This is a genomic window from Pseudoxanthomonas sacheonensis, assembly GCF_010093305.1.
In the GTDB taxonomy this organism is placed as follows: domain Bacteria; phylum Pseudomonadota; class Gammaproteobacteria; order Xanthomonadales; family Xanthomonadaceae; genus Pseudoxanthomonas_A; species Pseudoxanthomonas_A sacheonensis.
Genome location: NZ_PDWS01000005.1, coordinates 110,686 through 167,258 on the forward strand (window position 1 = coordinate 110,686; position 56,573 = coordinate 167,258).

The 56,573-nt window shown below is 65.4% G+C and carries 50 protein-coding genes, 1 tRNA gene and 1 riboswitch (1 of these 52 running past the window's edge); of the genes, 20 read left to right on the forward strand and 31 right to left on the reverse strand.

Annotation, left to right across the window (positions count from 1 at the left end; genetic code table 11):
- The 3 genes from CSC73_RS06595 to CSC73_RS06605 all read right to left on the reverse strand — a co-directional run.
- Positions 1-711, reverse strand: partial view of an ABC transporter permease gene (locus CSC73_RS06595; protein ID WP_163839631.1) — the 5' portion only. The gene continues 600 nt to the left of window position 1, outside the view; the window shows 711 of its 1,311 coding nt (coding positions 1-711); it begins with the start codon at positions 709-711; its stop codon lies off the left edge, out of view.
- 71 nt (positions 712-782) lie between these two features.
- The gene (locus CSC73_RS06600) at positions 783-1,499 is read right to left on the reverse strand and encodes an ABC transporter ATP-binding protein (RefSeq protein ID WP_163839633.1); all 717 of its coding nucleotides are present in this window, start codon (positions 1,497-1,499) and stop codon (positions 783-785) included.
- A gap of 260 nt (positions 1,500-1,759) precedes the next feature.
- The gene (locus CSC73_RS06605) at positions 1,760-3,055 is read right to left on the reverse strand and encodes an efflux RND transporter periplasmic adaptor subunit (protein ID WP_163839634.1); all 1,296 of its coding nucleotides are present in this window, start codon (positions 3,053-3,055) and stop codon (positions 1,760-1,762) included.
- 196 nt (positions 3,056-3,251) lie between these two features.
- Here CSC73_RS06605 and glmS point away from each other — a divergent pair, with 196 nt between their 5' ends.
- From glmS to CSC73_RS06620, 3 genes are all read left to right on the forward strand, one after another.
- Positions 3,252-5,078, forward strand: coding sequence for a glutamine--fructose-6-phosphate transaminase (isomerizing) (gene glmS, locus CSC73_RS06610; protein WP_163839635.1), 1,827 nt, complete (start codon positions 3,252-3,254; stop codon positions 5,076-5,078).
- Positions 5,079-5,546: 468 nt separating this feature from the next.
- The gene (locus CSC73_RS06615) at positions 5,547-9,938 is read left to right on the forward strand and encodes a CHASE domain-containing hybrid sensor histidine kinase/response regulator (protein WP_163839636.1); all 4,392 of its coding nucleotides are present in this window, start codon (positions 5,547-5,549) and stop codon (positions 9,936-9,938) included.
- Between the two features lie 9 nt (positions 9,939-9,947).
- Positions 9,948-10,958: a response regulator gene (locus CSC73_RS06620; RefSeq protein ID WP_170299054.1), complete on the forward strand. Its 1,011-nt coding sequence runs from the start codon at positions 9,948-9,950 to the stop codon at positions 10,956-10,958.
- A 79-nt stretch (positions 10,959-11,037) separates the two neighbouring features.
- Here the strand turns inward: CSC73_RS06620 and CSC73_RS06625 are convergent, their stop codons facing one another.
- On the reverse strand, positions 11,038-12,096 hold the full coding sequence (locus tag CSC73_RS06625) for an alpha/beta fold hydrolase (RefSeq protein WP_163839637.1): 1,059 nt from the start codon (positions 12,094-12,096) through the stop codon (positions 11,038-11,040).
- A 186-nt stretch (positions 12,097-12,282) separates the two neighbouring features.
- On the opposite strand from CSC73_RS06625, the gene mddA reads away from it, so the two are divergent.
- Entirely contained in the window at positions 12,283-13,053 is a 771-nt protein-coding gene (gene mddA, locus CSC73_RS06630) for a methanethiol S-methyltransferase (protein WP_163839638.1), read from the forward strand.
- A 278-nt stretch (positions 13,054-13,331) separates the two neighbouring features.
- Here the strand turns inward: mddA and CSC73_RS06635 are convergent, their stop codons facing one another.
- From CSC73_RS06635 to CSC73_RS06645, 3 genes are all read right to left on the reverse strand, one after another.
- Positions 13,332-13,466, reverse strand: a complete 135-nt coding sequence (locus CSC73_RS06635; protein WP_246197396.1) for a DUF2938 family protein — start codon at positions 13,464-13,466, stop codon at positions 13,332-13,334.
- Between the two features lie 488 nt (positions 13,467-13,954).
- A complete protein-coding gene (locus tag CSC73_RS06640) occupies positions 13,955-14,698 on the reverse strand; it encodes a sulfotransferase-like domain-containing protein (RefSeq protein WP_163839641.1) in 744 nt (247 codons plus the stop codon).
- Complete coding sequence (locus tag CSC73_RS06645; protein ID WP_163839642.1) at positions 14,695-15,642, reverse strand: aminotransferase class IV; 948 nt, start codon at positions 15,640-15,642, stop codon at positions 14,695-14,697. Before CSC73_RS06645 ends, CSC73_RS06640 begins: the two co-directional genes overlap by 4 nt.
- 235 nt (positions 15,643-15,877) lie before the next feature.
- Between CSC73_RS06645 and CSC73_RS06650 the strand changes: the two genes are divergently transcribed.
- The 3 genes from CSC73_RS06650 to gph all read left to right on the forward strand — a co-directional run bounded on the left by CSC73_RS06650 (position 15,878) and on the right by gph (position 19,170).
- Positions 15,878-16,993: an aromatic ring-hydroxylating oxygenase subunit alpha gene (locus CSC73_RS06650; protein ID WP_163839643.1), complete on the forward strand. Its 1,116-nt coding sequence runs from the start codon at positions 15,878-15,880 to the stop codon at positions 16,991-16,993.
- Positions 16,994-17,219: 226 nt separating this feature from the next.
- The gene (gene dinB / locus CSC73_RS06655) at positions 17,220-18,308 is read left to right on the forward strand and encodes a DNA polymerase IV (RefSeq protein WP_163839647.1); all 1,089 of its coding nucleotides are present in this window, start codon (positions 17,220-17,222) and stop codon (positions 18,306-18,308) included.
- 214 nt (positions 18,309-18,522) lie between these two features.
- Positions 18,523-19,170 carry a phosphoglycolate phosphatase gene (gene gph / locus CSC73_RS06660; protein WP_163839649.1) on the forward strand — a complete coding sequence of 216 codons (648 nt, stop codon included), beginning with the start codon at positions 18,523-18,525 and terminating at the stop codon, positions 19,168-19,170.
- Between the two features lie 390 nt (positions 19,171-19,560).
- Here the strand turns inward: gph and btuB are convergent, their stop codons facing one another.
- From btuB to CSC73_RS06675, 3 genes are all read right to left on the reverse strand, one after another.
- Entirely contained in the window at positions 19,561-21,474 is a 1,914-nt protein-coding gene (gene btuB / locus CSC73_RS06665; RefSeq protein WP_163839651.1) for a TonB-dependent vitamin B12 receptor, read from the reverse strand.
- Between the two features lie 118 nt (positions 21,475-21,592).
- A riboswitch (cobalamin riboswitch) is annotated at positions 21,593-21,837 on the reverse strand.
- Positions 21,838-21,884: 47 nt separating this feature from the next.
- Complete coding sequence (locus CSC73_RS06670; RefSeq protein ID WP_163839653.1) at positions 21,885-22,283, reverse strand: TfoX/Sxy family protein; 399 nt, start codon at positions 22,281-22,283, stop codon at positions 21,885-21,887.
- Positions 22,280-22,765 (reverse strand): GAF domain-containing protein, encoded by a 486-nt coding sequence (locus CSC73_RS06675; RefSeq protein ID WP_163839655.1) that lies wholly within the window; start codon positions 22,763-22,765, stop codon positions 22,280-22,282. Before CSC73_RS06675 ends, CSC73_RS06670 begins: the two co-directional genes overlap by 4 nt.
- Before the next feature lie 127 nt (positions 22,766-22,892).
- On the opposite strand from CSC73_RS06675, the gene bioD reads away from it, so the two are divergent.
- The gene (bioD, locus tag CSC73_RS06680) at positions 22,893-23,588 is read left to right on the forward strand and encodes a dethiobiotin synthase (protein WP_246197398.1); all 696 of its coding nucleotides are present in this window, start codon (positions 22,893-22,895) and stop codon (positions 23,586-23,588) included.
- Positions 23,589-23,845: 257 nt separating this feature from the next.
- On the opposite strand, the gene CSC73_RS06685 is transcribed toward bioD, so the two are convergent.
- From CSC73_RS06685 to CSC73_RS06695, 3 genes are all read right to left on the reverse strand, one after another.
- Positions 23,846-24,238 (reverse strand): phasin family protein, encoded by a 393-nt coding sequence (locus CSC73_RS06685; RefSeq protein WP_163839658.1) that lies wholly within the window; start codon positions 24,236-24,238, stop codon positions 23,846-23,848.
- A 254-nt stretch (positions 24,239-24,492) separates the two neighbouring features.
- Entirely contained in the window at positions 24,493-24,846 is a 354-nt protein-coding gene (queD, locus tag CSC73_RS06690; RefSeq protein ID WP_163839659.1) for a 6-carboxytetrahydropterin synthase QueD, read from the reverse strand.
- A gap of 160 nt (positions 24,847-25,006) precedes the next feature.
- Positions 25,007-26,371, reverse strand: a complete 1,365-nt coding sequence (locus CSC73_RS06695) for a DEAD/DEAH box helicase (RefSeq protein ID WP_163839660.1) — start codon at positions 26,369-26,371, stop codon at positions 25,007-25,009.
- Between the two features lie 455 nt (positions 26,372-26,826).
- Between CSC73_RS06695 and CSC73_RS06700 the strand changes: the two genes are divergently transcribed.
- Positions 26,827-27,543: a Crp/Fnr family transcriptional regulator gene (locus CSC73_RS06700; RefSeq protein WP_163839661.1), complete on the forward strand. Its 717-nt coding sequence runs from the start codon at positions 26,827-26,829 to the stop codon at positions 27,541-27,543.
- Between the two features lie 114 nt (positions 27,544-27,657).
- On the opposite strand, the gene cydC is transcribed toward CSC73_RS06700, so the two are convergent.
- From cydC to ccoN, 12 genes are all read right to left on the reverse strand, one after another.
- Complete coding sequence (gene cydC / locus CSC73_RS06705) at positions 27,658-29,304, reverse strand: thiol reductant ABC exporter subunit CydC (protein WP_163839662.1); 1,647 nt, start codon at positions 29,302-29,304, stop codon at positions 27,658-27,660.
- The gene (gene cydD / locus CSC73_RS06710) at positions 29,301-31,130 is read right to left on the reverse strand and encodes a thiol reductant ABC exporter subunit CydD (protein WP_425502280.1); all 1,830 of its coding nucleotides are present in this window, start codon (positions 31,128-31,130) and stop codon (positions 29,301-29,303) included. The genes cydC and cydD overlap by 4 nt, the downstream gene beginning before the upstream one ends.
- 5 nt (positions 31,131-31,135) lie before the next feature.
- The gene (locus CSC73_RS06715) at positions 31,136-31,861 is read right to left on the reverse strand and encodes a sulfite exporter TauE/SafE family protein (protein ID WP_163839663.1); all 726 of its coding nucleotides are present in this window, start codon (positions 31,859-31,861) and stop codon (positions 31,136-31,138) included.
- Positions 31,851-32,051: a cbb3-type cytochrome oxidase assembly protein CcoS gene (gene ccoS, locus CSC73_RS06720; protein WP_163839664.1), complete on the reverse strand. Its 201-nt coding sequence runs from the start codon at positions 32,049-32,051 to the stop codon at positions 31,851-31,853. The genes CSC73_RS06715 and ccoS overlap by 11 nt, the downstream gene beginning before the upstream one ends.
- Positions 32,048-34,441, reverse strand: a complete 2,394-nt coding sequence (locus CSC73_RS06725) for a heavy metal translocating P-type ATPase (RefSeq protein ID WP_163839665.1) — start codon at positions 34,439-34,441, stop codon at positions 32,048-32,050. Before CSC73_RS06725 ends, ccoS begins: the two co-directional genes overlap by 4 nt.
- 7 nt (positions 34,442-34,448) lie before the next feature.
- Entirely contained in the window at positions 34,449-34,946 is a 498-nt protein-coding gene (locus CSC73_RS06730) for a FixH family protein (RefSeq protein ID WP_163839666.1), read from the reverse strand.
- Positions 34,943-36,496: a 4Fe-4S dicluster domain-containing protein gene (locus tag CSC73_RS06735; protein WP_163839667.1), complete on the reverse strand. Its 1,554-nt coding sequence runs from the start codon at positions 36,494-36,496 to the stop codon at positions 34,943-34,945. The genes CSC73_RS06730 and CSC73_RS06735 overlap by 4 nt, the downstream gene beginning before the upstream one ends.
- A gap of 249 nt (positions 36,497-36,745) precedes the next feature.
- Entirely contained in the window at positions 36,746-37,042 is a 297-nt protein-coding gene (locus tag CSC73_RS06740) for a hypothetical protein (protein WP_163839668.1), read from the reverse strand.
- Entirely contained in the window at positions 37,039-37,974 is a 936-nt protein-coding gene (gene ccoP / locus CSC73_RS06745) for a cytochrome-c oxidase, cbb3-type subunit III (RefSeq protein WP_163839669.1), read from the reverse strand. Before ccoP ends, CSC73_RS06740 begins: the two co-directional genes overlap by 4 nt.
- A complete protein-coding gene (locus CSC73_RS06750) occupies positions 37,971-38,114 on the reverse strand; it encodes a cbb3-type cytochrome oxidase subunit 3 (RefSeq protein ID WP_163839670.1) in 144 nt (47 codons plus the stop codon). Before CSC73_RS06750 ends, ccoP begins: the two co-directional genes overlap by 4 nt.
- A 3-nt stretch (positions 38,115-38,117) precedes the next feature.
- Positions 38,118-38,759, reverse strand: a complete 642-nt coding sequence (gene ccoO / locus CSC73_RS06755; protein ID WP_163839671.1) for a cytochrome-c oxidase, cbb3-type subunit II — start codon at positions 38,757-38,759, stop codon at positions 38,118-38,120.
- A 10-nt stretch (positions 38,760-38,769) separates the two neighbouring features.
- A complete protein-coding gene (ccoN, locus tag CSC73_RS06760) occupies positions 38,770-40,209 on the reverse strand; it encodes a cytochrome-c oxidase, cbb3-type subunit I (RefSeq protein ID WP_163839672.1) in 1,440 nt (479 codons plus the stop codon).
- 163 nt (positions 40,210-40,372) lie between these two features.
- On the opposite strand from ccoN, the gene CSC73_RS06765 reads away from it, so the two are divergent.
- From CSC73_RS06765 to cydX, 3 genes are read left to right on the forward strand one after another with little or no spacing between them, the layout of a single operon-like run.
- Entirely contained in the window at positions 40,373-41,959 is a 1,587-nt protein-coding gene (locus CSC73_RS06765; protein ID WP_163839673.1) for a cytochrome ubiquinol oxidase subunit I, read from the forward strand.
- Between the two features lie 12 nt (positions 41,960-41,971).
- Positions 41,972-43,120, forward strand: a complete 1,149-nt coding sequence (cydB, locus tag CSC73_RS06770) for a cytochrome d ubiquinol oxidase subunit II (protein WP_163839674.1) — start codon at positions 41,972-41,974, stop codon at positions 43,118-43,120.
- Positions 43,121-43,129: 9 nt separating this feature from the next.
- The gene (gene cydX, locus CSC73_RS06775) at positions 43,130-43,285 is read left to right on the forward strand and encodes a cytochrome bd-I oxidase subunit CydX (protein WP_163839675.1); all 156 of its coding nucleotides are present in this window, start codon (positions 43,130-43,132) and stop codon (positions 43,283-43,285) included.
- An 81-nt stretch (positions 43,286-43,366) separates the two neighbouring features.
- Here cydX and CSC73_RS06780 read toward each other — a convergent pair whose 3' ends face one another.
- Positions 43,367-44,635 carry a sensor histidine kinase gene (locus tag CSC73_RS06780; RefSeq protein ID WP_163839676.1) on the reverse strand — a complete coding sequence of 423 codons (1,269 nt, stop codon included), beginning with the start codon at positions 44,633-44,635 and terminating at the stop codon, positions 43,367-43,369.
- Positions 44,625-45,323 carry a response regulator transcription factor gene (locus CSC73_RS06785; RefSeq protein ID WP_163839677.1) on the reverse strand — a complete coding sequence of 233 codons (699 nt, stop codon included), beginning with the start codon at positions 45,321-45,323 and terminating at the stop codon, positions 44,625-44,627. Before CSC73_RS06785 ends, CSC73_RS06780 begins: the two co-directional genes overlap by 11 nt.
- A 247-nt stretch (positions 45,324-45,570) precedes the next feature.
- Between CSC73_RS06785 and CSC73_RS06790 the strand changes: the two genes are divergently transcribed.
- Positions 45,571-46,311 carry a glycosyltransferase family 2 protein gene (locus tag CSC73_RS06790; RefSeq protein WP_425502281.1) on the forward strand — a complete coding sequence of 247 codons (741 nt, stop codon included), beginning with the start codon at positions 45,571-45,573 and terminating at the stop codon, positions 46,309-46,311.
- Positions 46,312-46,318: 7 nt separating this feature from the next.
- Entirely contained in the window at positions 46,319-46,654 is a 336-nt protein-coding gene (locus CSC73_RS06795) for a lipid-A-disaccharide synthase N-terminal domain-containing protein (protein WP_163839678.1), read from the forward strand.
- Here the strand turns inward: CSC73_RS06795 and CSC73_RS06800 are convergent.
- The gene (locus CSC73_RS06800) at positions 46,651-47,388 is read right to left on the reverse strand and encodes a response regulator transcription factor (RefSeq protein WP_163839717.1); all 738 of its coding nucleotides are present in this window, start codon (positions 47,386-47,388) and stop codon (positions 46,651-46,653) included. The two genes, CSC73_RS06795 and CSC73_RS06800, sit on opposite strands and share 4 nt — an antisense overlap.
- A gap of 149 nt (positions 47,389-47,537) precedes the next feature.
- Here CSC73_RS06800 and CSC73_RS06805 point away from each other — a divergent pair, with 149 nt between their 5' ends.
- The 3 genes from CSC73_RS06805 to CSC73_RS06815 all read left to right on the forward strand — a co-directional run bounded on the left by CSC73_RS06805 (position 47,538) and on the right by CSC73_RS06815 (position 51,835).
- Positions 47,538-49,262 carry an ArnT family glycosyltransferase gene (locus tag CSC73_RS06805; protein WP_211840833.1) on the forward strand — a complete coding sequence of 575 codons (1,725 nt, stop codon included), beginning with the start codon at positions 47,538-47,540 and terminating at the stop codon, positions 49,260-49,262.
- A 108-nt stretch (positions 49,263-49,370) separates the two neighbouring features.
- Positions 49,371-50,168 (forward strand): phosphatase PAP2 family protein, encoded by a 798-nt coding sequence (locus tag CSC73_RS06810; protein WP_163839679.1) that lies wholly within the window; start codon positions 49,371-49,373, stop codon positions 50,166-50,168.
- A 50-nt stretch (positions 50,169-50,218) separates the two neighbouring features.
- A complete protein-coding gene (locus CSC73_RS06815) occupies positions 50,219-51,835 on the forward strand; it encodes a phosphoethanolamine transferase (RefSeq protein ID WP_425502282.1) in 1,617 nt (538 codons plus the stop codon).
- A gap of 37 nt (positions 51,836-51,872) precedes the next feature.
- Here the strand turns inward: CSC73_RS06815 and CSC73_RS06820 are convergent, their stop codons facing one another.
- Entirely contained in the window at positions 51,873-52,205 is a 333-nt protein-coding gene (locus CSC73_RS06820) for a hypothetical protein (protein ID WP_163839681.1), read from the reverse strand.
- Positions 52,206-52,536: 331 nt separating this feature from the next.
- Positions 52,537-52,613, reverse strand: a tRNA-Met gene (locus CSC73_RS06825).
- 119 nt (positions 52,614-52,732) lie between these two features.
- On the opposite strand from CSC73_RS06825, the gene CSC73_RS06830 reads away from it, so the two are divergent.
- The 3 genes from CSC73_RS06830 (at position 52,733) to bfr (ending at position 54,192) form a co-directional block, all read left to right on the forward strand.
- Positions 52,733-53,329 (forward strand): RNA pyrophosphohydrolase, encoded by a 597-nt coding sequence (locus tag CSC73_RS06830; protein WP_425502283.1) that lies wholly within the window; start codon positions 52,733-52,735, stop codon positions 53,327-53,329.
- Between the two features lie 62 nt (positions 53,330-53,391).
- A complete protein-coding gene (locus CSC73_RS06835; RefSeq protein WP_163839682.1) occupies positions 53,392-53,613 on the forward strand; it encodes a (2Fe-2S)-binding protein in 222 nt (73 codons plus the stop codon).
- Between the two features lie 108 nt (positions 53,614-53,721).
- Entirely contained in the window at positions 53,722-54,192 is a 471-nt protein-coding gene (gene bfr / locus CSC73_RS06840; RefSeq protein ID WP_163839683.1) for a bacterioferritin, read from the forward strand.
- On the opposite strand, the gene CSC73_RS06845 is transcribed toward bfr, so the two are convergent.
- On the reverse strand, positions 54,165-56,570 hold the full coding sequence (locus CSC73_RS06845; protein WP_163839684.1) for an ATP-binding protein: 2,406 nt from the start codon (positions 56,568-56,570) through the stop codon (positions 54,165-54,167). The two genes, bfr and CSC73_RS06845, sit on opposite strands and share 28 nt — an antisense overlap.
- Between the last annotated feature and the right edge of the window lie 3 nt (positions 56,571-56,573).

Here is a 56,573-nt window from a genome sequence, read left to right on the forward strand (position 1 = left end):
ATCGTTGTTAGGGCCATCCCCCCAGCAGCTCATGTCGCCGCTGCTTCCCAGATCCAGCGCGCGCGAAGTGGAGAAGGGGATGTAGACCTGCTCGCCATCGCCGTAGTGGCTCTGGGTGAGATCGAAGAAGCGTGGCGTCGGACGCCACTTTTCGGTCACGCCGATGATGCGGAACTCGGTCTGGTTGAGGCGGATGCTCTTGCCGACGCTATTGCCGCCGAACAACTTGTCGTTGAGGTCCTTGGTGATCACCGCCACCCGCTCGCGCGCCTCGTCCTCCTTCACCCCCCAGCCTTGGCCGTAGGCGAACGGAACGTCGAACATGTCGAAGAAATCGCTCGAGGTATAGCGCGATTCGACCGTGAACGGCGTCATGCCCTGTTTCTCCGGCTCTATCGCCAGCCCGCCCGCAGACATCATCGCCTGGCGGTCGCCGCGCTTGTCGCGCAGCAGGGCTTCGGAATCGAAGCGCGTCATCTGGCTCTGGGGATCTTCGCCTGCGACGTAGCCGTCCATCGTCGCCGGATCCATCCGCACATAGAACAGCTTGCCGCTTTTCTGCGGTATCGGATCGCCGGACAGCACGTAGAACACGGTCAGCGTGGTCATGCTGGCGCCGATGCCCAGCGCGATCGCCAGCACCATCAGCGCGGTCAGCACCTTGTTGCGCTTGAAGCTGCGCAGTGCGAGTTTGAAGTAATAGCCGAACATGTTTCTCTCCCTATGGCGGGCATTGCCCGCCGCGCGCGATATCGGTTGGTCCCAGGCGGGCAATGCTCGCCCTACAACGTTGCTTCGGCGGACTGGGCCACGCGGATCAGGCTGGGCTCCACCGACAGGTCGGTGGCCATGCCGTCGACGATGTGCACGTTGCGCTGCGCGCGCGCGGCCAGTTCCGGGTCGTGGGTCACCATGACGATGGTGGTGCCTTTGGAATTGATGTCTTCCAGCAGTTCCAGCACGCCGCGCGCCATCTGCGAGTCCAGGTTGCCGGTCGGTTCGTCGGCCAGCAGCAGACGCGGTTTGCCGGCCAGCGCGCGGGCGATGGCCACGCGCTGCTGCTGGCCGCCGGAGAGTTCGGCCGGGAAATGCTTCATGCGCGAGCCCAGGCCTACCTGAGCCAGCGCTTCCTCGATGCGTTGCTTGCGTTCGCTGGCGGGCATGCCGCGGTAGCGCAGCGGCACATCGACGTTGTCGAACAGGTTGAGGTCGGGGATCAGGTTGAAGCCCTGGAAGATGAAACCGATCTTCTGGTTGCGCAGGCGGCTGCGCGCATCGTCCGACAGGCCCTTCACGTTCTCGCCATCCAGGGTGAATTCGCCGCCGGTGAAGTTCTCCAGCAAGCCGGCGATGTTGAGGAAAGTGGTCTTGCCCGAACCAGATGGACCGGTGACGGCGACGAATTCGCCCTCTTTCACATGCAGGTCGAGCGAACGCAATGCGTGCGTTTCGACCATGGCGGTGCGGTAGACCTTGGTGACCTGGCGCATGTCGAGCATTGGGGTTTCCTTTGTCGGTGATTGATGTTGGTGGTCTGTTTCGGTGTCAGTGGTCTTGCGGGAAGCACGTAGCCAACACCGCCGCCATGAACCTCCCCCTTTGAAAAAGGGGGATCAAGGGGGATTCGCTCTTGCCCTTGCTGCTGCTTCTGCTCGTGTTTCCGCGCTTCATGAAATCAGGATCAAGAGCAAATCCCCCATAGCCCCCTTTTCCAAAGGGGGCAAAAGCCGTGCTTCCCGGTTCATGGAGACTTTGCATATCAGTGGATGGTCACGCGTTCGGCATCGCCGAACTGGTCGCTGCCGGAGACGACGATCTTTTCGCCTGGCTGCAAGCCGGAGACGATCTCCACCGCGCCCAGGCTGCTGACGCCGGTCTGGATCGGGCGGCGCACGGCGCGGCTGCCGTCGACGACATAGGCGAAGCGGCCGCCGTCCTGTTCCAGGAACGAACCGCGCTCGACCATCAGCACGTTTCGGCGCGTGTCCAGCACGATGCGCGCGGACAGGCGCTGGTTCTGGCGCAGGCCCGGCGGCTGCTTGCCCTCGGCGAAGCGCAAGCGGGCGTTGACCTCGCCGTTGACCACTTCCGGCGACACCGCCGACACCTGCGCGGCGTACTGGATGCCGTTGCTGGTGATCTGCGCCGGCATGCCGATGCCCAGGTCGCGGGCGAAGCTTTCCGGCACTTTGATTTCGACTTCGAACAGGCTCAGGTCCACCACGCTGAGGATCGGCGCGTTGGTGGCCACGTTGGTGCCCTGCGGGATCTGCACCTGGCCGATCTGCCCGTCGAAGGGCGCGCGCACGGTGAGCGCATCGACCTGGCGCTGCAACTCGGTCACCACCGCGCGCTGACGGTCGGCCAACAGGCGCTTGTTGCGCGAGTCCAGGCCGGCGCCTTCGCCCTGCAGTCCGGAATCTTTGCGGGCGGCGGCCAGGCCGATGTCGGCCTTCTTCAGTTCGTCCTGCGCCTTGGCGTATTCGTTCTGCGAAACGGCCCCGCCCTGGTAGGCGCGTTCGTAACGCTCCAGATCGCGCTGGGCGGCGGTGCGTTCGATCTGCGCCTGATCCAGCAACTTGGAAGCAGTGGAACGGGTGATCTGCGCGTCCAGCAGGGCGCGGCTGGCTTCGGCTTCCATGCTGGCCAGGGTGGAACCTTCCTGGGCCAGCTTGCTGCGCAGTTCCGGGCTGTCGATTTCGGCCAGGGCCTGGCCTTTCTTCACAACATCGCCGGCGACCACCTTGAGGGCGACGGTGCCTCCGGCGATGGCGTACAGGGTCGGGCTGTTGGCGGCGATGACCCGGCCATCGGCCGAGATATCCCGCACCAGGTCGCCGCGAGTGACCTCGGCCACACGCACCTTGGAGGCATCGAACGAACGTCCGCCGGACATCCAGCCGCTGATCACCCAGACCGCCAGCGCCAGCACCGCCGCGCCGGCGATGCCGCCGATCAGCCATGGCTTGCGATTGCGCCGGGCCGAAGCCGCCGGCTTGATCGCATGGTCCTGGGCCGAAGTGTCGCGGATGCGGAAGGGGTCGCTGGTTTCCATGGGGCGGTCGGGTGTCCGTAGGCTAGGTCTTGGATGTCATAACCGAAGCAATGGTTGTGCCAATCTCAAGTTATTGAATTGAAAAGAAATAATTGGTGGACACAGTGTCCGCGCGGACACTTGCGGCGTCCGTGCGGACGGTCCGCCACGGTTTCGGCGTTTACACTGGACACCCCGAAGACAGGAACGGTCAGACATGTGCGGCATCGTTGGCGCGATCGCGGATCGCGATGTGGTTCCGGTACTCATCGAAGGACTGAAGCGGCTGGAATACCGCGGCTACGACTCGGCCGGCATCGCCGTGGTCGAGGAACGCGACGTGCGCCGCGTGCGCCGCACCGGGCGCGTGGCCGAGATGGAGAGCGCCGCGCTGGCCGAAGGCTTCCACGCCCAGCTGGGCATTGGCCACACCCGCTGGGCCACCCATGGCGGGGTCACCGAAGCCAACGCCCATCCGCATATCAGCCAGGGCGTTGCGCTGGTGCACAACGGCATCATCGAAAACCACGAGGAGCAGCGCGAACGCCTGCGCGGGCTGGGCTATCAGTTCGAATCGCAGACCGACACCGAAGTCATCGCCCACCTCATCCACCACTATCTGAAGGAAGGCAACGATCTGCTCGCCGCGCTGCAGCGGGCGGTCAAGGACCTGACCGGCGCCTACGCATTGGCCGTGGTCAGCCGCAAGGAACCGGACCGCATGGTCTGCGCGCGCATGGGTTGTCCGCTGCTGGTGGGTCTGGGCGAAGGCGAGAACTTCGTCGCTTCCGATGTCTCGGCGATCCTGCAGGCCACGCGCCGGGTGATCTTCCTGGAAGAAGGCGACACCGCCGAAGTCGGCCGCGGCGGTGTGCGCGTGTTCGATTCCACCGATACCGAAGTTGCGCGCGAAGTGCATGTGTCCGACGTATCGCTGGCTTCGCTGGAGCTGGGCCCGTACCGCCACTTCATGCAGAAGGAAATCCACGAACAGCCGCGCGCGCTGGCCGACACCATCGAAGCGGTGATCGACGGCGGTTTCTCGCCTGAGCTGTTCGGCAAGAACGCCGAAGCCGTGTTGCGCGACGTCGAAGGCGTGCAGATCCTGGCCTGCGGCACCAGCTATTACGCCGGCCTGACCGCGCGCTACTGGATGGAAGCCATTTCCGGCTTGCCGTGTTCGGTGGAAATCGCCAGCGAATACCGCTACCGCGCCGCCTTCGCCAATCCCAAGCACCTGATCGTCACCATCTCCCAGTCCGGCGAAACCCTGGACACGATGGAAGCGCTGAAGTACGCCAAATCACTGGGCCACAAGCACACGCTGTCGGTGTGCAACGTGCCTGAAAGCGCCATTCCGCGCGCCAGCGAACTGGTCTGCTACACGCGCGCCGGCGCCGAGATCGGGGTGGCCTCCACCAAGGCCTTCACCACCCAACTGGCGGCGCTGTTCCAGCTGTGCGTGGTGCTGGGCAAGATCCGCGGCGCGGTCAGCGAAGCCGACGAAGCCGACTACCTGGAACAACTGCGCTTCCTGCCCGGCAGCGTGCAGCATGCGCTCAACCTGGAGCCGCAAATCGCGATCTGGGCCGAGAAATTCGCCAGCAAGCAGAACGCGCTGTTCCTGGGCCGCGGCCTGCATTACCCCATCGCGCTGGAAGGCGCGTTGAAGTTGAAGGAAATCTCCTACATCCACGCCGAGGCCTATCCGGCCGGCGAGCTCAAGCACGGCCCGCTGGCGCTGGTGGATGCGGCGATGCCGGTGGTGGTGATCGCGCCCAACGACAAGCTGCTGGAAAAAGTGAAGTCCAACATGCAGGAAGTGCGCGCGCGCGGCGGCGAGCTGTTCGTGTTCACCGACCAGGACAGCAACTTCACCGAATCCGAAGGCGTCCACGTCATCCGCACTCCGCGCCACGCCGGCGTGCTGAGCCCCATCGTCCACACCATTCCGGTGCAGCTGCTGGCTTACCACACGGCTTTGGCACGCGGCACGGACGTGGACAAGCCGCGTAATCTGGCCAAGAGCGTTACGGTGGAATAGCCGCGGTTATCCGCATGAGTTAGCGGCATCGCAGCTTTACGGCCAAAAGCGCACGTCGGAAAGTCGGTGGCAAGTGGGAGTCAGCCACCCGATACGGCGAAGCCAAGAAACGGCATGGAGAGCCGGCATGGGAGCTTGCTCCCGCCATGCATGATGCCGTTGATCGTAGGCCCGCAGGCGCCGTGGCGAAAGCGTGTGAATTATTTACGTTGCCAGTCCCGCTTCCGGTACGCAATCTTTTGCGAACAACGATAGGTGTATGGTCTTGTCTGTTTCGGCGGACTGGGACGGCTCGTTGAGGGCTGTCGGGTCCTGACCTATAGTGCAGGGAAAGCTTGCAAGACCAGAGCGGCCGTTGGCCAGACGGCTGGACCCATGTCATGACGACGTGAGGGAATCATGCAGCAGAGGGGAGAGTCGACTGCACGACACTGGGGACGGCGCCAATGGCTCCTCGCGGGTTTCCTGTTGGCCGCGATCCTCGCCGGCTGGGCGGTCAGTCTGCTTTACGCACGGGCCGACGCGGAACGCATCGATCAGCATTTCGATGAAGTGGCCGGCCAACTGGTATCGAGCCTTGGCGACCGTCTGGCTACCTACGAGCATGGCCTGCGGGGCGCGCGCGGGGCCATCATCGCTTCCGGTCCGCAACTGAGCAGAGAGAGGTTCGCCGCATACAGCCGCTCGCGCGAATACGGAAGGGAGTTTCCGGGCGTGGGGGGCTACGGCTACATCCAGCGCGTTCCCATGCTGGAAATGGAGGAGTTCCAGGAGCGTGCGCGCCAGGACGGCGCACCGGACTTCAGTCTTCGCCAACTATCGCCGCACGAGGGCGAACGCTTCGTCATTCTCTACCTGGAGCCGGCACAGGGTAACCGCAGCGCGCTCGGCCTGGACATCGCCTCCGAGCCTAACCGCCGTGCGTCGGCGCTCGAAGCGGCGCGGTCGGGCCGTGCGGTTCTGAGCCATCCCATTACGCTCGTCCAGCGCGAAGAAGGCGTGCGCCATGGCTTCCTGCTGTTGCTGCCGGTGTACAGGGAGAATGCGGATCTCTCGACGAGCGACGCGCGCTGGCAAGCGACCTTCGGCTGGGTCTTCGCGCCGCTCAGCATCGAAGCGATCCTCGGCACTCTGGACGCCGCCAACCAGCCCTATGCGCTTTCGCTGGCCGATAGGGACGAGGAAGCCGCGACCCATCCGTTCTATACCAGCCATGATTTCGGCGCTCTCGGTTCCGCCGGCCTCTCGCGGAAATATCCGCTGGACGTGCATGGCCGCAGATGGCTGCTGGAAGTGCGGGCCAGGCCGTCGATCGCCGCCAATCTGAGCCTGACGCCGCCATGGCTGGTGGGCGGCCTGGTGGCCGTGCTCGGCGCGATGGGCGCATTGCTCTGGTATGTGTGGGCGCTGGCCCGGGAGCGAAGGCGACATTCGCAGTTGGAGGGCGCGCGGCTGGCGGCGATGGTGCAGGGCTCGGTCGATGCCATCATCGCCTGCGATACCCAGGGCAGAGTCACGCACTGGAATGCCGCCGCCGAGCGCATGCTCGGCCGAACGGCCAGCAGCGCTCTAGGTCGGAATCTGGAGCATCTGCTGATCGATGCGGCCGGCGATGGCGTGCGGCACGATGCGCAGGAAGCCGATGGACGCCGCATGAAACTGCGGGGAGCCGACGCGCAGCTCCTGGATTTCATGGTTCTGGCATCGCCTTTCAGCGCAGCCGACGGACGCATCGCCGGAACCTGCCTGCTGCTGCACGACATGGCCGACCGCATCCGCGCGGAGGAACACTTCAGGCTGGTAGTGGAAGCTTCGCCCAACGCCATCCTGATGGTGGACCAGGCGGGCATCATCCACTTGGCCAACGCCAAATCCGAAGAGCTGTTCGGGTATCCCAGGAGCGAGCTTCTGGGACATTCGATCACCAAGCTCCTCCCCGTAGGTGCGCGTGGAGGACACGATGCGTTCATCGCGCACTACTTCAAGAACTCCGAAGCCCGCGCCATGGGCGCGGGCCGGGACCTGTACTGCCTGCGCAGCGACGGTATCCGCGTGCCCGTGGAGATAGGACTGAACCCTCTTCCCACCGCAGATGGCCTGTATGCGCTGGCGTCGATCATCGACATCACCGAACGCAAGCGCCAGGAAGAGCGCATCATCCGGCTCAATGCAACGCTCGAACAGCAGGTCATGGAGCGCACGGAGCAAATCCGTACCTACTCCTCGCGCCTGACCGCCATCCTGCAGCATGCAGGCTACGCCATCGTGGCGACCGACATCGATGGGACCATCACCTTGTTCAATCCCGCGGCCGAACGGATGCTGGGTTATTCGGCGGACGAACTCATAGGCCGGAGGGGCATCGAATGCCTTCACGACGACGGCGATCTGCGGGCGAAATCCGCGGAGCTGTCCGCGGCGGACGACCAGCGCGTGGAGCCGGCCTTCACCCGCATCGCATCGCACCTGGAGCAACATGCCGTCGAAATTCCCGAGTGGAAGTATCTGCGCAAGGGCGGCGGATCGCTGCCGGTCAGGCTGAGCATCAGCGTGCTTCGCGACGATCGGCAGGAAGCCATCGGCTATCTGGTGATGGCTTCCGATCTGACCGAACAGAAGGCCAGGGATTCGGAACTGCGCAAGGCGATCGGCGAAGCGGAGCAGGCCAACCGCTACAAGAGCGACTTCCTGGCGAACATGAGCCACGAAATAAGAACGCCCATGAACGCCATCATGGGCATGCTTTATCTGATGGACCGTACGGATCTTCCCAGCGCCGCGCAGGACATGACCAGGAAGATCCGCCTTGCCGCCCAGTCGCTGCTGAGCATCATCAACGACGTGCTGGACTTCTCCAAGATCGAAGCGGGCCGCATCGAGCTGGAAGACGAACCTTTCGATCTGGCGGACGTGATGGAAAGCGTGGCGGCGCTGATGGCCTCGGCAGTGGATGCCAAGGGCGTGGAGATGCTGATATCTCCTGCGCCGCCGGCGGCGCGGTATGTGCGCGGGGACGCGCTTCGCCTGGGCCAGGTGTTGATCAATCTGGTCAGCAATGCGATCAAGTTCACCCAGCAAGGCGAAGTGGTGCTGGACGTGGAGCAGCTTGCCGGCGCCACGGACGGAGGCGTCCGCCTGCGGTTCTCGGTCACCGATACGGGTATAGGTATTTCGGAAGAAAAGCAGCGGATGATTTTCTCGCCGTTCTCGCAGGTGGATTCGTCCACGACGCGCAAGTACGGGGGCACCGGATTGGGGCTGAGCATCTGCAGCCGCCTGGTCAAGTTGATGGGCGGCACCTTGGCGTTGGAGAGCCAGCCGGGGAAGGGCAGCCGGTTCTCTTTCGTGATCCCGTTGGCCCTGGATCCGAAGGCGGAGTCGAAAGCGAGCAAGGACAGGTATCGCGTGCTGGTGGTGGACGACCACGACATCGCCCGGGAACATCTTGGTCTCCTGGTCCGCGGTTTCGGCTGGACCGCGGATGTGGCCGATTCCGGCGAGCGGGCCATGCAGAGGCTGGACCGGCAAGGCGCAATGCAATACGACATCGTGCTGATGGACTGGCAGATGCCGGGCATGGATGGCTTGGCGACGGCGGCGATGATCAGAAGCCGCATTCCATCGCCGCGGCAGCCCATCATCATCATGGTGACCGGCTTCGAGCGGAAGCTGATCGAACAGGATCCCTGCCGGGACGACGTCGATGCCGTGCTCACCAAGCCGATCACGGCCTCGGCGCTCTACAACGTCATCAACGAAGTGCTACGGCGGCGTGTCGGCGGCGCCGCGCTGCCGGACATGGTGTCGGTGGAGCAGCGGCTGGGCGGTTACCGGCTGCTGGTGGTGGACGACAGCGACATCAATCGCGAAGTGGCCCAGCGCATCCTCGAAGGCGAGGGCGCGCGGGTCGAGCTCGCGGTGGACGGACGCCACGCGCTGGAAATGCTGCAGGCGCAGCCCGATCGGTTCGACGTGGTTCTCATGGATGTGCAGATGCCCGAGATGGACGGCTACGAGGCCACCGCGCGGATACGCAAGTCGCCGGAGCTGGCGGACATGCCCGTTGTCGCGCTGACCGCGGGGGCGTTCAAGCGGCAGCAGGACGCCGCGTTGCAGGCCGGCATGAACGCCTTCGTCGCCAAGCCGTTCGAAGTATCGAACCTGGTGGCCACCATCCTGCAGTTCGCGTCCAGACATCCACAGGCGAGCTTCGGAGAGAAGCCGCCGCCGGTCTGCGCTGCCGACCCGGTGCTGGAGGACATAGACCCGCAATTGCTGGATATCAAAAAGGGGCTCAGCTATTGGCGCGAGGCCGCGCCCTACCGGCGCTATCTGGCCCAGTTCGCCCGCCGCTACGCGGGAATGGCGGATGCGCTCGAAGCTTTTATGAGGCGCGGCGACAGGGATGGCGCCTGCGCCGAAATGCACAAGATGCGCGGCGCGGCGTCTTCCCTGGCGCTGCCCTCGCTGGTGGCGGCTGCGGCGGAGGCGGAAGAACTTCTGCGCGACGGAAAGGATATCGACGACCTGATGGGAGGGTTGCGGCTGGTACTGCGCGAGACTCTGGAGGACATCCATCAATACGCCGATCCGGAACCGATTGCGGAGACGGTGTCGGCGAGCGAGGGGGAAGACTCCATAGTCTTGCTGGGCGAGCTTCTGAAGGCCCTCGATAGCGACGATCCCGAATCCATCGACGCCGCCGCGGCGCGGCTTTCGGGCCGGATCCGGTTCGATACCGCCGGGAAGATATTCCAGTACATCGAAGAGTTCGATTTCCGCGGTGCCGAGGATTTCATTAGCGGGTTGATCCGCGATGCGGCGTCGAACAGCGTCAAGGGCAACCAAGGCGAAGGCTAGGAGTACCGCATGCCTAACGGTCCGATTCTGTGCGTCGACGATGAGCCGAACAACTTGGCGCTGTTCCGGCAGATACTCGGCGGCGATTATCGCCTGGTGCTGGCGCGCGACGGCGCGCAAGCGCTCCGCGCAGCGGAGAAGCATGCGCCGTCGCTGATCCTGTTGGACGTGGAGATGCCGGACATGGACGGATACGAAGTCGCATCGGCGCTCAAGGCCAATCCCCAAACCGAACATATCCCCATCATCTTCGTCACCTCGCTGGGTCGCGAGGCCGATGAGCGCACCGGCTTCGCCTGCGGCGGCGTGGACTACATCGCCAAGCCGGTCTCGCCTTTCATCCTCAGGGCGCGCGTCAATACGCATCTGTCCCTGGTTCGGGCCTCCGCACTCAACAGCAGCTACCAGGACGCGATCCGGATGCTGGGCATCGCCGGCCATTACAACGATTCGGATACGGGCGTGCATATCTGGAGGATGGCTGCGTACGCGCGGATTCTGGCCGAGGCGGCCGGTTGGGAAAGCGCGCGCGCCGAGTTGCTGGAACAGGCTGCCCCCATGCACGACACCGGCAAGATCGGGATTCCCGACGGAATCCTCAAGAAGCCGGGAAAGCTGTCTGCGCCGGAGTGGGAGATCATGAAGCGCCATACGCAGATCGGCTACGAAATCCTCAGCCGTAGCCACGCGCCGCTTTTCCAGCTCGCCGCGGAGGTGGCGCTGAACCACCATGAGCGCTGGGACGGGACGGGTTATCCCGGCGCGCTGGCGGGCGAAGACATTCCTCAATCGGCGCGGATCGTGGCGGTGGCCGATGTCTTCGATGCGCTCGCCATGCGCCGCCCCTACAAGGAGGCCTGGCCCATGGACGAGGTCGTCGCAAAGATCGAAGAAGGCCGGGGGACGCACTTCGAACCACGAATGGTGGAATTGTTCCTGGATTGCCTGCCGCGCCTGCTCGAAACCAAGGCGCATTGGGACAGCCGGGATTCCGATACCGTCCTCCCCGAGGCCCAATAGGGAGGACAAGAAATAACGGAATGCCGGTGTCCACTCGATGTTTGCGGCCAAGAGCGGATGCCGGCCAGACCGCGCTCCGCTAACGCGGAAGGTCCGAGTCGCGCAGCAGGGCCATGGCCTGGGTGCGCGAGCGCACGCCCAGTTTTTCGAAGATGCGGGTCAGCGCATTGCGCACGGTCTTGTCGCTGATGAACAGCGATGCGGCGATCTGCGCGTTGGTGCGGCCGGCGACCAGGCCGGCGACGATGGCGCGCTCGCGAGCGGTCAGCGCGGACAATCGCGCATCGCTGTCGCCGAAGCCTTCGCCGAGGAACTGCAGCACTTCGGCGCAGAAGCGTTCCCACGCCGGTTCGTGCTCCAGCAGCACGTGGTTGCGCGATTCCAGTTCGACGAACCGGGAACCGGCAATGCCCGCCGCCAGCAAGCGTCCTTCCTCCAGCGGCACCACGCCGTCCTGACGCGCGTGCAGCACCAGCGTAGGCACGGTGATCCGTTGCAGCAACGAGACGACGTTTATGTGACCGCGCGCATCCAGCAGCGCGCCGGCCGCCTCGGCCGTGGTGGTGGTGCGCGCCAGTTCGTTGAACCACTGCACCTGCGCCTCGGTGGCCTCGGGAATGAAGCGCGAGGTGAACAATTGACGGAAGACCGGGTTCTCGTTGGCCCAACCCACCCGTGCGATGTCGGCGATGGCGTGATACAGGCGCGCGCTTTCCTCATCGCCGCGCTCGTAGGGTCCGCGCGCGTAGGCGCCGTACAGCACCAGTCTGGACACGCGCTGCGGATGCTTGGCCGCATACGCCACACACGCTGCCGCGCCCTGCGATATGCCCAGCAGGGCGAACGGCCGGTCGATCCCCGCCGCGTCCACCACCGCCTCCAGATCGCCCAGCCAGTGCTCCAGGTGCAGGCCACGCGGGTCGCCGCCGGTCATGCCGCAACCGCGTTCGTCGTAACGCACGAAACGGAAGTGGCCGCCGAAGAAGCGCGACCAGTGGCGCCAGATCGGGCTTTCCAGATCGTATTCCAGATGGCTCAGCCAGTTGGCCGCCTTCACCAGCGGCTGGCCGGCGCCCATCGACGCCCAGGCCAGGCGCGCGCCATCGCCGGTGGTCAGGTAGCGGATGGATTGCTGCATGGGCGGCTCCCTGAAGGGACTGGCGGAGTGTAGCCGGGACATTGTTCATCCATCGAACACGCAAAACAGGCGCACGTCGGGACATTGCTCACCTGCCGGGCGCGCGCCGTGCGGACGATGCTATGGCGTCCGTTCTCCGCTGCGCGTGCTTGGGGGCGCGCTTCCGCCACCGCATCGAGGTCGCCGATGAAACGTTCCCTGATCCTGCTTTACGGCGTGGCTTGCTACGCCGTGTTCTTCGCCACTTTCCTGTACGCCATCGGCTTCATTGGCAACCTGTGGGTGCCCAAGGCCATGGATTCGGCGCGCAGCACCAGCGTCGGCGCCGCGGTGCTGATCGATCTGGGCCTGCTGGCTCTGTTCGCGCTGCAGCACAGCGTGATGGCGCGGCCGGCGTTCAAGCGCGCGTGGACCAAGGTCATTCCCGAATCCGCCGAACGCAGCACCTACACGCTGCTTTCCAGTCTGGCGCTGATCCTGCTGTTCTGGCTGTGGCGCCCTGTCGGCGGGATGGTGTGGAACGTGGAGAACGAAACCGCGCGCATCGCCTTGTACGCGGCCTACGCGTTCGGCTGGGCGCTGCTGCTGTACGTGACCTTCCTGCTCGACCACTTCGATCTGTTCGGCCTGCGCCAGGTATGGCTGCAGTTCCGCGGGCGGCCGTACACCCATGTGCCGTTCAAGACGCCCACCCTGTACCGCTGGGTGCGTCATCCCTTGTACGTGGGGTGGCTGATCATCTTCTGGGCCACCCCCGCCATGACCGTCACCCACCTGCTGTTCGCATTGATGACCACCGCCTACATCCTGATCGCCATTCAACTGGAAGAACGCGATCTGGTGGCCGCGCTGCCGGAGTACGGCGAATACCGCAAGCGGGTGCCGATGCTGGTGCCGGGGACCAAGCGGCGGGAAAGCGGGGGCGTGAGCGTGACTGCGCGCCGATCGGCGGGTTGAGGTTTCCATAGGGTGGGCTCCAGCCCACCAGTCGCCGAACATCAGCGCTTAGAGTCTGCTCGCGACGTACCGGAAGACGTCATATTCATCTGCGGAAGAATCTGCGGAGGATATGGAAAAATGACTCGTCGTCCCCGCGAAGGCGGGGATCCAGTGTCTTGCCTACCGCGATCGTGGAGTTTGAACGAAAGCTTTAAGTCGCTGGATCCCCGCCTTCGCGGGGACGACGGGATAATTTTCCAGTTTCAGTAATTGTTCCAGAGATCGTCAACAGGTTTTCAGAAGTCCTTCAACCATAAAGCCACCGCTTTCATCGTCCAGCCAGCCGCATACAGACCAACGCCGAATACCGCATGCGTGACCAGACTGTTGAGGCGCGCAAGCGCGGGTCGAGGTGCAAGACGCGCGGCCATGCCCATGCCGAGTTGTCCAATCCAGTCGTCGCCGAAAAAATTCGAGCAAAAAAATCTGCGAGAATTATTCCGCTCACGTAGTGCGGCTGCAGTCCGGCCGCACGCTCGTCGGGTAGCTATTGGTCTACCACAGCATGACCCTGGCTTGCGGAATCGACATGGACAAATCGCGCAATATGGCCGAATTGGTAACGATGAAATAATCGGTCACTCGGGGCGAGACTTGCCAATAAATTTTTGCGTGTGAGCAATTGTCACGTCAAAGTGGTTTGCCGGGTTGCATCTGCGCCCCGGAGAATGGCAGCTGGAAAGACGCGCGCCGACTCGGCGTCATGTGCGACGCCCTGCGTTATGCCGTCGCCTGTTCCGCGTCCAGCCATATGGAATGCCCCACTTTCCGGCGCATTCTGCGGGCTGCCGAATCGGGGGCGTTTGCGGAGCGGCGGGTCAGGAAAAATCCGCGTCGATGACAGGCGGGCCGCCGGTAATCATTCCACCCGCATCCGCATCGCATGCAGCCGCTCGAAATGCGGCCTGCATTGCTCCGCTACCTCCGCCGCCGCACCGGAAAGACTGATCTGCTTGACCACCGGCGCCTCAAAACCCGTCGATTCCCACACGTGCGCATACCAGTGCGGCGCCCAGATGCCGTCGCTGTCGCGCCGGCCCGGCGGCCAATGCAGCATCCGCGCGGTGAAAGGAATGCCCAGCCAATCGCACAGGGCACGCAGATGGGGCTCGGGCGCGCGCAGGAAATCCCCCGCATCCAGGATCGGCGGCGGCGAACCGGTCGCGTGCAGCTCGTCGTACAGCGCCACCTGCTGCGGCAGGCCGATATCGTCGGCGGTTACCGTCGCCCGCGACTTCACGTAGGACGCCACCACTTCGCGCGGATCGCGGATCAGCAGCACGTTGCGCAGCCCCGCGATCCAGGCGTGGTCCATGTGCGGCAGCAGATGGTGGGTCATGTGCTTCTGGTACCACACCGCCGCGCCGCCGGGCGCCGGCCCCAACAGCGAATCGACCACCCGCCGCCAGTCGGTGTCGCCATCGGCGATCACTTCCTCGCGCGCCGGATGGTCCAGGCCGGTGCGGTCCAGGTAGTGCGCGTACAGCGGCTCGTCGCTGACCGCGCAGTCGCCGCGGTTTTCCCAGGCGCGCATCATCGCGGTGGAAATATTGCGCGGCCCCGACCACATGGCCACCCGCACCACCTGCGCGGACGCGCTCATGCCGGGCGCACCCGGCGGGCCGCGTCCGCGGCCGCGAACGCGCGGTACAAAGACTGCAGCCGCTGCACCATCGGTCCGCGCGCATCGTCGCCGCGCGGCTCATTGCCGATGCTGCGCTGGTCGACCGTGTGCACCGGCACCACGCCGCCGAAGGTGCCGGTGACGAAGGCCTCGTCCGCGCCGTAGACATCGGTGAGGCTGAAGGATTTCTCGAACACCGGAATGCCGTTGTCGCGGCACAGGGCGATGACGTTGGCGCGGGTGATGCCGCCCAGGCAGTACTGGCCGGTCGAAGTCCACACCTCTCCCTTGCGCACGATGAAGAAGTGGGTGGAGTTGCAGGTGGCGACGAAACCGTGCGGATCCAGCATCAGCGCCTCGTCGGCGCCGGCGCCGTAGGCCTGGATGCAGGCGGTGATGCAGTTGAGCTTGCTGTGCGAATTCAGCTTGGGGTCCTGCACGTCCGGCGCGCCGCGCCGCACGTGCACCGTATACAGCGACAGGCCGCGCGCGGCGGTGTCGGTGGAGGCGGTCTTGTATTCGGGAATGATGACCACCGTGGCCGGGCCCACGGTCACGCGCGGATCCTGGTAGGGCGTGCTCTTCACCCCGCGGGTGACCATCAGGCGTACGTGCACGCCATCGCCGTGCATGCCGTTGGCGTCCAGCGTGGCGTACAAGGCGCGCGTAAGTTGCTCGCGGCTGAGGCCGATATCGAGCAGGATGGCTTTGGCTCCTTCGTACAACCGGTCCAGATGTGCATCCAGGAACAGCGGGTGGCCGCCGAGCACGCGGAACCCTTCCCACACGCCGTCGCCGAGCACGAAGCCGCTGTCGAACACCGACACCATCGCTTCGCTGCGGTGTTTCAGCGTGCCGTTTATGGAAATAAGGATGTCGGCGTTGCGTGGATCGTCGGCCGAATGCTGGGTGCCCTGGGTCATGCGCGGTCTCCTGTGTCGGAACCGATGGTAGCCGCTGGGTCCCCGCAGGCCTAGTCGGCGCGGCGGAGTCGGATGCCACGATTCGATTCATCGGTCCGTGCGTTCCGGCGCCGGCGTCTTCACCCGTAGCCAGTGCCGTTGTCGGGGGAGATCGGGTACAGATGATTTCCTGCGCATGCGGTCGGCGTGTTCCGGTCGGTTACAGTAGCGGAACAGCCATCGTCGGTAGTCCGCCATGCCCCAGCGCGCCGCAGATCTGATCGCCCAGTACGACCCCACCTTGCCGCTGGCCGAGGCCAGCACCATCCCAGCGTCCTGGTACATCGACGAAGACATCGCCGCGCTTGAACGCAAGACCACCTTTTCGCGTACCTGGCAGATGGCCGGCCGCGCGGACCAGGTGCGCAATCCCGGCGACTACGTCACCTGCGAGATCGCCGGCGAACCCATCCTGGTGGTGCGCGGCGAAGACGGCGTGCTGCGCGGGTTCTTCAACGTCTGCCGTCACCACGCCGCGGCGGTGATGACCGAAGCCGCGGGCTGCGCGAAGAACCTGCGCTGCCCCTACCACGGATGGACCTACACGCTGGAAGGCGCGCTGAAGGGAACCCCCAGCTTCAACAGCGAGTGCCACTTCGACCGCAGCGCGCATGGGCTGGCGCCGGTGGCGACGGCGGTGTGGGAGAACTGGGTGTTCGTGCGGCTGGATGCCGAAGGCCCCGGGCTGGAGGAATTCCTGGGTCCGCAGCTGATCGAAGAGTTCGCCGCCCTGCGGTTGCAGGATCTGCACTGGTTCGAGCGCCGGCATTACTACTTCGACTGCAACTGGAAGGTGTTCGTCGACAATTACCTGGATGGCGGCTACCACGTGCCGCACCTCCACAAAGGCCTCAACAGCGTCCTCGACTTCAAGAACTACACCATCGAAAACGGCATGCATCACTGCCTGCAGTCCAGCCCGATGGTGAAGGACGGCGACCATGTCGATTTCTCGTCCGTGCGCGGCGGCGACCGCGCGCTGTACTACTGGCTGCATCCCAACTTCATGGTCAACTGGTACGAAGGCCAGATGGACGTGAACCTGGTGCTGCCGCTGGGGCTGGACCGCACCGAGGTGATCTTCGATTTCTATTTCGCCGATGTGTCGGAAGCGGCGGCCGAGCGCAACCGCGCCAGCATCGAGGTGGGCAACATCATCCAGGACGAGGACATGGCCATCTGCAAATCGGTGCAGCGCGGCTTGAACTCGCGCGCCTATTCCACCGGGCGGCTGTCGATCCGTAGGGAGGCGGGGGAGCATTTGTTTCACCGGCTGTTGCATGGAGAGCTTTCCACCGCCATCGGCGGATGAGCCGTCCCTCAGATCGTGACCCCTTGGATCGTCATCCCCGCGAAGGCGGGGATCCAGGGACTTTAGCTTCTGCGCAGAAAGCGTGGTTCGACAAGCTCACCACGAACGGAGATCTAGAAAATAGGTACGTGAAAGCCGAGTCCCTGGATCCCCGCCTTCGCGGGGATGACGATTCATTTTTTGTGCTCTGTCTCGGCTGCCCGGGCGACGCGGGCATAATGCGCAAGTGCGCAAGATCCTTCACATCGACATGGACGCCTTCTACGCGTCGGTCGAACAACGCGACGATCCCGGGCTTCGCGGCAAGCCCGTGGTGGTGGCCTGGCGCGGCGCTCGCTCGGTGGTGTGCGCCGCGTCGTACGAAGCGCGCAAGTTCGGCGTGCGTTCGGCGATGCCGGCGGTGCGTGCCGAGCGTCTGTGTCCGCAGGCGATCTTCGTGCCGCCGGATTTCGTGCGCTACAAAGCGGCTTCGAAGCAGATCCGCGATATCTTCCTGCGCCACACCGACCTGGTGGAGCCGCTATCGCTGGACGAAGCCTATCTGGACGTCACCGAGCCGAAGACCGCTTTTCCCAGCGCCACCGCCATCGCCGAGGAAATCCGCCGGCAGATCCGCGAAGAAACTTCGCTCACGGCCTCGGCCGGCATCGCGCCCAACAAGTTCCTGGCCAAGATCGCCTCGGACTGGCGCAAGCCCGATGGGCAGTTCGTGATCCGCCCTCAACAGGTGGAAGCGTTTCTGGCGCCGCTGCCGGTGGCCAAGATCCCGGGCGTGGGCAAGGTGATGCAGGGCAAGCTCTCGGCCCTGGGCATAGAGCTCGTCGGCGATCTGCGCGAATATCCGATGGACGAACTGCAGCGCCACTTCGGCAGTTTCGGCGCCTCGCTGTACCGGCGCGCGCGCGGCATCGATGAGCGACCGGTGCAGCCGGATCAGCCAGTGCAATCGATCTCGGCCGAAGACACCTTCGAACACGATATTCCGCTGGAAGAGCTGGCGCCGACGATCCGCAGGCTCGCGGTCAAGACCTGGGAAGCCTCGCGCAAGACCGAGCGCGTAGGGCGCACGGTGGTGCTCAAGCTGAAGACGTCGCAGTTCCGCATTCTTACCCGCAGTTTCACACCCGACGCGCCCCCGTCGTCGCTGGACGCATTCACCGAGATCGCCTTGTCGTTATGCGAGCGCGTCCAGCAGCCGGAAGGCACTTTGTACCGGCTGGTTGGCGTGGGCCTTGGCGGATTCCGCGAGCGCGAGGAGGCTGTGTCGCAGGGGTCGTTGTTCGAGGAAGGCCGAGGCGAAAGGGTGCCCGAATAGTGCATTCGCTTCGGACCGCCACCTCCGCGAAGACGGGGGCCCAGCGCTTATGCTTTTGCACACCCACGCAGGTAGGTCGGGGCTACGTCCCCGACGCCGAATTCGCGCGTGCGTCGGGGGCGTAGCCCCGACCTACGGCGGGTGTGGTTAGACAGAAATACTGCGAACGGCATATAAGTTCTTCCATGATCTACAGCCCTATACGGAGCACGAATTGGATTTTCCTTACTCGCTAGTGGTCTTCGATCTCGATGGCACTCTGGTCGACAGCGCTTCGGACATATCCGAGGCGGTCAACCGCACCCTGGTGGACTGGTCGTTGCCGCGCGTCGAGGAGTCGGTGATCCGCGGCTGGATCGGCGACGGCGCGCGTGCCTTGGTGACCAGCGCATTCGCCCATGCGGGCAGGACCGTCGACCTGGACGAAGTGATGCCCGGCTTCATGGTCCACTACGCCGAATGCCTGCTGCTGTACCCAACGGTCTACCCGGGCGTGGCGGAAACGCTGCAAGCGCTGCGCGATCGCGGCGTGGCGGTGGCGGTGTGCACCAACAAGCCGGAACGTTTCGTGCGTCCGCTGCTCGATGCGCTGGATCTGGGGGGCTATTTCGAAGTCATCGTCGGCGGCGACACGCTTCCCGAGCGTAAGCCCAGTGCGGTGCCGCTGCTGCATGTGGTCGAACATTTCGGCCTGCAGTCGGCGCAATGCCTGATGGTCGGCGATTCGGCCACCGATGTGGAAACGGCGGCGGCGGCCAGCATGCCGATGGCGCTGGTGACTTACGGGTACCTGCGCGGCTTCGATCCGCATGCGGTGAAAGGGGTGCGGGTGATCGACGACATGCGAGAGTTGCTGCATTAGGCGACTTTGCAGCGAAGAGCAAATCCTCCCCAGCCCTCCTTTTTCAAAGGAGGGAGCAACCATCGACTCCAGACTTCCCCCAGGCATCCGATCTCTCCCAGACCTTTGACCTCCCCCTTTGAAAAAGGGGGATCAAGGGGGATTTGCTCTTGCTCTTGCCTTTGCTCTTGGCAGAAACACAAGAGCGAAGAGCAAATCCTCCCCAGCCCTCCTTTTTCAAAGGAGGGAGCAACCATCGACTCCAGACTTCCCCCAGGCATCCGACCTCTCCCAGACCTTTGACCTCCCCCTTTGAAAAAGGGGGATCAAGGGGGATTTGCTCTTGCTCTTGCTTTTGCTCTTGGCAGAAACGCAAAAAAGCAGCCGAGCAAGCTCGGCTCTACAACGAACTCAACGCGCAGGCTGGTAGCGCAGGCTCAACCCGTATTCGCGGCCGGGCTGGTTGTACCAGGCGATGGTTTCGTATTCGCGGTCGAACACGTTGGCGGCGCGCGCCTGCAGCGTCCAGTCGGCGTTCACCGCGTATTCCACGCGCAGATCCACTGTCGCGTATCCACCGACCCGGACGTTGTTGGCGGCATCGTCGTAGCGGGCGCTGGCGGCGTTGAGCGTGGTGCCGAAACGGAAGTCGCCGAAGCTGCGATCCACGTCGATGCGGCCGGTGCGCGGCGCACGGCGCGGCAGCAGGTTGTCGTAGTTGGGGTTCTCGTCGCCGTCGGCGGTCAGGCGGGCGGTGGCGCGCGGATCGGCGTAGCTGAGCTGGGTGGACAGATCCCAGCCGGCCAGCGTCGCGGCAAAGGTAAGTTCCGCACCGCGGATGCGCGCCTTGTCGGCCTGCACCAGGTTGAAGAAACTGTCGTAGCCGGTCAACGAATCGATACGGGTCTGGAATACGTTGAAGGTCCAGTTCCAGGTTTCCGTGTACTGCCCGACACCGATGTTCAGGCTTTTGGATTCTTCTGGTTCCAATTCCGGATTGCCGCCGAACGGGTAATACAGGTCGTTGAAAGTCGGCGCCTTGAAGCCGGTGCCGTAGCTGGCGTTGAGCTTGAAGCCGTGGCTCAGATCCATGCCCCAGCCGACGCTGCCGGTGGCATGGTTGCCGAATTGCTCGTTGTCGTCGTTGCGCACACTCGCCTGCAGCTGATGCGCGCCGAAGCGGCCCTGGTATTCCAGGAACACGCCTGTGTTGTCGCGGCTGTCGATGGTGAAGGCGGTGGTGCTGGTGACATGGTCCTGCTGCCAGTCGCCGCCGGCGGTCAGCAGCTGGCCTTCGCCCAGGGCGAAGTCTGCCTGCACCGATGCGGTGTCGCGCTGGGTATCGAAGGTGTTGACGTAGCTGCGCACGCCGGCGTCGCGGAAATACGCGTCGGACTTGTCCCACGCGCGCCCGGCCTGCACGGCGACTTTGACCCGGTCCGAGGGCGTCCAGGTCAGTTTGCCGCCGGCTACGCGCTGGGTGGTTTCGGTTTCGTTGCCGCCGAAGATGCTGCCGTCGTATTCGTTATCCGCATCGGCGTTGAGGAAGTGACCCTCCACGGCCAGCGCATCGGTCAGCTCGTAACCGCCGCGCAGCGACACCGACACGTTGCGGTAGCCGTCCAGGTCCGGCTCATCGGCGAAGCAACCCTGGAACAGCGTGCCCGACCCGCGGCAGGCATCGATGCCGTCGGTTTGCTGATACGCGCCTTCGGCGCTGATCCAGCCGCGCTCGCCGCGGTTGCTGAAGCCCGCGCTTGCTTCGCGCAGATTGTGGCTGCCGGCGCCGATGCGGAAATGCGGCGAGAAACCATCGCCGCCCTTGCGGGTGAATATCTGGATCACGCCGCCGATGGCTTCCGAACCATAAAGACTGGAACGCGGCCCGCGGATGATCTCGATGCGTTCGATCTGATCGACCGGAAGATCCTGGAACATCGCCGTGCCGGCGGTGGCCGAACCGACGCGGATGCCGTCGAGCAGCACCAGCACGTGGTCGGATTCGGCGCCGCGCAGGAACAGCGAGGTCAGTTTGCCGGCACCGCCCTGGTTGGTGAGGTTGATGCCCGCGCGGCCTTTCAGCAGCTCCGGCAGCGAACGCGCCTGGGTGCGTTCGATCTCTTCGCGGTCGATCACCTGCGCAGGCACCAGGCTGTCTTCGATGGCCACATCGGTGCGGGTGCCGGTGACCACGATCTCGTCCAGATCGGTGGCGTCGGCGGCGGCCTCGGCGTGGGCCAGCGAGGGAAGGCCCAGCGCGATGGCCAGGGCAAGCAGGTGCTTGGCGGGGGAATGGGTGGCGGAACGGGAAAGACGGTGCTGCATGGCGAACTTCTCCACCGCGCACGACCCGTACGCGGAATGGTGTGGTGGAGTCGCAAGCAGGGGGAAACACGAACGGAAGGCCGCAGCGCGGACCGCCGCCGCAATGCCCGCCGCATCGCAACCAGTGAACTCCAGGGCCGGTCTCCGGGCTTGCGAGTTGAAGGCGGCACTCGTGGGAGTGCGGCTTCGGCCGCGGCGCCTTCCCGCACCTGCGTGCAGTGGCTGATGCTCTGGCTGGCTCGCTTACCGTTGCGGGGGCAGCGCCGGACTTGCGGTTCGCGACCTGGGTCGGAACGACTCACCGGCTTCCCGTTTCAACCCGTTGGCGCGTGCCGCAGGGTCACCTTGAAGCGCGCGCAGTGTACGCGATGCGCGGCGGGCGGGCACGCCTGGCGTGCCCCGGGCCCAGTTCAGTCTTCGCGTTCGCCGCCGTCTTCGCCTGGCGAATCGAACAGGTCGAAGCCAGGTGCTGCGTCGTGGTCCTGCTGTTCGTGGTGGGTGGTGGTGACCGGCGAAGCAGCGGGGCGTCCACGCGGTGCGGGCAGCAAGGCGGCGGCAGCTTCGTATTCGGCCACCAGTAGCTGCCGGCGCGCCTCGGGCACTTCCTGCCAGTGGCAGTCGGCCAGGGCGCCTTCCAGCGCGTACAGCAGATTGAGGCTGGGACGGAAACCGGCGCGCTTGACCCGCATGAAGGCCTCCACCGCGCCCGCGGCGGCGATGTCCTGCTGGGTGCGCAAGCCCACCTGGCGCAACCAGGCGGCTGACTTGGGGCCTATGTTGCGCATCTTGATCGGCGGCGCGGCGGTCATTGCAGGGTTTCCAGGAAGGCCCGGGCGATGGCTTCCAGACCCTGCTGGTCCTCCTCGTCGAAACGATCGACGCGCGGGCTGTCCAGGTCGAACACGCCGACCAGCGCGCCTCCGTGCACCAGCGGCACCACCAGCTCCGAGCGCGAGGCCGCATCGCAGGCGATATGGCCGGGGAAGGCTTCCACATCGGCCACCCGCTGGGTCTGGCGGGTGCGCGCGGCAGCGCCGCACACGCCTTTGTCCAGTGCGATGCGCACGCACGCGGGTAGGCCCTGGAACGGACCGACGACCAGTTCGGCACCATCGTAGAAATAGAAACCGACCCAGTTGAGATCGGGCAATGCGTGGTAGACGAGCGCGGCCAGATTGGCGGCGTTGGCCACGCGGTCGGGCTCGCCCTGGATCAGCGCGCGCGCTTGGGCGACGAGCTGTGCGTACTGCTCCGGCTTGCTGCCGGACAGGGTCTGGGTGGCGAAGGACATGGCTGGATTCTATCCGTTACCCGGGACGGGCGCGTTGGGAGCCTTATGATTGGCCCATTCTCAAGAGAGAACGAAGAATGGCGGCGAAACCGGTAAAGGGCCTCTCCACGCTGGATGCGAAGCGAAGATGGCCGATGATTCGCGCATGACCGGTTTCTACATCACCGGCACCGACACCGGCATCGGCAAGACAGTCGCTTCCACCGCGCTGCTGCATGCACTGCGGTCGCAGGGTTTGCGCGCAGTGGGCATGAAACCGGTGGCCAGCGGATGCGAGCGCTCCGAAGCGGGCTGGCGCAACGAGGATGCGCTGGCCTTGCTGGCCGCCAGCGATCCGCAGCCGGCCTATGCCGATCTGAATCCCTATGCGCTGCCCTTGCCGCTGGCGCCGGAAATCGCTGCGCGCGAAGCGGGCGTGCAGATCGAACTTGAAACATTGGCTTCGGCCTTCCGGAGATTGCGGGCCATGGCCGACGCCGTGGTGGTGGAAGGCGTCGGCGGATGGTCGGCGCCGTTGTCGGCCACGCTGGATCAGGCGGACTTGGTGCGTGCGCTGCGCCTACCGGTGGTGATGGTGGTGGGCATGCGGCTGGGCTGCCTGAACCATGCGCGGCTGACCGCGCGCGCCATCTCCGCCGATGGCTGCGAACTGGTGGGGTGGATCGCCAACCACGTCGATCCGGACATGCAGCGGCAGGACGAGAATTTCGAACTGCTCGTGCGGCGCTTGCAAGCGCCTTGCTGGGGAAGACTGCCTTATTCGCCGGAGCAGCCCGCAGACCGCCTGTCGCGCGAATTGAATCCGGGGAATCTGGGGCCGTAGGAGCGGCGTAGGAGCGACGTAAGTCGCGATGGAGCCTTACCGGTAAACCATCGCGACTTACGTCGCTCCTACGCCAGGGTCTCTTGACCCGCCAAAAGCCCGGTGGGCAGCCCGCCCTACCGGATACGTTTATGCCGCTCCTACACCGGAGTTTTTGGCAATAAAAAACCCGGCAGCGTGGGGGCTGCCGGGTCGGCTGCGCGGAGGGAGGGAGCCGCGCAATAAACGAACGAGGTGTAGCAGGTGTTGCGTGTTGCTTACTTGCCCTTGGCGGCCTTGGTCGCCTTGGCAACGGTCGCCTGCGCGGATTCGCTGGCGGCTTCGAACTGGCTCTTGGCCAGTTGGCCGATCGCTTCGTTGGTCTTCAAGGTCAGGCCGATCACTTCCTGGCCGGCAGCGGCGACGCGCTCGGCGTTTTCCTTGGCGACCTGCAGGCCCTTCGGCCACACGGTCTTGTAGGCTTCGACATCGCGGATTTCCGACAGCTCGCCGAAGAATGCGCTGGTGGCTTCGACGTTCTTTTCGAAGGTCTTCAGCTGCACGCCGAACACGGTCTCGGCGTTTTCCAGGGCCAGACGGTTGGCGCGCGCAGCGGCGGCGGCGAACTGGTGGGTGAAGGTGGTGAACTGCTCGTTGATCTGTGCGGACATGGTGATGTCTCCTGAAAGGGGTTTTACCGACTTGTTGCGGTGCAGCATACAGAGCTGTTTGTTGCAATGCAACAACAGGCGTATGGAAATCCGACGAACGGTCAGTACCCGTTTAGAATCAATCGCTTGAATGAAACCTGCCGGCCGGTGGGAGCGGCGTCCCGCCGCGAGCTTTTGACTCTGGGGCTTGCTGGCAACGTGCGATTGCCTTACCGGAAGAGCTCGCGGCGGGACGCCGCTCCCACGGATATCGCTCAGCCGCGGTAGCGGCAGCCGGAGGTGCAGGTCTCGTGGACCACGATCTCGCTCAGCGCGGGCAGGGCTGGCTTCAGGCGTTCCCAGATCCAGATGGCCAGCCGCTCGCTGGTCGGGTTGTCCAGGCCTTCGATATCGTTGAGGTAGTGATGGTCCAGCTGGTCGTATAGCGGTTGGAACGCGGCCTTGATGTCGCCGAAGTCCATCACCCAGCCCGTTTCCGGACCCGGCTCGCCGGCCACGCGCACTTCTATGCGGAACGAATGCCCATGCAGGCGCGCGCACTTGTGGCCGGGCGGCACGTTGGGAAGCCGGTGCGCGGCTTCGAGGGTGAAGATTTTGAAGATGTCCATGGGTGGCATTGTAGGGGTGGGCGAAGAGACAGACGAAGTCGCCTGGAAAATTTGAAGGTCGCCATCCCGGCGTTCGCCGGGATGACGGCCCTGGTTGCTCGATGACAAAGAAAAAGGCCGGCCCGAAGGCCAGCCTTTCCGAATCAACTACCGAAGAAGTTCAGCGCGCCGGACGCGCACCCTGACGATACGGGTTGGGACTACGCGCACCATCGCGCTGACCGCCGGACGGATGCGCGCCGCCGCCGGTGCGCTGCTTCGGACCGGCATGCGCGTGGCGCGGCGCATCCGAATGCGGACGGCGCGCGGTGTTGGCGCGGCGCGGGGCGTTGTTGCCGCCCGGACGCTCGTTGGGCGGGTTGTCGTTGCCCCAGCGGATCGGACGCATCGGCTCGAAACCGGCCACGTCGCGGATTTCCACATCGCGCTTGAGCATGCGGGTGATCGCACGCAGCAGCTTGGCTTCGTCCTGGGCGACCAGCGAGATCGCCTCGCCCTGCGAACCGTTGCGGCCGGTGCGGCCGATGCGGTGCACGTAGTCTTCGGCGACCATCGGCAGATCGAAGTTGATCACCGTGGGCAACTGGTCGATGTCGATGCCGCGGGCGGCGATATCGGTGGCCACCAGCACGTTGATGCGGCCGGCCTTGAAGTCCTTCAGCGCGCGGATGCGGGCGCCCTGGCTCTTGTTGCCGTGGATCGCCGCGGCCTTGATGCCGGACTGCTCCAGGAACTTGGTCAGCTTGTCGCAACCGTGCTTGGTGCGGCCGAACACCAGTGTCTGCTTGCGCGAATCGGCGGCCAGGATGTGCAGCAGCAGCTCGCGCTTGCGGGTGCCGTCGACCGGGTGCACGCGGTGGGCGATGGTGTCGGCCACGGTGTTGCTGGGGGTGACCTGGATGTGCTTCGGCTCGACCATGAACTCCTGCGCCAGCTGCTTGATGCTGTCGGCGAAGGTCGCCGAGAACAGCAGCGTCTGCCGGTTCTGCTTGGGCAGCTTGCCCAGGATGCGCTTGATCGCGGGCAGGAAGCCCATGTCGAGCATGCGGTCGGCTTCGTCCAGCACCAGGATCTCGATGCCCGACAGGTCCACGTTGCGGCGGTCCATGTGGTCGATCAAACGACCGGGGGTGGCCACGATCAGGTCCACGCCGCGACGCAGCGCGTCCTGCTGCGGGCCCATGCCGGCGCCGCCGTAGATGGTGGTGCTGGGGATGCGCAGGTACTTGCTGTAGTCGCGCAGGCTGTCGTGCACCTGCACGGCCAGCTCGCGGGTCGGGGCCAGGATCAGGGCGCGCGGCTTGCGCTGGCCGTTCACCACCTGCGGCGAGGTGCCCAGGTGCTGCAGCAGCGGCAGGCCGAAGGCGGCGGTCTTGCCGGTGCCGGTCTGCGCGCCGGCCATCAGGTCGTGGCCGGCCAGGGCCAGCGGAATGGCCTGGGTCTGAATGGGGGTGGGGTTCTCGTAACCCTGTTCTTTCAGGGCACGCAGCAGGAAGGGCGAAAGCCCGAGGTTTTCAAAAGACATTCGATGAAGCTCCAGTATTCCGATCGAAACGGCCCCAGTCGTCCACGCAAGGCGCGGACGGCGGAAGACCAGTGAGGATCGAGGTATTGCCCGAAGCGTTCCCGATGAACCGCGCTGCGAGAAATGTATGCGGCCGGCGCCAAAGCGGCGGGGCCGTATCTGCAAGGCGAATGGCGTCGGAGTGGGGGCGGGCGCATCGGTCCATGACCTTGAAGGCATGTGACCTGAAGGCGCCGGCGGACCCGAAGGGAAACGGACGGCCGCTTGCAAACGGGGCGCACTGTAACCGATCCCGGCCGCGAATGCTCGCGCCGCCGGCACCGGTCGTTCAGAAAGGGCTGAGGAGTATCATTGCCGCATGCACGGGAAATCCCACTGCTGACATGGACGCGCCCGATACAGGCTCGCCCGTCCTGCGCAGCCCCAGAGGCAAGGATGTTCCCGGCCGGAGCCGGATGGCGCAGCCGTCGCGCCGCATCTCGGCGCATGCCTGCACCGGCTGCCTGGTGCGCCATCTGGCGGTCTGCGATGCGCTTTCGGACATGCAAGCCGATGCGCTCGACGCAATGGCGGGCGATGTCCGCCTGCAAGCCGGGCAGATGCTGGCCCGCGAAGGCGACGTGCGGCGCTATGTCTTCACCGTGACCTCCGGGGCGTTGCGCCGCATCCGCATGCTGCCGGACGGCCGCCGGCTGGTCGCCGGATTCCTGATGCCGGGCGATTTCATCGGCTTCAGCGGCGCTTCCCACTACCGGCATTCCATCGAGGCGATCGGCGACAGCGTGCTGTGTTCCATCGCCCAGGCCGACATGCGCGAGTTGTGCGAGCGCCACCCCGGCCTGGAGCGCGAACTGCTGGAGCGGGCCTGCGTGGAGCTGGATGCGACCCGCAACAATCTGATGGCGCTGGCGCGGATGACGCCGCTGGAGCGCTTGGCCGGTTTTCTGCTCGATATGGCCGCGCGCCGTAAGCGCCAGGGCATGGACGGGAACCAGTTGGTGTTGCCGATGACGCGCACCGACATCGCCGATTATCTGGGGCTGACGGTGGAAACGGTGAGCCGCAGTTTCACCAAACTGCGCCAGGACGGGATGATCGCGGCACGCGATCCGCATCGCATTGAGTTGCTGGATTCCATGCGTTTGCTGGCGTTGGCTGAAGCGCGGGTGTGAGCCTGCAAACCGGGCGCGAGATATAAATCAAAGTCCGTCATCCCGGCGAAAGCCGGGACCCAAGCCGCACAGCGACGGAAAGTTGGGTCCCGGCTTTCGCCGGGATGACGTTCTTTATTTTTGAAGCGCCAAGCGACCATCGATCAATCGGTAGCTCGCATGCACCACACCCTCCGGCAGCTCATCGTGGCTGATCATCAGCACCGTGCGCGAACCGCTTGCCTGCGCCAGATCCAATAGAAGTTCGTTGGCGGTATCGGTATCCAACCCTTCGGTGGGTTCGTCCAGCAGCAACAACGGCGTATCGCGCAGCAATGCGCGCGCGAGCGCGATGCGGCGCGACTGACCCGCCGAAAGCGTGGCGCCGTTCTCGCCGACCCACGCGTCCAGTCCCTCCGGGAGCGCGCGTATCGCGCCTTCCATCTTCACTTGCGACAACGCAAGCCACAGCCGCGCATCGTCGGCCTCCGGCGCGCCCATGCGCAGGTTGTCGCGCACGCTGCCGGCGAACACCGGCGCGTCCTGCGGCAACCAGGCGATCTGCGCGTGCCAGTCGGCCTGGGCGAACTGGCGCAGGTCGATGCCGCCGTAACGCACCGATCCGCTTTGCGGATCGCACAGCCGCAGCGCCAGCGCCAGCAGCGAACTCTTGCCGGCGCCGCTATCGCCGCCGAGTGCGATACGTTGTCCCGGCCCGAGGCGCAGATTCGCTTCCCGCAACACCTCGCGCGGATCGTCGGGCCAGTGGAAGCCGATTTCCCTGAATTCCAGTTCCGCATGCGGGGGGACCGGACGGACCACCGCAGCGTCTGCCGCCAGCGGCGCTTGCGCGGCGACTTGCCGCAGGCGTTGTTGCGAAGCGCGCGCGGCGCGCAGCGATTGCCAGGCCAGTCCGATGCCGGCGGCGGCTTCGTAGACGGCGACGGCCATGAAGAACAATCCTCCCGCCGCTGCCGGCGACAGGCGGCCGCTATGCGCGGCGTCCAGCAACAGCCACAACATGGCCGGCAGCGAAACCGCAACGATGGCCGCATGCAAGGTGGCGCCCAGCGACAGGCGCGCCTTGCCTTCGCGCTCGCGCCGGGCGACTTGCGCGGTGGCCGCGTCGATATGTTCTATCCAGGCTCCGGTCGCTTCCAGGGCAGCCAGATCGGTCGCGCCTTCCAGCCCTTCCAGCACGGCCGTCCGCAACTCCGCGCGCGCTTGCGCTCTGGCCGTTTCCAGGTGACTGGCGCTGCGGGCGATGACGTAGGGAATGCCGACGCCCAACGACAGCAGGGTCAGGGCGAGCAATGCTCCTGCGGCAGGCAACAGAAAGGCGGTCACGGCGACGGCGGTCAGTCCCAATCCGGTCAGCGCCAGCAAAGGGCCGAGGGCGCGCACCAGCAAGCCGTCCACGTTTTCGATGTCGGCCACCAGCCGCGCCAGCAGGTCGCCCATCCGATGTCTTCCCAATCCCAGCGGCGCCAGCGGCAGTACTTTGCGGAAGAAGTCCACGCGCAGATCGCGCGCCAGGCGCAGGGTCACGTCGTGGCCGACCAGTTTTTCGGCGTATCGCGACAGGATGCGCACGAAAGTCAGCGCGCGTATGCCGGCGGAAGGACCGAAGAAGTTGAAGCCCATCGCGGTTACGCCCGCCAACGCGGCAGCGGTCAGGAAATGCCCGGCCACTCCAAGCAAGGCGGTGCCCGCAAGCAGAGTGAGCAGCAGCAGGAAGATCGTCAGCGCGATGGAACGTGCGTGCAACCTGAAGACGTTCATGGCGTTTCGCCCCGAGCGGTGAGGACGCCTTGGGGCAGCCACAGAATCCTGTCCGCCGCGCGCGTCGCCGCCAGGCTGTGCGTGGCCAGCACCAGCGTGCGTCCGCGTGCGAATTCGGCCAGCGCGGCGAGCAGCGCGGCTTCTGTTTCCGGATCCAGGAACGCGGTGGGTTCGTCCAGCAACAGGAGCTGCGGATCTTGCAGGAACACGCGGGCCAAGGCGATGCGCCGCGCTTCGCCGCCGGACAGGCCGAAGCCGCGTTCGCCGATCATGGTATCCAGGCCGTCCGGCAGGTTCCTGGCGAAACGCATCACCTGCGCGGCTTCTGCGGCGGTGCGCAGTTCCGCTTCAGTAGCGTGCGGACGGGCCATGCGCAGATTGTCGGCGATGCTGCCATGGAACAGATAAGGTCGCTGCGGGGCGTAGCCGATGCGCATGTTCTGCGGAATGGCCAAATGTCCGCCCGCGACCGGAAGCCAGCCTGCGAGCGCATCGAGCAGCGTGCTTTTGCCGCTGCCGCTGGGACCGACGAGTGCGAGGCGCTCGCCGGCGGCAAGATGGAAGGAGAGATGCGCCAACACGTTGCGCTGCGCACCGAGCGGGCGCAAGGCGAGATCGCGGACTTCAATCATCGCAACGGGCTTGAGCGGAAACGCGGTCTGTGGGAGCGGCGTCCCGCCGCGAGCTTTTGCTTGTGGTTGTACCTCCGGTGCGCTTGCGGGAGTCAAGAGCTCGCGGCGGGACGCCGCTCCCACGTCTTCTGTGGCGGTGGATTCTTCCACGGCGGTTTCGATTTCATCGAGTGCGGCCAGCGCGTTGGCGCGGTCGTGGTAATGCGCGGCCAATCGGCGCAGCGGCGCGTAGTATTCCGGCGCCAGCAACAGGCAGAACACGCCCATGCCCAGGCTCAGTGGTGTGCTGCGCAGATCGAGCATGCCCAGGTAACTCAGGCCCAGGTAGACCGCCACCATCGCCACGCTCAGCGAGGCGAAGAATTCCAGCACCGCCGACGACAGGAAAGCGATGCGCAGGACCTTCAGGCTGCGCGCACGCACGTCTTCGGCCGCACCGCGCACGCTTTCCAGCTCGATGGCGCCGCGGCCGTACAGGCGGATCACTCCCAGTCCGCGGAGGCGGTCGGCGAAATGCCCGCCCATGCGCGCGAGCGCCTTGAGTTGCCGGCGGCTGGCCGCTTCCGCACCCCAGCCCACCAGCATCATGAAGACCGGAACCAACGGCAACGTCACCAGCAGGATCGTGCCGACGACGCGATCCACGCAGAACACTGCGATCAGCAATGCCAGCGGCACCGCGATCACTTCGGTGCGCGCCAGCAGATAGCCGCCGAAATAGCCTTCCATCGCATCGGCATGCGTACCCATCAGTTCGGCCAGTTCGCCGCTGCGGCGCTGGCGCAGCCACAGGGGCCCGCGGCCCAGGAGTCTGCGCATGAGCTGCGCGCGCAGCTCCAGGCGGATGGCCTCCACCGCCGAGTCGCTGAAATGCCGCGCGCCCCAACCCAATGCGGTCCGCAGTAGTCCAACGGCCAGCAATGCGGCAAGCGCGGCCACGCCGTCGCGCGGCGCAACCTGGGATACCAGCACCTGCTGCATGCACCAGGCGATCGCCGCGGCCTGCGCTATCAGCAGCCAGCCGGACAGCACCGTGCACCAGCTGGCCAAGCGCAGCTGCCCACGTGCCGGCCGCTCCAGTGCCCGCAGGCGCATCAGTTGCGCGCGGCGCGATGCTACGGGGGGAGCGAATGGTTCCTGATCCAACTTGGCCGACGCCTGCCCATCGGCGTCATCGCTATCGACTGCATGCATGCGGGTCATGGTGGCAGGGGCGTGCAGCCCAGCGCCACCAGAACTTCGTGCAGTGCGGGCACCCGCATCAGCCAGGGCGAAGCCAGGGTGATCAACCCGGCCAGCAGCACGAAGCCCGCGGCCGCCCTGCGCAAGCCAGGGCGCTGCTGCCAGCGACCCAGGCGGGCGCCCGACCAGGTCAGGGGAATCATCATCGGCAGCGTGCCCAGCCCGAAGGCGGCCATGGTCAATGCTCCATCGCGGACGTTGGCCTGCAGCCACGCGGCAGTGAGCAGACTCATGCTGAGCCCGCAGGGCAGCCAGCCCCACAGCATGCCCAGTGCGATCCGCCGCCATGCGCGGTCGGCGGGCAGCAAACGCTGCTGCAACGGCTGCAGCAGGCGCCAGAAACGCGCACCCGCGCGCGGCAGAAAGGTCAGACGGCTACCTTGGCCGAACAGGCGCAGCGCCACCAGCACCAGCACCAGACCGACGGCCACGCGCAGACCCAGCACCAGCGCATCGATGCGCCACAGTTGCAGCAGGCCGCTTCCAACGCCACCGACGATGGCCCCGGCCAGCACGTAACCGCCCACACGGCCCAGGTTCACCTGCATCGCCTGCTGCCAGCCGCCCTGCGGCGATAGCGCGGAAAATCCGGTGGCGATACCGCCGCACATCGCCGCGCAATGCAGGCCGCCCATCAAGCCGCTGAGCAATGCGGCAAGCAGCACGGGCCAGTCAATCGGCATCGGTACCTTCCCGTTCCGGCGTGGCGTTCGCTGCGTCATTCGCTGCGTCGTTTTTTTCGTCGCGCAGGATGTCCAGCGCGGGCGTATCCAGGTCGTCGAACTGGCCGCCACGCACTGCGGCAACGAATGCCCACACGGCCAGCCCCAGCAGTACCAGGCTCAGTGGCACCAGCAGCAGCAGACTGTTCATTGCGAAGTCCTTTCCGGCGCCACGCGGGTGAGGCGCAGCGCGTTGACCGTGACGGCCAGCGAGGATAGCGCCATTCCCAGGGCGGCCAGCCACGGCGTGACCCAGCCTGCCGCCGCCAGCGGCAAGGCCAGCAGGTTGTAGCCGACAGCCCAGCCCAGGCTCTGGGCGATCACCCGCCGGCTGCGCCGGGCCAGGGCGATGGCGGCGGGAAGGCGCTGCAGCGTGGATCCGGTCATCACCAAATCGGCGGCGCGCTGGGCCAGCGGCGCGCCTTCGCCCATGGCGATGGACACATCCGCTCCGCCCAGCACCGGGGCATCGTTCAGGCCGTCGCCGACCATGGCCACGATGCGCCCCTGCGCCTGCAAGGCGCGCACCAGCGCCAGCTTGTCCTCGGGCGATTGCCGGGCATGGGCGTCGGCGATCTTCAGCGTATCGGCCAACCGCTGCACCGCCGCCTGGCCGTCGCCGCTGGCCAGGTGCACGACAAGTCCTTGTGCGCGCAATGCCTGCAGTGCGGCATGCGCATCGGGGCGCGGGACTTCCCTCAGGGTGAAGCGGGCCTTGCCGCGAGTTCCATCGCCCAGCCAGAGGTGGCCGTCGTCTTCGCGGCCGGCGGCGAAATCCGCGCGTCCCAATCGCCAGTACGCGCCGTCGATCCTGCCCGAGATTCCGCGTCCCGGAACCGTCTCCACTTCGTCCGCACTCTCAACCCCGGTCGGGTGCGCCGATAGAAAGGCGGCGGCGAGGGGGTGGCCGCTGTCGCGTTCCAGTGCCGCACCGATGGCCAGTGCGCGCGGCGCTTCGAAGCCGTCGAAGGTTTCCACTTCCTCCAGCCCGGGCCGCGCCCCGCTCAAGGTGCCGGTCTTGTCGAACACGATATCGGTCGCCCGCGCCAGCGCGTCCAGCGCGTTGGCGCGGGTCGAAAGCACACCGAGCCGGGCCAGAGTGCCGTGCGCGGCGGCCAGCGCAGCGGGGACCGAAAGCGACAACGCGCACGGGCAGCTGATCACCAGCAAGGACAGGGTGACCTCGAAGGCGCGCTCGGGCGCATGGAAATGCCAGTACCCATACACGGCGGCGGCGCTGAGCAGCAGCGCGATGACGAAGTGGTGGCCGATGCGATCCATGCGCTGCGCCACGCGGGGCCGGTGGGCCTGCGCCTGGTCCACCAGGCGCGACAGTTGCGACAGGCGGGTGGCGCTGCCGGTTTCGGTGATCCGTACCCGCGCGGGGCGTTCGCGGCAGGTGGTGCCGGCATACACCATGGCCCCTGCGGTCTTGCCGACCGGGAGCGATTCTCCGGTGAGCAATGCTTCCTCGAACGAAGCTTCTCCTTCCAGGAGCACGCCATCGGCCGGCACGCTGTCGCCGGCGGCGATGCGCACCACCTCGCCGGCGCGCAGCGCGCTGACCGGCACCGTTTCGCGCACGCCGCCATCGATCTCGCGGGTGGCGAATGCGGGCCGCGCCCGGGCCAGCGCATCGACCTGGGCAGTGGCGATGTTGCGCGCGCGCTGTTCCAGCATGCGCGCGGCCAGCAGCAGGAACACGAACATCACCGCTGCGTCGTACCAGACGTGGGTGCCGCCGCGCAGGGTTTCCCACAGACTGGCGAAGTAGGCCAGCAGGGTCGATGTGGCGATCAGCGTGTCCATGCCCAGGTAGCGATTGCGCAGTTCGCGCCAGGCGCCTGCCAGGAACGGCCAGCCGGAATAGAACACCACGGGAGTGGACACCAGGAAGGTAAGCCAGCGGAAGAAATCCCGCGTCGGTACCGGCATGGTGTGGCGGGTATCCAGGTACAAGGCCTCGGCCAGCATCATCGCCTGCAGCGTGCCCAGCCCGGCCACGCCAAGCCGTATCAGCCAGCGCTTGCGCTCGGCCAGGCGGGCCTGTTCGCGGGCCTCGCCGCTGGCCAGGTAGGGCCGGTAGCCCAGCATCGCGATTCGATGCAGCAACCGGGACAGCGGCGTGCGCTGCGGATCCCAGGCAATGCGGATGCGGCCGGTCACGGCATTGGCGGTGCTGTCGATCACCCCGGCTTCACGGCACAGCGCGCGATCGATCAGCCAGGCGCAGGCCGCGCAGCGCATGCCATCGGTCAGCAGGATGATCTCGCGGCCACCTTCGATGCGGTGGCTATGCCCGTCGAGCAGTTCCTCCCGATCCCAGATGGACAGATCCAGCGGCTCGGTGCCGACCCGTGCGGCTTGCGCGCTGCGCAGCCGGTAGTAGTCGCCCAGGTCGGCATGGCCGATCCATTCGGCCGCCGCTGCGCAACCGTTGCAACAGAACGACCGCTCCTGGCCCTGAAGGGTCATGCGGAGCGGCGATGCCGGCAGGGGTTCGCCGCAGTGGTAGCAGCCTGGTGTGCGGGATGCGTCCATGCGTCGGCTACCGGCCGGCGACGGCGGGACCCAGGCGGGCGGCGTGCTGTCGTTTGAGCAGGCGTCCACGCAGGCGCCAGCTATCGTCGGTGGGGAGCAGTTGCAGGCTCCAGTCGTGCGAGAAATCCAGCGGGGCGTCCGCGCGCCAGCCCAGTGCGCTGGGCGCAAGTTCGATGTGCAGGTCCGCGCTGGCTTGCGAGGGATGCGCCAGGACCAGCCGCAGCGGTTGGGTGCGGTCGAAATCGCCGGTGGCCGGCAGGACTTCGATCACCCCGTCCTGGGCCCGCAGCACCGCACTCAACTTGCGCTGGCTGGCCACGTTGTCCATGCCCAGATCGGCGGTCTGCACCTGCGCCACGCGCTGCACCTGGTCGCTGACGGTGTCGGCGCCGCCGGAGCGCACTGCGATCACCACCAGCGTCACCCCGGCCACGATCGAGGCCAGCGGCAGCCCGAACACGAGCCAGACCATGGGTTCGCGCCAGAAGCTTTTCCTGTCGGTCATCGCACCGGCCCGAAATAACTGCTGTCGATGGTTCTGGCGGCGGTGCCGTCCATGTTCTCCACATGGAAGCGCACCTCGTGGCGGCCGCCGATGCCATCGGGAGCGGTGACGATGACCGGCAGCGACAGCACCTGTTCTGCGTTGGCCTGCACGGTCTGTTCTCCATCGCGCAGAGCGATGGACGGCGTCGCCGATTCCAGGCGGATGCGGTAGCGGTGCGCCTGGCGGTCCTTGTTGATCAGCTTGAGCACGTAGTGGTTCTCGATGCGGCCATCGCCGGCTTCGCGGTACAGCGCGTTGCGGTCGCGCAGCACCTCGGCGATCAGCTCGCTGCGGTGAGTCACGCCCCAGGCCCAACTGCCGACCAGCGCCAGCAGGATCGTGCCGTAGACGAAGATGCGCGGACGCGCCACGCGCGTCCGCTTGCCATCGATGGCGTTCTGGGTGGAGTAGCGGATGAGTCCCTTTTCGTAACCCATCTTGTCCATGACTTCGTCGCAGGCGTCGATGCAGGCGCCGCAAGCGATGCATTCGTATTGCAGGCCGTTGCGGATGTCGATGCCGGTCGGACAGACCTGTACGCAGATGGTGCAGTCGATACAGTCGCCCAATTGGTCGGGCGCGAATTTCGGCAGCGGTTCGGCCACCACGCCGGCACCGGCGAAGGTGTTGGTGCCGTGCGCCTGCAGGCGGTTGTCGGCGGCGGTGGGATGCTGGTTGGCGCGGAACACGTAGTCGTAGGCGGTGATCTTGTCCAGCAGGCCGCGCGCGCGTTGCAGCACGCTGCCCAGGCCGCGCTTGCGCGGGCCGCGCGGCTCGCCACGCATCGGGTCGTAGGCGATGATCAGGGTATTGCGGTCGAACATGGCGCTCTGGAAGCGGGCATAGGGGCACATGTATTTGCACACCTGCTCGCGCAGGAAGCCGGCGTTGCCCCAGGTGGCCAGGGCGTAGAACAGCACCCAGAAGGTTTCCCAACCGCTCCAGGCGAAAGGCCATGCGCGCGCCCACAGCTCGGCGATAGGAGTGAAGAAGCCGACGAAGGTGAACCCCGTCCACAACGCGAACGCCAGCCAGATCAGGTGTTTGCCGCCCTTGCGCAGCATCTTTTCCCGGTTCCACGGACCTGCGTCCAGCTTCATGCGCTTGCCGCGGTCGCCTTCGGTCCAGCGCTCCATCCACAGAAACACTTCGGTCCACACCGTCTGCGGGCAGGCATAGCCGCAGAACAGGCGCCCCGCCAGTGCGGTGAAGAAGAACAGGGCCATGGCCGCGATGATCAGCAGCAGCGCCAGGAACAGGAAGTCCTGTGGCCAGAAGGTCAGCCCGAACACATGGAACTTGCGGGCCGGCAGATCGAACAGCACCGCCTGGCGGCCATCCCAGCGCAACCAGGGAAACACATAGAACATGCCGAGCAACCAGAACACCGCGGCCACCCGCAGGCGATTCAGGCGACCCGATATATCGCGCGGGTAGATCTTGCGTTCGCTGACGTAGAACGAGTTGCCGCCCTCGTCCACCATGTCCAGCGGGATGCGGCGGCTCATGCGGTGTCCCCATGGACGGCCGGTAGGGACTTGCAGGAACAGGCGGGCGGGCCGAAGCGGGAAACGTCGGAAGCAGGAACCATGGAAGGAGAAACGGCGGGAGAACAGGAACGGGGCTGCATCATGGGGTCGGCTTCACCGGCATGACGGGCGGCGTGGCGGAAGCGGCGCAGTGCGGCAAGGCAAGGCGGGCACAAGGCAGTGAGATCACAACAATCGCTGCGGAAGACAGGCATCGCGGTGGTCCGTTCAATCAGGCGGCAGTGCGCGGTTGAAACGGCTGGACGGACGCAGCAGGATCCAGGTGAACAGGCTGGAAGCCGCCGAGGCCGCCCAGAACATGAAAAAGCCCACGGTGTAGCCCAGTTCGCGGGTTATCGGCAGGTCGGGGAAGGTCAGATCGCGCAACGCCAGCGGATCGACGAAAGCGAAGAACACCACCGTGGACACACCGGCGCTGAAGAAACTGGGCCACAGGATGGCTCCCGCGCGCTGCGCCAGCGGTCGCGGCGGGTGGTCGAAACGCGGTTCGGAGAAATCCGTCATGGCTTGCCGCCTCCCGCAGCGCTCTGCGGCTTGTTCGACAACGACCAGACATAGGCGGCCACCAGCCGCGCCCGGGTCTCTCCCAGCACCGCGCGGTGCGCGGGCATCTGCCCGTGGCGGCCTTCGTTGATGGTCTTGGCCAGGCTTTCCTTGCTACTGCCGTACATCCAGTAGTCGTCGGTCAGGTCGGGTGCGCCCAGCTCCGGATTGCCTTTGCCGCTGACGCCATGGCAGGCCGCGCAAACCCCTTCGAAGAGCTTCTTGCCGCGGGTGGCCAGGTAGTCCTTCTGCAAGGATTCGGGATAGGGCAGGGTACGCACGTAGGCGACGGTGTAATCGACCGCGTCCGGTCCATCCATGTTGCCCAGCACCTTGCCCCATTCGGGCATCACGCCCTCGCGCCCATCCAGCACCGTTTGCAGAATCTGCTCGGGCTCGCCGCGCCAATGCCAGATGTCGTCGGTCAGGTTGGGATAGCCGATGGCGCCTTCGGCCGAGGAGCCGTGGCAGGTGGCGCAGCTGTTGCTGAAGATGGAGCGCCCCAGTTCTCTCGCCCTCGGGTCGTGCGCCAGGACCGGCAGCGGCTGGCCTTCGTAAGGGGCGAAAGTCCGGGCCAGCTTGGCGTCCTCGCGGGATTTGTCCTGCGCGTGTTCGCCGGCCGAGGACCACTTGCCATAGCCGCGGAAACCGCCGAGACCGCCGTACCACGCCAGATAGCCGATACCGAACACGATGGTGAGGTAGAACAGGTTGATCCACCAGCGGGGCAGGGGCTTGTTGTATTCGGTCAGATCGCCGTCCCAGATATGGCTGGTGTCCTCGGGCGCCGGGTCGCCGGGCCTGCGGCGCGCGGTCCACCACAGCAGCCACACGCAACCTGCGATGTTCAGCACCACCAATGCGATCACATACCACGACCATGAATGGCTCATCGGATGCTTTCCCCGTCGTTGTCTTCCAGCGGCAGCGAGGCGGCGGCATCGAAATCCGCCTTGCGCGCGGGACGCCACGCCCATGCCCAGCCGACGACGAACAGCACCAGCAATACAGCGGTCACGATTCCGGACAACATGCCTCAGCCTCCCCTTGGTGCGTGTCGGCCGAGCGCCTGCAGGTAGGCGACCACCGCATCGAGTTCGCTCTTGCCGTTCACCGCTTGCGCGGCGGCGGCGATTTCCTCGTCCGAGTACGGATCGCCCAGGGTCTGCAGCGCCTTCATGCGCCTGGCCACGGTGGCGCCGTCGACCGGGTTGCCGCCCAGCCATGGAAAGCCCGGCATGTTGGATTCGGGCACCACGTCGCGCGGATTGGCCAGGTGCACGCGGTGCCAGTCGTCGGAATAGCGCCCGCCCACGCGCGCCAGGTCGGGCCCGGTGCGCTTGCTGCCCCATTGGAACGGACGGTCGTAGACCGATTCCCCGGCCAGCGAGAAGTGGCCGTAGCGTTCGCTTTCGAAGCGCAGGGTGCGCACCATCTGCGAGTGGCAGTTGTAGCAACCCTCGCGCACGTAGACATCGCGCCCGGCCAGCTGCAGCGCCGGGTAGGGCTTGACGCCTTCCAACGGCTCGATGGCCTCGGCCTGGTGCATCAGCGGCACGATTTCGGCCAGGCCGCCGAAGGACACCGCCACGGCGATCAGGACCGCCATCAGGCCGACGTTCTTCTCTATCTTCTCGTGGCCGTTGGCATTTGCGTTGTGGGGTTTCTTGTCGCTCATGTCAGTTTCCTCAGGCCTTCGCTTCCGACACGTCCACCGGCAGGATCGGCTGTGGCGCCAGCGCGGCCGCCGCCCGGTAGGTCTTCCAGGTGTTCCACGCCATCACTCCCATGCCGGACAGCACCAGCAGTCCGCCGCCCAGGCGGATCAGGTAGTACGGGTAGGTGGCGTTGAGCGCCTCGACGAAGCTGTAGGTCAGGGTGCCGTCGTCGTTGGTGGCGCGCCACATCAGCCCCTGCATCACGCCGGCGATCCACATCGAAGCGATGTAGAACACCACGCCCAGCGTGTGCATCCAGAAATGCGCGTCGATCATCTTCACCGAGTACATCCGTTCGCGGCCCAGCAGGCGCGGCAGCAGCGCGTAGAGCGAGCCGATGGAGATCATCGCCACCCAGCCCAGCGCGCCCGCATGCACGTGGCCCACGGTCCAGTCGGTGTAATGGCTCAGCGAGTTGACCGTCTTGATCGACATCATCGGTCCCTCGAAGGTGGCGATCATGTAGAAGCTGATGGCCACGATGAGGAACTTCAGGATCGGGTCGGTGCGCAGCTTGTGCCACACCCCAGACAGAGTCAGGATGCCGTTCAGCGCGCCGCCCCAGGACGGCGCCAGCAGGATCAGCGAGAACACCATGCCCACCGACTGCGCCCAGTCGGGCAGCGCGGTGTAATGCAGGTGGTGCGGCCCGGCCCACATGTACACCGCGATCAGCGCCCAGAAGTGCACGATCGACAGCCGGTAGGAATAAACCGGGCGTCCGGCCTGCTTGGGCACGAAGTAGTACATCATTCCCAGGAAGCCGGCGGTCAGGAAGAAACCCACCGCGTTGTGCCCGTACCACCACTGCACCATGGCGTCGACGGCGCCGCTGTAGACCGGGTAGGACTTGGCCAGGCCCACCGGGATGGCGATGCTGTTGACGATGTGCAGCAGCGCGATGGCGATGATGAAGGCGCCGTAGAACCAGTTGGCCACGTAGATGTGCTTGACGTTGCGCTTGGCGATGGTGCCGAAGAACAGCACGCCGTAGGCCACCCAGACCGCCGTGATCAGCAGGTCTATGGGCCACTCCAGCTCGGCGTACTCCTTGCCCTGGGTCAGGCCCATCGGCAGGGTGATGGCCGCGGCCACGATCACCAGCTGCCAGCCCCAGAACACGAAGGCGGCCAGCTTGTCCGACAGCAGCCGCACATGGCAGGTGCGCTGCACGATGTGCAGGCTGGTGGCGAACAGCGCGCAACCGCCGAAGGCGAAAATGACCGCATTGGTGTGCAACGGCCGCAGACGGCCATAGCTGAACCAGGGCAGGTCGAAATTGAGCGCGGGCCAGTACAGCTGGGCGGCGATGATCACCCCCACCAGCATGCCCACGATCCCCCAGACCACGGTCATCACCGCGAACTGCCGTACCACTTTGTCGTTGTAGGTCCCCTGGACGCCTTGCATGCAGTCCGCTCCTCGTCTTGTCGGAGCGGATGATCCCTTGGGCGCGACCGCGCCGCGTTGATCCAGATCAATGCGGCGGCCGAAAGGGCGTGGTCTAGTTCCGGCCGAAGGTCGCCTCCCTGAGGCGCTACAATGGATTCATCTCCATGCCGAGTCGTCCCCCATGCCGGACATGAACGTCGTAGAGTTGTCGCGCCTGCAGTTCGCGTTGACCGCGATGTACCACTTCCTGTTCGTGCCGCTGACCCTGGGCCTGTCCTTCATGATCGCGATCATGGAGAGCGTCTACGTGATGACCGGCCGCGACATCTGGCGGCGCATGACCCTGTTCTGGGGCACGCTGTTCGGCATCAACTTCGCCATGGGCGTGGCCACCGGCATCGTCATGGAGTTCCAGTTCGGCATGAACTGGTCCTACTACAGCCAGTACGTGGGCGACATCTTCGGCGCGCCGCTGGCCATCGAGGGCCTGATGGCGTTCTTCCTGGAAGCCACTTTCGTCGGCCTGTTCTTCTTCGGCTGGGACAAGCTGTCCAAGGTCAAGCACCTGATGGTGACCTGGCTGGTGGCGCTGGGCACCAATTTCTCGGCGCTGTGGATCCTGATCGCCAACGGCTGGATGCAGTACCCGGTCGGCGCGGAATTCAATCCGGCCACCATGCGCATGGAAGTCACCGATTTCGCGGCCGTGCTGTTCAATCCGGTGGCGCAGGCCAAGTTCGTGCACACGGTCAGCGCCGGCTACGTGCTGGGCGCGGTGTTCGTGATGGCGATCAGCGCTTTCTATCTGCTGCGCGGCCGGCATGTCGACCTGGCCAAGCGCTCCATGGCGGTGGCGGCGAGCTTCGGGTTGGCGGCGTCGCTGTCGGTGGTGGTGCTGGGCGACGAGAGCGGTTATGTCACCGGCGAGAACCAGAAAATGAAACTGGCGGCGATCGAGGCGATGTGGGAGACCGAGTCCGCTCCGGCCGGCTTCAACGCCTTCGCCATTCCCAACCAGGAAACGCGCACCAACGAATACGCCGTGCATATCCCCTGGGTGATGGGGCTGATCGGCACGCGCTCGTTCAACACCGAGATTCCGGGCATCGACGAGCTGGTGGAACGGGCCCAGGAACGCATCCGCAACGGCCAGGTCGCCTATGCGGCCCTGCAGCGGTTGCGCGCAGACCGCAGCGATATGCACGCCAAGGCCATGTTCGACCTGCACTGGCAGGACATGGGCTACGCGCTGCTGCTCAAGCGCTACCGCGAAGACATCGGCAACGCCAGCGAGCAGGAAATCGCCCAGGCCGCGGCCGACACCATTCCGCGCGTGGCGCCGTTGTTCTGGAGCTTCCGGCTGATGGCCGGGGTGGGGTTCTATTTCATCGCCTTCTTCGCGCTGGCGTTCTGGCTGGCCACCGTGCGGAAGCTGGACAAATACCGCTGGTTCCTGAAGCTGGCGCTGTACAGCCTGCCGCTGCCGTGGCTGGCGATCGAGGCGGGCTGGCTGATCGCCGAATACGGACGCCAGCCGTGGATCATCGACGGCGTGCTGCCGACGTTCCTGGCGGCCTCGGGCCTGAAGCTGCACCAGATCGTCATCTCGCTCACCGGCTTCGTGGTGATCTACACCTCGCTGGCGGTGGTGGACGTTTACCTGCTGCGCAAGGTGGTGCTGAAAGGACCCGACGATATGCCCGGCGGCGAGCGACGCCCCAACCAGGAAGGCGCGCCGCTGGCGGCCGCTTCTTCCACCGCGGCCTGACCGGAGAGCGGCATGGACACGATTCCCCTCGATTACGAAACCCTGCGCCTGATCTGGTGGCTGCTGCTGGGCATCCTGCTGATCGGCTTCGCGGTGACGGACGGCTTCGATCTGGGCGTGGGCACGCTGCTGCCGGCGGTGGCGCGCACCGATGCGGAGCGTCGCCTGGTGCTCAACGTGATCGGCCCGGTATGGGAAGGCAACCAGGTGTGGCTGATACTGGGCGGCGGCGCGATCTTCGCGGCGTTCCCGGCGTTGTACGCCGTGAGTTTCTCGGGTTTCTACCTGGCGATGTTCCTGATCCTGTTCGCGCTGATATTGCGGCCGGTCGGTTTCAAATTCCGCAGCAAGGTGGAAGACAAGCGCTGGCGCGCGGTGTGGGACTGGGGCTTGTTCGTCGGCGGTTTCGTGCCGTCGCTGGTGTTCGGCGTGGCCATGGGCAACGTGCTGCTGGGCGCGCCTTTCCACTTCGACGATACCTTGCGCATCTTCTATACCGGCGGGTTCTTCGCATTGCTCTCTCCCTTCGCGGTTCTGTGCGGCTTGGTCAGCGTGGCCATGCTCGTCGCCCATGGCGCGGCCATGCTGGTGATCAAGACCGACGGCGAGGTCGCGTTGCGCGCGCGGCGTTACGGTTCGCTGGCGGCGCTGGCCACGGCGGTGCTGTTCGTGCTGGCCGGTGTCTGGGTGGCCAACGGCGTGACCGGCTATTCCATCGTGGGCGCGCTCGATACGGCGGGCGCTTCCAATCCCCTGGGCAAGCAGGCGATCGCCGCGCCGGGCGCGTGGATGGCGAACTACCGCGCCATGCCGTGGACCTGGATCTTCCCGCTGCTGGGCGTAGCGGGCGCATTGCTCAGCGCGTTGATGCTGCGCGCGGGACGCGGCGGCGCCGCCATCATGGCATCGGGCCTGGCCATTGCCGGCATCATCCTCACCGAAGGCGTAGCGGTGTTTCCCTTCCTGCTGCCGTCCTCCACCGATCCCAATTCCAGCCTGACGCTGTGGGACGCTTCTTCCAGTCACATGACGCTGTTCGTCATGCTGGTGGTGACCTGTCTGTTCCTGCCTCTCGTGATCCTCTACACCAGCTGGGTGTACCGCGTGCTGCGCGGCAAGGTGAGTCCGGAAAGCCTGGAACAGAATCACAACTCCTACTGAGGAAAGGCCATGTGGTATTTCTCCTGGATACTCGGCGTCAGCCTGGCCGCGAGCTTCGCGATTCTCAACGGCATGTGGTACGAAATGCGCGAGAACGACCGCACCGCGCGCGAAGCGCAAGAGCAGGAAGCGCAGCGGCTGGCGAAAGAAACGCGCGCCGACTGAAGCCAGCGTGGGGTAGGTCGGGGCTACGCCCCCGACGCTCGGAAAACCCGGGTGCGCGTGCGTCGGGGGCGTAGCCCCGACCTACGGGCGCAGGCGCAAGGTAGTGCGCGTGCCGCGGCCGGACACCGAAGAGAATGCGAGATTCCAGCCCAGGTGTTCGCACAGGCGCGAGATCAGGTCCAGGCCTATGCCCCCGCCGTCGCGTCCGCCGCCCCGCGCCACTCGCGCGTAGATTTCGCTGATCTCCTCCGGCGACATGCCATGGCCCGGGTCCTCGATCACCACGGTGGCGTCGGGCCGCAGGCTGATGCGGATCTGGCCGCGGTCGCTGTTTTCGATGGCGTTGCGCAGCAGATTGCCGATCGCCGCCTGTACGATGGTCACCGGCGCCACGATTTCGCAGGGAGGCATGGCTTCCAGCACCAGCGTCAGATCCTTGTCGCGAGTCAGGTGGCGATGGTCTTCCACGATCTCCGGCAGCAACTGGTCCAACGGCACATGGTCGCTCGAGTCCGCCAGCCGCGAGGGATCCTTGGCCAGGGTCAACAGCAACGAAATCAACTGCTCCACGTTGCGCGCAGTGCGGTGGATGCGCGCCACCTGGTTGCGCGCGGCCGGTGGAACGTCCGCCTGATCCAGGACCAGCTCGGAGGCGCCGGCGATCACCGCGATGGGCGTGCGCAATTCATGGCTCGAGCTGGCGATGAAGGCATGCTCGCGCTCCACGAAACTCTGGTTGCGGCGCAGGTAATCGTTGAAGGCGTCGGCGATGACCACCATCTCGGCGCTGGCGTCTTCGTCCAGTACGACTTTCTGGTCGGCTTGCGCAGGCTTCAGCTTTTCGACCTGCTGGGCAAGCATGGCCAGCGGCTGGATCACCAGCCCCAGCCGCCACATCACCACCAGGCCAAGGATAAGGATCACAACGACCGTGCCGGCGGCCACTGCAGCGGTAATGGCGCCCTCTACGCCTTCGAATTCGGTCAGGTTCAGAGCCATGGCCACGGGCTTCCCGTCGATCTGATCGACCAGCACGACGCTGGTCACTCCGTCGAGGGTCATGTCGTCGTGCAAACCCGCCTCCAGTGAAGCCAGGTCGGCCGGCAACGGCGGCGTGCCGGGCACCCCGAACATGCGCAGCGTGTCGGTATCGCGCCAGCGATAGGCGGCGTTGGCATGGGTACGCTGCCCATAGAAGTCCAGCTCGGAACGCAGCAGCGATTCCCAGGCCAGGTGCTCGACCCGTTCATGGATGATGTATCCCCCCGCCAGCACGGCCGCCGACAGCAACACCGCATAGACGAAAAGCCATTGCAGAATGCGGTGTTTCAGTAGCGGCCTAGATCCCATCCGGGTCGTCCCGGGCGATGGCCGCCAGCCTGTAGCCGACCCGCGGCAGGGTATGGATCAGTTTGACCGGGAACGGGCCATCGACGCTGCGCCTCAGTTCGTAGATGTGCGAACGGAGCATGTCGCCATCGGGCGGGTCGTCGCCCCACAGCGCATGCTCCAGCCGTTCGCGGCTCACCGCGGCGGGACTGGCCTGCATCAGTATTTCCAGCAGTTTGCGGCAGGCCGGATACAGGTGCAGCGGCTGTCCGGCGCGCGTGGCTTCCAGCGTGGCCATGTCCAGGCGCAGATCCTCGACCTCCAGTATCCGCTTGCGGCCGCGACCGGCCACGCGCGCGATCAACGCCTCGATGCGGACTTCAAGCTCGGGCAGGGCGAATGGCTTGGTCAGGTAGTCGTCGGCTCCGGCGCGGAACCCGGCGATCTTGTCGGGAAGCTCGTCGCGGGCGGTCAGCATGATGACCGGCACGCCGGAGTTTTCGTTCTCGCGCAGTCGGCGCAGCACTTCCCTGCCGTCCATCCGCGGAAGCATCCAATCCAGAATGACCACGTCGTAGGCGCTTTTGCCGGCCAAATGCAGACCGGTAATGCCGTCGGGAGCCGCATCCAGCGTGTGACCGCGGGCTTCGAAGTACTCAAACAAGTTGGCGACCAGGCTGCGGTTGTCTTCGATCACCAGCAGTCGCATGGGGGATCCCGGAAAGCGTGGCGCAATGGGGAGTCGATGCTCCCAGCATCGCGCCTCCCTGTCAAAAAGTTGCGCGGCGGCAGGGAGGGCGTATGGTTAACGTGAGGCTAACGTGTTTCTGACGAATTTCCGACACCCGGTTTTCCACCCTTTGCACCGACTGAGAGGATCGGAGAGGTTTCGGCCGTACTCGCATGCGCAGGCGTCGATCCGCCGGGGCGCCTTCTGCCATCGTTAGCCGGACCTTATGCTCAAGACGCAGCCCTTGGTGATTCCCGAACTTTCCGTGGTCGTGCCCGTGTTCAACGAGCGCGACAATATCGCGCCGTTGGTCCACGAAATCGTCGCGGCGCTGCATTCGCGCCTGCCTTTCGAGATCGTCTATGTGGATGACAACTCCACCGACGACAGCCTGCTGCGGCTCAAGGCGTTGCGGGAGCAGGTTCCCGAACTGCGGGTAGTCCGTCATCTGGTGCAGAGCGGGCAAAGCACGGCCATCCGCACGGGCGTGAAGGCGGCGCGCGCGCGCTGGATAGCGACCCTGGATGGCGACGGCCAAAACGATCCGGCCGACATCCCCAAATTGCTGGAGGCGCGCGCTTCGGCGGCAGCGGAGGTGCGTCTGTTCGCCGGCTGGCGTGTGCACCGGCAGGACAGCGCCAGCAAACGCTGGGCATCGCGATGGGCCAACGCCATCCGCTCCCGTCTGCTTCGCGACGCTACGCCGGACACGGGTTGCGGCATCAAACTGTTCGAACGCGAGGCCTTCCTGGAGCTGCCCTATTTCGACCACATGCATCGTTACCTGCCCGCGCTGATGCAACGCGCCGGTTGGCGTACCGTGAGCATTCCGGTCAATCACCGCAGCCGTTCGGCCGGGATTTCCAAGTACAACAACCTCCACCGCGCCTGGGTCGGCATCGGCGATCTGCGCGGCGTGGTCTGGTTGATCAAACGCAGCAGGATTCCGCGCGCAGAGGAACTGTGAGTCGCTCATGCATCCGATGAACCAGGAAATCCTATGGCTGGGCTGGACCGGCCTGCACATGACCCCGTGGAAGGTGATCGGCATGGTCGGCGCGCTGATGTTCGGGGCGCGCTGGGCAGTGCAGTTCGTCGCTTCGCGCCGTGCCCGTAAACCGGTGATTCCGCGGCTGTTCTGGTACATGAGCATCGTCGGCAGCCTGATGACGCTGAGTTACTTCCTGTTTTCCTCCAAGCAGGATTCGGTGGGGGTCATCCAGAACCTGTTTCCGGCCTTCACCGCGATCTACAGCCTGTATCTGGATATCCGTCACCGCGGATGGAAACGGGATCGCGGAGCGCATTAGCCGACCCTCGGCGTCGTCTGCTCGCCGCGGTTCTGGACATCCGCAGGGGCCTCGCTATTCTTTCCGAGCAACGCGAGCCGATAGCCGACCCTGGGCAGGGTATGGATCAGTTTCACCGCGAACGGACCATCGACGCTGCGCCGCAACTCATACACGTGCGAGCGCAGCAGGTTGCCGTCCGGCGGGCTGTCCGCCCAGAGCACATGTTCCAGATGTTCGCGGGAAACGGCTGCTGGACTGGCCTGCATCAGCGTTTCGAGCAGCTTGCGGCAGGTCGGATAAAGGTGCAGCAGCTGTCCGTCGCGATGCGCTTCCAGGGTGCGCAGGTCGAGCCTGAGGCCATGCATTTCCAGCACCCGGTCGCGACCCCGCTTCCCGCTGCGGGCAAGCAGCGCCTCCAGCCGCACCTCGAGTTCGGGCAGCGCGAAAGGTTTGGTCAGGTAGTCGTCGGCGCCGGCCCTGAAACCGGCGACCTTGTCGGCCAGTTCGTCGCGTGCAGTCAGCATGATGACCGGCTGGACGGGGCGCTCGATACGCAGCCGGCGCAGCACCTCGCGACCGGGCATGCGCGGCAGCATCCAGTCCAGGATGACCACGTCGTAGACTTGGTGGGTGGCCAGGTGCAGGCCGGTGGCGCCGTCGGGAGCCGCATCCAAGGTATGGCCGCGCGCTTCGAAGTAGTCGAACAGATTGGCGACCAGGCTCGCGTTGTCCTCCACCACCAGCAATCGCACGGCACAGCCCTCCGGTTCGCCGTGAAAGTGGCGCACCGGATGTTTTCACCGCTGCGGTCGGAAAAACGTCAGAGCAAGCTCTAACAAATTTCCTACATTGCAAAACACACCATTGTCCCTACGGTTTTCCGCGAGCACTGCGAATCCCAATGACCAGCTTGTCACGACCGCAATTGCCCTCGTCCCGCTTCGCGATCCTGATCCTGCTCGCCGCGGTCAGCCTGCTGGCCGGGCTGGGCCTGCGGGATCCCTCGCCTCCGGATGAGCCGCGCTTCGTTCTGGCCGCCCGCGACATGGTCGAGTCGGGGCAATGGCTGTTTCCGCACCGGGGAAGCGAGTTCTACGCCGAAAAGCCTCCGGTATTCATGTGGATGCAAGCAGCCGCGTACGAGGCGACCGGCAACTGGCGGATCGCCTTCCTGCTGCCCTCGTTGCTGGCCGCTCTGCTGACGTTATGGCTGACCTACGATCTGGCCGTCCGGCTGTGGAACCGCAGGGCAGGGCAGTATGCGGCGCTGGCTTTGTTCGTTTGCCTGCAGTTCGGCCTGCAGGCCAAGCGCGGCCAGATCGACATGGTGCTGGTGGCGATGACCACCTTGTCGCTATACGGGCTGTTGCGCCACCTGCTGCGTGGACCGAACTGGCCGCTGGCCTGGCTGGGTTTCTTTGCCGCCGGACTGGGCACGGTGACCAAGGGGGTGGGTTTTCTTCCGGTGCTGGTGCTGTTGCCCTGGGCCGCGCTGTCGTGGCGGGACCGCAAAGCTTCTCCGCCCGTGCCGCCCGCCCCTGGCGGATGGCGTTGGCTGCTCGGCGCGCTGTGCTTCGTCGCAGGTGCGGGCGTGTGGGTCGTGCCGATGCTGTGGGCGGTCTACAACAGCTCCGATCCCTCATTCCAAGCCTATGCAAGCGAGATCCTGTTCAAGCAGACCGGCAAGCGCTATGCGGGGGCCTGGCACCATGTGCAACCGTTCTGGTATTTCGCCCAGGTCATCGTGACTTTGTGGTTGCCGGGCGCATTGCTGCTGCCTTGGCTGGCGCCCGCCTGGTGGCGCCGGCTGCGCCGCGGCGACCGGCGTTTCTGGCTGCTGCTGGGATGGAGCGCACTGGTGCTGTTGTTCTTCAGCGCCAGTCCCGGCAAGCGCGAGGTCTATATTTTCCCCATGCTGCCGGCCTTGTGCGTGGCCGCTGCGCCGCTGCTGCACGCTTTGATGCGGCGCGCCGGCGTGCAGCGGATTTTGCTTGGCTACCTGCTGGCGTTGGCGCTGGCGATGTGCGCTATGGCGCTGTCCGGATTGCTCGGAGCCAGCGAATGGGCGCACCGGCTGGCTGCGCAGCGTGATATCGATGCAGCCACTCTGCGCACTTTCCTTTTCTGGTTGCTGGCTTTCGGCCTGGTCTCGATGGCCGTGATCCTGTGGGCATGGCGTCGGCGCGTGGGCACCGCGGTGGTCGTAGTGACCGCGTTGTTGTGGATGACCTATGGCCTGGGCCTTGCGCCTGCGTTGGACGCCGACAGTTCCGCACGCAAGCTGATGCAGCGGGTGGGTCGGTACATCGGTCCGCAAGCGCAGCTGGGCATGGTGGCCTGGCGGGAACAGAACCTGCTGCAGAGCGATCGGCCCACCGTCGATTTCGGCTTCAAGAATTCATGGCAGGAGCAATGGGCCGAAGCCGGTCCCTGGCTGCTGGAGGATCCGGCGCGGCGCTGGGTGTTCGTGCTGGACAAGGCGGTCAGCCCTTGCGTGGATCGCGCGCGCGCGGTGGACATCGGCCAATCCAACCGCAACGCCTGGCTGCTGGTGCCGGGCAGCGCGTGGAAGCCGGGTTGCACGACCCCGGCGTTCGAAGCGGAAGAAGACGAAAAAACTCCTTGAACCTCAGCTGACCGATCCGGGCTCTTAACGGGCCGCGAACTCCGCTCCGACCGCTCTCCGACAGGCCAACTCCAATCATGCGCGCCAACCGGTTCTATGCGCGCGCGGATGCAATCCCTTAATCCTTCACCGTCTCCACGATACTGGCTGGCGATCGGCCCCGGCGCGCTGGGCGGCAATCCGGTGCGCGCATGGCCAAGCGCCGGATCGCGGTTCTACTTCCACCATCTGTGGGCGCCGCTGGCGGTTTTCGCCGGTCTGTCGCTGTTGCTGATCGTTCTGCACGGGGATCTCTGGCTCGCGGATCGCTTGTACGCGATGGAAGGCCACGCTTGGAGCCTGCGGACCGGGTACATCACCCAGGATCTGTTGCATGCGGCAGGCCGCCAAGCCAGCAAGGACCTATGGTTCACCTTGGCGTTGATGGTCGCGATATCGCTGTTGCTGCGGAAGGGAAGGCAATGGCGGTGGCCGTTGATCTATCTGCTGCTGGCCACTGCGCTCTCCACGGCCGCCGTCGGTCTGTTGAAGCGCTGGACCAACATGGACTGCCCTTGGGATTTGCTGCGCTATGGGGGCGACGATGCTTACTACTCGCTATTCATGCACCGTCCGTCGATATTGGGGCATGCGAAGTGCTTTCCTGCCGGCCACGCCAGTGCCGGCTACGCCTGGGTCGCGCTGTATTTCTTCTTCTTGAGCGCACGTCCGCGCTGGCGCTGGTGGGGGCTTGGGTTCGCCTTGGGTCTGGGTGCCGTGTTCGGGGTCGCGCAACAGCTTCGCGGCGCGCACTTCCTTTCCCATGACGTGTGGACGCTGATGATCTGCTGGCTCATCGCATTGGCGCTTTACCAGCTGATGCTGGGGCGCCGTCGCGCCAACCTGTCGGCCCAGGCCGCGTCATGAGCGCCGTCGCCGCAAACCCGCAAGCGATCAGCCGAAACGACGATCGGTCGATGGCCTGGTGGAGACTGCGCCCAGTCCTTGCAAGCGAAACGTTGATCCTGCTTTGCAGCGTGTTTTTTTCCATGTTCAGCAATGGCTCGTTCTGGCATGGTGCGCTGGCCCATCCGCTGGCGCAGTGGCGGCTGGCGTTGTCGTTGTTTCTGCTGGTGACCGCGCTGCATGCGCTGCTGCTGGGCCTGGTGGTCAATCGCTGGACAGCCAGGCCGCTGCTGAGCGTGCTTCTTCTGGTCACCGCGGTCGCTGCCCATTACATGAGCGCTTATGGCGTGTATCTGGACGCCGACATGCTGCGCAACGTGCTGCATACCGACAGCAAGGAATCCAGCGAGTTGCTGTCCCCGCAATTGCTGATTCCCATCGCGCTGACCCTCATTCCGGTGGCGGCCCTGTGGCGCGTACGCCTGCTCAAGCGCAGCTGGCCGCGCGCGCTGGCCATCCGTTCCGCGTTCCTGACGGCGATGGCGGCGATGGCGGCCGTCGGCGCCTTGCTTTCTTTCCAGGACATCTCATCGCTGGTGCGAAACCATCGTGAGGTGCGCTATCTGGTGACTCCGGCCAATTACGTGGTCGCGCTGTCCAAGGTGTTGCTGGCGTCTCCTCCCGGCCCCAGGCAGGCGCTGCTGCCGCTGGGAACCGACGCCAAGCAGGCTGCGCGCGCCAGCGGCAGCAAACCACGGTTGCTTGTGCTGGTGGTCGGAGAAACCGTGCGCGCCCAGAATTGGGGATTGAACGGCTACGCGCGCCAGACCACGCCCGAGCTGGCCAAGGTCGACGGACTCATCAATTTTTCCCAGATGAACGCCTGCGGGACCAGTACCGAAGTATCGCTGCCTTGCATGTTCTCTGCCTACGGCCGCCGCAACTACGATGAAATGGAAATCCGCAGCCACCAGTCCTTGCTGCATGTGCTGGACCATGCGGGCGTGGCCACTTTGTGGCGCGACAACCAATCCGGTTGCAAAGGAGTGTGCGACGGGCTGCCGACCCAGCGCCTGACCGACGCCAAAGACGCCGGCCTGTGCAATGGCAAACGTTGTCTGGATGAGATCCTGATCAAAGATCTCCCCTCGCAGCTTTCGCCTTCAAAAGGCGACCAGGTGGTTGTGCTGCATCAGTTGGGAAACCACGGCCCCAGTTATTTCGAACGCTACCCGCCGCAGTTCAAACGCTTCACGCCTACTTGCGACAACTCCGAACTGGGCCAGTGCGAGCGTCAGAGTATCGTCAACGCCTACGACAACGCATTGCTGTACACCGATCGCTTCCTGGCCGAAACCATCGCCCTGTTGAAGTCGCGGACCGATTACGACACCGCCCTGATCTATGTGTCCGACCATGGCGAATCGTTGGGCGAAAAGGGCCTGTTCCTGCACGGTGTGCCTTACTCCATCGCCCCGGCGGAGCAGATCCGGGTGCCGATGGTGATGTGGCTCTCGCCCGGGTTGGTGCAGGACGCCAGGTTGGATACCGCATGCCTGAAGCGCGAAGCGGCGGAGCCGGCCAGCCACGACAACCTGTTTCCTTCGATCCTGGGGCTGATGCAGGTGAATACCCGCGAATATCAGCCCGCTTACGACCTGTTCGCGAAATGCCGCAACCGCCAGTAAAGAAGCGCGGCCCGATCTGCTGGCGGCGGCTCGCGCCCTAGCGTTTCCTCCACCAGAGAACGGCCGCTTCCGTGAGCAGGCACGTCAGCATCGAGAGGAAGGCGCAGGCGGCCGCGATGGCCAATAGCGTGGCCAGCGCGAGGAACGGGGCGGGGTGCAGCCCCTTGCTGCCGTCCGCGGCCAGAGCCGCAAGACCGCACAAGGCCGCGGCAACGGTCGATCCGATGAAAATACGGAGAAGGCGCGGATAGGCGGTAGTCGGCATGCCGCCTTCGGTTCGCGTGGCGTCCCTGGTGGGGTCCTCGGTCGAGGCGCGCTCTCCGCCATCGACAGCGAAGTTGCCCGCAACCTCCATGCTTGAATTCTTCATCGCCGCTCGCTCGAAGGAGTCGGCGGCGATGATGTCCGCCGAACCGTCGGAACTCGGTCGTACCGGCGTTCGTTACGGGTTAAGCCCCAGTCCTGGTTCAGCGCGGATTGGAAGTCCGATTCGGGTTCGCGTGGCCTCTTCGATGGGCGGGCGCGCAGAGAAGGCAGCGCGAGTGTGCCGGCGGCTGCGAAACCCGGTCTTGTCCGGCTGGCCGGCCGGGTGCGGCGACATTCGGGCCCAGGCCGGGCGTGGCGGTATCCCGGGCACAAAAAACCCCGCAAATGCGCGGGGTTGAATGGTTCAATGCCGGATCCAACGAGGCGTTGAATGGTGGTGGCTATGGGTGGACTCGAACCACCGACCCCAGCATTATGAGTGCTGTGCTCTAACCGGCTGAGCTACATAGCCGTGCATTGAACCGCGCATTTTTCCTGTCTGACCCGCGCCTGTCAATGAGAATCGCTTTGCTTGAGACATCCGCTTGGGCGTGGCACAGTCGGAGCCAGTAGATTTCAGGAGTCCGCATCGTGATCGATCCGGACGGCTACCGACCTAATGTCGGCATAGTGTTGATGGGCCCGGATGGGCGGGTGTTCTGGGCGCGCAGGGTGCGCCGGGATGGCTGGCAGTTCCCGCAGGGCGGCATGAACACCGATGAGACGCCGGTCGAGGCCATGTACCGCGAATTGCGCGAGGAAACCGGCCTGCTGCCAGAGCATGTCGAGATTCTGGGCGCCACCCCAGGCTGGCTGCGCTACCGGCTGCCGCACCGCGCCGTGCGCCACAACGAACGGCATGTCTGCATCGGCCAGAAACAGGTGTGGTTCCTGCTGCGGCTGGTGGGGGACGAGTCCCACGTCCGCCTGGATCTCACCGAAACCCCCGAATTCGACCATTGGCGCTGGGTGGACTTCTGGTATCCCATGGAGCACGTGGTGATGTTCAAGCGCGGGGTCTATGCCCGCGCCCTGCGCCATCTGGCCCCCTTCGCCCGCCTGGTGGCGGGGGCGCATGCGGTGCCGCAGATGCTGATCGACGCCTGGTTGCCCGAACTGGGTGGGTCACGCCCCGCTGCCCGACCGCCAGCCAAACGCGGCGGCAGCGGCCGTCCCGGCAAGAATTGACAATCATTCTCATTCGCGATGGAATAGGGCAACCCCACCGGGCCGCCAGGAATCCACCGAACGTGTACGTCTGCATCTGCAATGGAGTCACCGACCACCAGATCCGCGAAGCCGCCACCAGCGGCGTGCGCAGCGTGGCCGAGCTGACCATGCGCACCGGTTGCGGCGCCACCTGCGGCAGCTGCCTGGAGACGGCCGCCGATATCCTGGACGCCCACGCGCCCGAGCGCCGCAGCGCCTTTTCCTTGCCGATGCTGGGCGCCGGCATTTCCCGGGCCGCCTGACCTACCGCGCCCGTAAGCGGTTTCCGCCGCGAGATGAGCACGATTCGCGTTTCGTCATCGCCCTGCGCGAGCCGCTAACCTGCCCGCCTTCCCCACCGGAGCACGGCCATGAAGGGCGACGCCAAGGTCATCGAGTTCCTCAACAAGGCCCTCTACAACGAGCTGACCGCGATCAACCAGTATTTCCTTCACGCCAAGATGCTGAAGAACTGGGGCCTGGGCGAACTGGCCAAGCACGAATACGAAGAATCCATCGACGAGATGAAGCACGCGGACAAACTGTCCGAGCGCATCCTGTTCCTGGACGGCCTGCCCAACTTCCAGATGCTGGGCAAGCTGCGGATCGGCGAGAACCCGCGCGAACTGCTGGAATGCGATCTGGCTCTCGAGCTCGAAGGCTTGCCGGTCCTGCGCGAGGCCATCGCGTATTGCGAAACGGTCAGCGACTACGTCAGCCGCCAGCTGTTCGCCGATATCCTGGAATCGGAAGAAGAGCACATCGACTGGATCGAAACGCAACTGTCGGTCATCGACCGCATCGGCGAACCGAACTACCTGCTGACCAAGCTGGAAGACTGAGCGGTCGCGTCGGAATCGCGATCGAGCCGCGCGATATAGCCTTGCAGGGCCATGCGCGCGCGCGCGTATTCGGCGATCACCAGCGCCACCGCCACCGCCGGGCGGTCCAGTTTCTGGGCGCGCGCGCCCAGCTCCACGCGCTTGGCAGCGGTCGATAGCGCCATCGCCCCGACATTGGCGCTGGAGGACTTGAGGGTGTGCGCGGCCTCGCGCATCGCTTCCAGGTCGGGAACGGTAGAGGCCGATTCCAGCCGCGCGATCAGACGCGGCGCATCTTCCAGGAACAGGCCGATGATGCGCACGGTTTCGTCGCCGGCGATTTCCCGCAGCTCGTCCAGCATGTTGTGGTCGAGCACCGGGAAGACCGGTGGCGCAGAAGGCCGCTGCGGGGAAGCTGCGGCCGGGACGCTGGCGTCGGGGGTGGGCTGGACCGCATCGCGCAGGCCGAAACTGGCGCGCCCCGGCAGCCAGCGCTGCAGGCAGTTTTCCAGTTGCTCGCGCGATACCGGTTTGGACAGATAATCGTCCATGCCCGCATCCAGGCAGCGCTGACGGTCCCCCGCCATGGCATTGGCGGTCATGGCCACGATCGGCAGGCGCATCGTCGAACCCTGCAGCACTTCCTGGTCGCGCCATTCGCGGGTGGCCGAATAACCGTCCAGCACCGGCATCTGGCAGTCCATCAGCACCAGGCTGTAACGGCCCGTCGCCATTTTCTCAAGCGCGATCTGGCCGTTGATGGCGATGTCGCAGCTGTAACCCAGGACGGACAGAAGCTTTTCGCCGACCGCCAGGTTGACCGGGTTGTCTTCCACCAGCAGCAGGCGGGTGACGATGGGCGGTGCGTCGATCTGATCGGCGGCGATGGGCGCGTCCGCGCCGGACTGCGCCGGAATCTCCGGATCCATGGCTGCCGACGTTTTCTCCACGGCGATCGGATCGTCGCGCTGCGGGATTTCCTCGAAACCCACGACCGGCGCTTGCAGAGCCGGTGGCGCGAAAGAGAGGGCGGCATGCAGATCGGCGCCGTGCGATTGGCGCGGCAGCAGGATGCTGCCGTCGCGCAGTTCGTCGGGAATTTCCTCGTCGCCGTACAACCAGACCATGCGCACTTTATCGGCGACGTTGTTGCGGGTGATGCCGCGATGCAGCGCGCGCGCGCTGGCGCGGATGGAGGAAAGGTCGCCCAGGATGATGGAGAAGGACGGCGACTGGGCCGAACGCAGGCGCTCCAGCGCCTCCTGGGTGGTATCCACGCAGGTCAGCTGTATGCCCCAGCTGGGCAGCAGAATCGACAGGCGCTGGCGCAGGCGGGTCTCCGGACCGACCAGCAGGGCCCGGGTGGGTTCCAGGCTTGAATCCTGGGCGCGCATGTCGCCGATCACCTTCAGCAGCGGCACCTCGAACCAGAACGTGGAGCCGCGCCCCGGTTCGGAAAGCACGCCGATGCGTCCGCCCATCAGGTCGACGATGCGCTTGCAGATGGCCAGGCCCAGCCCGGTGCCGCCGTACAGGCGGGTGGTGGAGGCGTCGGCCTGGCTGAACGAGTTGAACAGCCGCGTCTGCGCTTCGGCGTCGATGCCGATACCGGTGTCGCGCACTTCGAAACGCAGCAGGTGCTGGGCCGCGGTTTCGCCCAGTCTGCGCACGTTGACCGTGACCGTGCCGCGCTCGGTGAATTTAACCGCGTTGCCGATCAGATTGCTGAGCACCTGGCGCATGCGCACCGGGTCGCCGCGCACCGGCAGCCGCACGGCGGGGTCCAGCTGCAGGTTGAGGCGGATGTTCTTGTTCTCGGCCGGGCGCTGCATCAGCTGCAACACGCCGTCCAGCACTTCGCGCAGATTGAAACCGGTGATTTCCAGTTCCAGCTTGTTCGCTTCCAGCTTGGAGTAGTCGAGGATGTCGTCGACGATGCGCAGCAGCTGCTGGGAAGAGGCGCTGGCGGTGTTGAGCATGTCGCGCTGGTCGGGCGGAAGGGCCGCGCGCGAAAGCAGGTCCAGCATCGGCACGATGCCGTTGAGCGGCGTGCGGATCTCATGGCTCATGGTGGCCAGGAATTCGCCCTTGGCCAGCACCGCCGATTCGGCCGCCTGCTTGGCCAGCAGCAGCTGCTGCTCCAGGCGGTCGTGGCGATGCAGGTCCTTCTGCAGATTGTCGCGCTCGGATTCGGCCATCGCCGCTCGCGCTTCGGTGCCTTCGTAGTAGGCGGCCAGCCTGCGCATGCGCAAGGCGACGATCACGCACACGAACGCGGCCACGCCGGCGCTCGCCAATGCCACCCACGGCCACGGCCCGGCGATGCCGAACCAGGGCAGCAGCAGCGAGACCAAGGTCAGCAGGATCGCCGCCAGCACCAGCCAGGGCGCTACGGGCATGCG

Coding starts and splice junctions, on each gene's coding strand:
- CSC73_RS06695 (WP_163839660.1), bottom strand. CDS start 26,371: ATGTCTTTTGAAAACCTCGGGCTTTCGCCCTTCCTGCTGCGTGCCCTG.
- CSC73_RS06625 (WP_163839637.1), bottom strand. CDS start 12,096: ATGCAGCAATCCATCCGCTACCTGACCACCGGCGATGGCGCGCGCCTG.
- CSC73_RS06600 (WP_163839633.1), bottom strand. CDS start 1,499: ATGCTCGACATGCGCCAGGTCACCAAGGTCTACCGCACCGCCATGGTC.
- cydD (WP_425502280.1), bottom strand. CDS start 31,130: ATGCATGCAGTCGATAGCGATGACGCCGATGGGCAGGCGTCGGCCAAG.
- CSC73_RS06845 (WP_163839684.1), bottom strand. CDS start 56,570: ATGCCCGTAGCGCCCTGGCTGGTGCTGGCGGCGATCCTGCTGACCTTG.
- btuB (WP_163839651.1), bottom strand. CDS start 21,474: ATGCAGCACCGTCTTTCCCGTTCCGCCACCCATTCCCCCGCCAAGCAC.
- CSC73_RS06740 (WP_163839668.1), bottom strand. CDS start 37,042: ATGACGGATTTCTCCGAACCGCGTTTCGACCACCCGCCGCGACCGCTG.
- CSC73_RS06715 (WP_163839663.1), bottom strand. CDS start 31,861: ATGCCGATTGACTGGCCCGTGCTGCTTGCCGCATTGCTCAGCGGCTTG.
- mddA (WP_163839638.1), top strand. CDS start 12,283: ATGAAACGTTCCCTGATCCTGCTTTACGGCGTGGCTTGCTACGCCGTG.
- cydC (WP_163839662.1), bottom strand. CDS start 29,304: ATGAACGTCTTCAGGTTGCACGCACGTTCCATCGCGCTGACGATCTTC.
- bfr (WP_163839683.1), top strand. CDS start 53,722: ATGAAGGGCGACGCCAAGGTCATCGAGTTCCTCAACAAGGCCCTCTAC.
- ccoS (WP_163839664.1), bottom strand. CDS start 32,051: ATGAACAGTCTGCTGCTGCTGGTGCCACTGAGCCTGGTACTGCTGGGG.
- CSC73_RS06620 (WP_170299054.1), top strand. CDS start 9,948: ATGCCTAACGGTCCGATTCTGTGCGTCGACGATGAGCCGAACAACTTG.
- CSC73_RS06685 (WP_163839658.1), bottom strand. CDS start 24,238: ATGTCCGCACAGATCAACGAGCAGTTCACCACCTTCACCCACCAGTTC.
- CSC73_RS06780 (WP_163839676.1), bottom strand. CDS start 44,635: ATGGGATCTAGGCCGCTACTGAAACACCGCATTCTGCAATGGCTTTTC.
- CSC73_RS06795 (WP_163839678.1), top strand. CDS start 46,319: ATGCATCCGATGAACCAGGAAATCCTATGGCTGGGCTGGACCGGCCTG.
- CSC73_RS06670 (WP_163839653.1), bottom strand. CDS start 22,283: ATGACCGCCGCGCCGCCGATCAAGATGCGCAACATAGGCCCCAAGTCA.
- ccoP (WP_163839669.1), bottom strand. CDS start 37,974: ATGAGCCATTCATGGTCGTGGTATGTGATCGCATTGGTGGTGCTGAAC.
- CSC73_RS06640 (WP_163839641.1), bottom strand. CDS start 14,698: ATGAGCGCGTCCGCGCAGGTGGTGCGGGTGGCCATGTGGTCGGGGCCG.
- CSC73_RS06790 (WP_425502281.1), top strand. CDS start 45,571: ATGCTCAAGACGCAGCCCTTGGTGATTCCCGAACTTTCCGTGGTCGTG.
- CSC73_RS06650 (WP_163839643.1), top strand. CDS start 15,878: ATGCCCCAGCGCGCCGCAGATCTGATCGCCCAGTACGACCCCACCTTG.
- glmS (WP_163839635.1), top strand. CDS start 3,252: ATGTGCGGCATCGTTGGCGCGATCGCGGATCGCGATGTGGTTCCGGTA.
- CSC73_RS06810 (WP_163839679.1), top strand. CDS start 49,371: ATGCAATCCCTTAATCCTTCACCGTCTCCACGATACTGGCTGGCGATC.
- CSC73_RS06765 (WP_163839673.1), top strand. CDS start 40,373: ATGCCGGACATGAACGTCGTAGAGTTGTCGCGCCTGCAGTTCGCGTTG.
- CSC73_RS06785 (WP_163839677.1), bottom strand. CDS start 45,323: ATGCGACTGCTGGTGATCGAAGACAACCGCAGCCTGGTCGCCAACTTG.
- cydX (WP_163839675.1), top strand. CDS start 43,130: ATGTGGTATTTCTCCTGGATACTCGGCGTCAGCCTGGCCGCGAGCTTC.
- CSC73_RS06815 (WP_425502282.1), top strand. CDS start 50,219: ATGGCCTGGTGGAGACTGCGCCCAGTCCTTGCAAGCGAAACGTTGATC.
- CSC73_RS06750 (WP_163839670.1), bottom strand. CDS start 38,114: ATGTTGTCCGGAATCGTGACCGCTGTATTGCTGGTGCTGTTCGTCGTC.
- CSC73_RS06820 (WP_163839681.1), bottom strand. CDS start 52,205: ATGAAGAATTCAAGCATGGAGGTTGCGGGCAACTTCGCTGTCGATGGC.
- CSC73_RS06725 (WP_163839665.1), bottom strand. CDS start 34,441: ATGGACGCATCCCGCACACCAGGCTGCTACCACTGCGGCGAACCCCTG.
- CSC73_RS06645 (WP_163839642.1), bottom strand. CDS start 15,642: ATGACCCAGGGCACCCAGCATTCGGCCGACGATCCACGCAACGCCGAC.
- ccoO (WP_163839671.1), bottom strand. CDS start 38,759: ATGAGCGACAAGAAACCCCACAACGCAAATGCCAACGGCCACGAGAAG.
- CSC73_RS06805 (WP_211840833.1), top strand. CDS start 47,538: ATGACCAGCTTGTCACGACCGCAATTGCCCTCGTCCCGCTTCGCGATC.
- CSC73_RS06675 (WP_163839655.1), bottom strand. CDS start 22,765: ATGTCCTTCGCCACCCAGACCCTGTCCGGCAGCAAGCCGGAGCAGTAC.
- queD (WP_163839659.1), bottom strand. CDS start 24,846: ATGGACATCTTCAAAATCTTCACCCTCGAAGCCGCGCACCGGCTTCCC.
- cydB (WP_163839674.1), top strand. CDS start 41,972: ATGGACACGATTCCCCTCGATTACGAAACCCTGCGCCTGATCTGGTGG.
- bioD (WP_246197398.1), top strand. CDS start 22,893: ATGGCCGATGATTCGCGCATGACCGGTTTCTACATCACCGGCACCGAC.
- CSC73_RS06730 (WP_163839666.1), bottom strand. CDS start 34,946: ATGACCGACAGGAAAAGCTTCTGGCGCGAACCCATGGTCTGGCTCGTG.
- CSC73_RS06700 (WP_163839661.1), top strand. CDS start 26,827: ATGGCGCAGCCGTCGCGCCGCATCTCGGCGCATGCCTGCACCGGCTGC.
- CSC73_RS06605 (WP_163839634.1), bottom strand. CDS start 3,055: ATGGAAACCAGCGACCCCTTCCGCATCCGCGACACTTCGGCCCAGGAC.
- CSC73_RS06635 (WP_246197396.1), bottom strand. CDS start 13,466: ATGGCCGCGCGTCTTGCACCTCGACCCGCGCTTGCGCGCCTCAACAGT.
- ccoN (WP_163839672.1), bottom strand. CDS start 40,209: ATGCAAGGCGTCCAGGGGACCTACAACGACAAAGTGGTACGGCAGTTC.
- CSC73_RS06735 (WP_163839667.1), bottom strand. CDS start 36,496: ATGAGCCGCCGCATCCCGCTGGACATGGTGGACGAGGGCGGCAACTCG.